The 50,841-nt window shown below is 62.4% G+C and carries 43 protein-coding genes and 1 tRNA gene; 22 read left to right on the top strand and 22 right to left on the bottom strand.

The genetic code is table 11. The features are described 5' to 3' along the window. The coding region (locus ACLKMW_RS21890) for a right-handed parallel beta-helix repeat-containing protein (RefSeq protein WP_415726653.1) at nt 1-651 on the bottom strand (651 nt) is incomplete at its 3' end. Between the two features lie 504 nt (nt 652-1,155). Then, complete coding sequence (locus ACLKMW_RS21885) at nt 1,156-2,058, bottom strand: glycosyltransferase (RefSeq protein WP_415726651.1); 903 nt, start codon at nt 2,056-2,058, stop codon at nt 1,156-1,158. Between the two features lie 847 nt (nt 2,059-2,905). Here ACLKMW_RS21885 and ACLKMW_RS21880 point away from each other — a divergent pair. Continuing rightward, nucleotides 2,906-4,150: an O-antigen ligase family protein gene (locus ACLKMW_RS21880; RefSeq protein ID WP_415726650.1), complete on the top strand. Its 1,245-nt coding sequence runs from the start codon at nt 2,906-2,908 to the stop codon at nt 4,148-4,150. A 17-nt stretch (nt 4,151-4,167) separates the two neighbouring features. On the opposite strand, the gene ACLKMW_RS21875 is transcribed toward ACLKMW_RS21880, so the two are convergent. From ACLKMW_RS21875 to ACLKMW_RS21860, 4 genes are all read right to left on the bottom strand, one after another. Further along, nucleotides 4,168-5,148, bottom strand: coding sequence for a glycosyltransferase family 2 protein (locus tag ACLKMW_RS21875; RefSeq protein WP_415726649.1), 981 nt, complete (start codon nt 5,146-5,148; stop codon nt 4,168-4,170). A gap of 35 nt (nt 5,149-5,183) precedes the next feature. Next, the gene (locus tag ACLKMW_RS21870) at nt 5,184-6,116 is read right to left on the bottom strand and encodes a glycosyltransferase family 2 protein (RefSeq protein ID WP_415726648.1); all 933 of its coding nucleotides are present in this window, start codon (nt 6,114-6,116) and stop codon (nt 5,184-5,186) included. A gap of 14 nt (nt 6,117-6,130) precedes the next feature. Next, nucleotides 6,131-7,999, bottom strand: a complete 1,869-nt coding sequence (asnB, locus tag ACLKMW_RS21865) for an asparagine synthase (glutamine-hydrolyzing) (RefSeq protein ID WP_415726647.1) — start codon at nt 7,997-7,999, stop codon at nt 6,131-6,133. Nucleotides 8,000-8,460: 461 nt separating this feature from the next. After that, a complete protein-coding gene (locus ACLKMW_RS21860; protein ID WP_415726646.1) occupies nt 8,461-9,477 on the bottom strand; it encodes a nodulation protein NodZ in 1,017 nt (338 codons plus the stop codon). Nucleotides 9,478-10,030: 553 nt separating this feature from the next. Here ACLKMW_RS21860 and ACLKMW_RS21855 point away from each other — a divergent pair. The 8 genes from ACLKMW_RS21855 to ACLKMW_RS21820 all read left to right on the top strand — a co-directional run bounded on the left by ACLKMW_RS21855 (nt 10,031) and on the right by ACLKMW_RS21820 (nt 18,080). Then, nucleotides 10,031-10,939 carry a GDP-L-fucose synthase family protein gene (locus ACLKMW_RS21855; protein ID WP_415726657.1) on the top strand — a complete coding sequence of 303 codons (909 nt, stop codon included), beginning with the start codon at nt 10,031-10,033 and terminating at the stop codon, nt 10,937-10,939. Between the two features lie 18 nt (nt 10,940-10,957). Continuing rightward, complete coding sequence (gmd, locus tag ACLKMW_RS21850; protein ID WP_415726645.1) at nt 10,958-12,052, top strand: GDP-mannose 4,6-dehydratase; 1,095 nt, start codon at nt 10,958-10,960, stop codon at nt 12,050-12,052. Between the two features lie 514 nt (nt 12,053-12,566). Continuing rightward, a complete protein-coding gene (locus ACLKMW_RS21845; RefSeq protein WP_415726644.1) occupies nt 12,567-13,073 on the top strand; it encodes an acyltransferase in 507 nt (168 codons plus the stop codon). Continuing rightward, a complete protein-coding gene (locus ACLKMW_RS21840) occupies nt 13,070-14,107 on the top strand; it encodes a Gfo/Idh/MocA family protein (RefSeq protein ID WP_415726643.1) in 1,038 nt (345 codons plus the stop codon). Before ACLKMW_RS21845 ends, ACLKMW_RS21840 begins: the two co-directional genes overlap by 4 nt. Continuing rightward, a complete protein-coding gene (locus ACLKMW_RS21835; RefSeq protein ID WP_415726642.1) occupies nt 14,104-15,210 on the top strand; it encodes a DegT/DnrJ/EryC1/StrS family aminotransferase in 1,107 nt (368 codons plus the stop codon). The genes ACLKMW_RS21840 and ACLKMW_RS21835 overlap by 4 nt, the downstream gene beginning before the upstream one ends. Further along, the gene (locus tag ACLKMW_RS21830; protein ID WP_415726641.1) at nt 15,200-15,925 is read left to right on the top strand and encodes an acyltransferase; all 726 of its coding nucleotides are present in this window, start codon (nt 15,200-15,202) and stop codon (nt 15,923-15,925) included. Before ACLKMW_RS21835 ends, ACLKMW_RS21830 begins: the two co-directional genes overlap by 11 nt. Next, nucleotides 15,922-16,896 carry an NAD-dependent epimerase/dehydratase family protein gene (locus tag ACLKMW_RS21825; protein ID WP_415726640.1) on the top strand — a complete coding sequence of 325 codons (975 nt, stop codon included), beginning with the start codon at nt 15,922-15,924 and terminating at the stop codon, nt 16,894-16,896. The genes ACLKMW_RS21830 and ACLKMW_RS21825 overlap by 4 nt, the downstream gene beginning before the upstream one ends. Continuing rightward, on the top strand, nt 16,893-18,080 hold the full coding sequence (locus ACLKMW_RS21820) for a DegT/DnrJ/EryC1/StrS family aminotransferase (protein WP_415726639.1): 1,188 nt from the start codon (nt 16,893-16,895) through the stop codon (nt 18,078-18,080). Before ACLKMW_RS21825 ends, ACLKMW_RS21820 begins: the two co-directional genes overlap by 4 nt. 13 nt (nt 18,081-18,093) lie before the next feature. Here the strand turns inward: ACLKMW_RS21820 and ACLKMW_RS21815 are convergent, their stop codons facing one another. From ACLKMW_RS21815 to ACLKMW_RS21790, 6 genes are all read right to left on the bottom strand, one after another. Continuing rightward, nucleotides 18,094-19,617, bottom strand: a complete 1,524-nt coding sequence (locus ACLKMW_RS21815; RefSeq protein ID WP_415726638.1) for an O-antigen translocase — start codon at nt 19,615-19,617, stop codon at nt 18,094-18,096. Nucleotide 19,618: 1 nt separating this feature from the next. Beyond that, nucleotides 19,619-20,512, bottom strand: coding sequence for a dTDP-4-dehydrorhamnose reductase (rfbD, locus tag ACLKMW_RS21810; RefSeq protein WP_415726637.1), 894 nt, complete (start codon nt 20,510-20,512; stop codon nt 19,619-19,621). After that, nucleotides 20,509-21,576 (bottom strand): dTDP-glucose 4,6-dehydratase, encoded by a 1,068-nt coding sequence (gene rfbB / locus ACLKMW_RS21805; protein ID WP_415726656.1) that lies wholly within the window; start codon nt 21,574-21,576, stop codon nt 20,509-20,511. The genes rfbD and rfbB overlap by 4 nt, the downstream gene beginning before the upstream one ends. Beyond that, on the bottom strand, nt 21,573-22,148 hold the full coding sequence (gene rfbC, locus ACLKMW_RS21800; RefSeq protein ID WP_415726635.1) for a dTDP-4-dehydrorhamnose 3,5-epimerase: 576 nt from the start codon (nt 22,146-22,148) through the stop codon (nt 21,573-21,575). The genes rfbB and rfbC overlap by 4 nt, the downstream gene beginning before the upstream one ends. Next, a complete protein-coding gene (rfbA, locus tag ACLKMW_RS21795) occupies nt 22,145-23,023 on the bottom strand; it encodes a glucose-1-phosphate thymidylyltransferase RfbA (protein WP_415726634.1) in 879 nt (292 codons plus the stop codon). The genes rfbC and rfbA overlap by 4 nt, the downstream gene beginning before the upstream one ends. A 76-nt stretch (nt 23,024-23,099) precedes the next feature. Continuing rightward, the gene (locus tag ACLKMW_RS21790; protein ID WP_415726632.1) at nt 23,100-24,344 is read right to left on the bottom strand and encodes a polysaccharide biosynthesis/export family protein; all 1,245 of its coding nucleotides are present in this window, start codon (nt 24,342-24,344) and stop codon (nt 23,100-23,102) included. 659 nt (nt 24,345-25,003) lie between these two features. On the opposite strand from ACLKMW_RS21790, the gene ACLKMW_RS21785 reads away from it, so the two are divergent. Next, nucleotides 25,004-25,768 carry a helix-turn-helix transcriptional regulator gene (locus ACLKMW_RS21785; protein WP_415726630.1) on the top strand — a complete coding sequence of 255 codons (765 nt, stop codon included), beginning with the start codon at nt 25,004-25,006 and terminating at the stop codon, nt 25,766-25,768. A 200-nt stretch (nt 25,769-25,968) separates the two neighbouring features. On the opposite strand, the gene ACLKMW_RS21780 is transcribed toward ACLKMW_RS21785, so the two are convergent. Then, a tRNA-Ala gene (locus ACLKMW_RS21780) sits at nt 25,969-26,044 on the bottom strand. 139 nt (nt 26,045-26,183) lie between these two features. Here ACLKMW_RS21780 and ACLKMW_RS21775 point away from each other — a divergent pair. Further along, nucleotides 26,184-26,474: a YggT family protein gene (locus tag ACLKMW_RS21775; protein ID WP_415726629.1), complete on the top strand. Its 291-nt coding sequence runs from the start codon at nt 26,184-26,186 to the stop codon at nt 26,472-26,474. Further along, nucleotides 26,471-26,815 carry a DUF167 family protein gene (locus ACLKMW_RS21770; protein WP_415726628.1) on the top strand — a complete coding sequence of 115 codons (345 nt, stop codon included), beginning with the start codon at nt 26,471-26,473 and terminating at the stop codon, nt 26,813-26,815. Before ACLKMW_RS21775 ends, ACLKMW_RS21770 begins: the two co-directional genes overlap by 4 nt. A 66-nt stretch (nt 26,816-26,881) precedes the next feature. Here the strand turns inward: ACLKMW_RS21770 and ppa are convergent, their stop codons facing one another. From ppa to ACLKMW_RS21745, 5 genes are all read right to left on the bottom strand, one after another. After that, a complete protein-coding gene (ppa, locus tag ACLKMW_RS21765) occupies nt 26,882-27,418 on the bottom strand; it encodes an inorganic diphosphatase (RefSeq protein ID WP_415726627.1) in 537 nt (178 codons plus the stop codon). 102 nt (nt 27,419-27,520) lie between these two features. Next, nucleotides 27,521-28,027, bottom strand: a complete 507-nt coding sequence (locus ACLKMW_RS21760) for a GNAT family N-acetyltransferase (protein ID WP_415726626.1) — start codon at nt 28,025-28,027, stop codon at nt 27,521-27,523. 75 nt (nt 28,028-28,102) lie between these two features. After that, nucleotides 28,103-28,747 carry a TPM domain-containing protein gene (locus tag ACLKMW_RS21755; protein ID WP_415726625.1) on the bottom strand — a complete coding sequence of 215 codons (645 nt, stop codon included), beginning with the start codon at nt 28,745-28,747 and terminating at the stop codon, nt 28,103-28,105. Continuing rightward, nucleotides 28,748-29,557, bottom strand: coding sequence for a TPM domain-containing protein (locus ACLKMW_RS21750; RefSeq protein WP_415726624.1), 810 nt, complete (start codon nt 29,555-29,557; stop codon nt 28,748-28,750). Nucleotides 29,558-29,651: 94 nt separating this feature from the next. Beyond that, the gene (locus tag ACLKMW_RS21745; RefSeq protein WP_415726623.1) at nt 29,652-30,284 is read right to left on the bottom strand and encodes a LemA family protein; all 633 of its coding nucleotides are present in this window, start codon (nt 30,282-30,284) and stop codon (nt 29,652-29,654) included. A gap of 156 nt (nt 30,285-30,440) precedes the next feature. Here ACLKMW_RS21745 and ACLKMW_RS21740 point away from each other — a divergent pair, with 156 nt between their 5' ends. The 8 genes from ACLKMW_RS21740 (at nt 30,441) to ACLKMW_RS21705 (ending at nt 43,417) form a co-directional block, all read left to right on the top strand. Then, nucleotides 30,441-30,695 carry a hypothetical protein gene (locus ACLKMW_RS21740; RefSeq protein ID WP_415726622.1) on the top strand — a complete coding sequence of 85 codons (255 nt, stop codon included), beginning with the start codon at nt 30,441-30,443 and terminating at the stop codon, nt 30,693-30,695. 4 nt (nt 30,696-30,699) lie between these two features. After that, a complete protein-coding gene (pdxY, locus tag ACLKMW_RS21735) occupies nt 30,700-31,584 on the top strand; it encodes a pyridoxal kinase PdxY (protein ID WP_415726621.1) in 885 nt (294 codons plus the stop codon). Between the two features lie 93 nt (nt 31,585-31,677). After that, nucleotides 31,678-32,316 (top strand): carbonic anhydrase, encoded by a 639-nt coding sequence (locus tag ACLKMW_RS21730; protein WP_415726620.1) that lies wholly within the window; start codon nt 31,678-31,680, stop codon nt 32,314-32,316. Nucleotides 32,317-32,335: 19 nt separating this feature from the next. Next, the gene (locus ACLKMW_RS21725) at nt 32,336-32,749 is read left to right on the top strand and encodes a DUF4440 domain-containing protein (protein ID WP_415726619.1); all 414 of its coding nucleotides are present in this window, start codon (nt 32,336-32,338) and stop codon (nt 32,747-32,749) included. Nucleotides 32,750-32,912: 163 nt separating this feature from the next. Beyond that, nucleotides 32,913-34,967 carry a M3 family metallopeptidase gene (locus ACLKMW_RS21720; RefSeq protein ID WP_415726617.1) on the top strand — a complete coding sequence of 685 codons (2,055 nt, stop codon included), beginning with the start codon at nt 32,913-32,915 and terminating at the stop codon, nt 34,965-34,967. Nucleotides 34,968-35,188: 221 nt separating this feature from the next. Continuing rightward, on the top strand, nt 35,189-37,015 hold the full coding sequence (typA, locus tag ACLKMW_RS21715; protein WP_415726616.1) for a translational GTPase TypA: 1,827 nt from the start codon (nt 35,189-35,191) through the stop codon (nt 37,013-37,015). Nucleotides 37,016-37,235: 220 nt separating this feature from the next. Continuing rightward, nucleotides 37,236-42,017, top strand: a complete 4,782-nt coding sequence (locus ACLKMW_RS21710) for an NAD-glutamate dehydrogenase (RefSeq protein ID WP_415726615.1) — start codon at nt 37,236-37,238, stop codon at nt 42,015-42,017. Continuing rightward, a complete protein-coding gene (locus ACLKMW_RS21705; protein ID WP_415726614.1) occupies nt 42,014-43,417 on the top strand; it encodes an MFS transporter in 1,404 nt (467 codons plus the stop codon). Before ACLKMW_RS21710 ends, ACLKMW_RS21705 begins: the two co-directional genes overlap by 4 nt. Before the next feature lie 19 nt (nt 43,418-43,436). Here the strand turns inward: ACLKMW_RS21705 and purH are convergent, their stop codons facing one another. The 4 genes from purH to htpX form a co-directional block, all read right to left on the bottom strand. Beyond that, on the bottom strand, nt 43,437-45,053 hold the full coding sequence (gene purH / locus ACLKMW_RS21700) for a bifunctional phosphoribosylaminoimidazolecarboxamide formyltransferase/IMP cyclohydrolase (RefSeq protein WP_415726613.1): 1,617 nt from the start codon (nt 45,051-45,053) through the stop codon (nt 43,437-43,439). Between the two features lie 86 nt (nt 45,054-45,139). Further along, nucleotides 45,140-46,855 carry a heparinase II/III family protein gene (locus ACLKMW_RS21695; RefSeq protein WP_415726655.1) on the bottom strand — a complete coding sequence of 572 codons (1,716 nt, stop codon included), beginning with the start codon at nt 46,853-46,855 and terminating at the stop codon, nt 45,140-45,142. Nucleotides 46,856-46,969: 114 nt separating this feature from the next. Then, nucleotides 46,970-48,367, bottom strand: coding sequence for an RsmB/NOP family class I SAM-dependent RNA methyltransferase (locus ACLKMW_RS21690; RefSeq protein WP_415726654.1), 1,398 nt, complete (start codon nt 48,365-48,367; stop codon nt 46,970-46,972). Further along, nucleotides 48,358-49,353 (bottom strand): zinc metalloprotease HtpX, encoded by a 996-nt coding sequence (gene htpX / locus ACLKMW_RS21685; protein WP_415726612.1) that lies wholly within the window; start codon nt 49,351-49,353, stop codon nt 48,358-48,360. Before htpX ends, ACLKMW_RS21690 begins: the two co-directional genes overlap by 10 nt. A gap of 110 nt (nt 49,354-49,463) precedes the next feature. On the opposite strand from htpX, the gene ACLKMW_RS21680 reads away from it, so the two are divergent. Both ACLKMW_RS21680 and ACLKMW_RS21675 read left to right on the top strand, forming a co-directional pair. Continuing rightward, entirely contained in the window at nt 49,464-49,682 is a 219-nt protein-coding gene (locus tag ACLKMW_RS21680) for a DUF1674 domain-containing protein (protein WP_415726611.1), read from the top strand. A gap of 192 nt (nt 49,683-49,874) precedes the next feature. Continuing rightward, nucleotides 49,875-50,342, top strand: coding sequence for a thermonuclease family protein (locus ACLKMW_RS21675; RefSeq protein WP_415726610.1), 468 nt, complete (start codon nt 49,875-49,877; stop codon nt 50,340-50,342). Nucleotides 50,343-50,841: the final 499 nt, after the last annotated feature.

Below are 50,841 nucleotides of genomic sequence, written 5' to 3'. Positions count from 1 at the left end.
GACAGCGGCTGTGCCACCATCCTTGGGCGGCAAGAGGATCGTATTGTGTTCGATCAGGTTGCCTCCGCCACCGAAGAGGGTGATTCCGTCAAAGTGGCGATCATCCGGGTTGGAAGATGTGTCGGCAAGATCGTGGATATAGTTATCCTTGATGACACCGTCGCCTGCCAACTGGATACCAATGACCATGCCGCGAATGTCGTTGCCAATCGCCGCGGCTCCATTGCCTCCAATAAGCATTCCCGATGTGCGCGTTGAGCCGGTGCCGTCGATATCACAGTATTCGACACGCAGCCCGGGGGCCTTGTCGCCTTGAATCCCCCAAGTTGAGAAATTCCGAACGACACAGTTTCTGATCGTGACGTTCTCCGCCTCGACCGTCAGCATTCCGTCGATGATGACGTTCTCGATGACGGCACCGTCCGTCGTGACGTGCATCGGCCCATCATACGGCTTGAGCGACGTGCCGGGCTGAACGCCGGTTGTGGTTGCATCGGGCATGCCGAAGCGGGCAGGTTCAATTGCCATTACTAACCTTTCACTTAACCTGTCATGTCTTAAGCCCCCGGCCCCGCTTTGCCAGTCGACTCCAAGAACCAGCAGAGCAATGAGCAAGCCGGTCTTGGCGAGGCCTGCACCTACCGGGAGCATGCTACCTCCCGCAAGTCACAAAGGTTAACGGTATGTTACCTTGACCTTTAGGGAAGATGGAAAACACATCCGACGAATCTGCGAATAATCGTAAAAAGATAGCGTGTGTTTCGGCGTGCAGTTTTTGCCCTGTTTTTGCGGTAACCGGCATCCGATTTTGACCCTCAATTTTAATTCTGGTGTGTCCATTCGTTCTTCTTTTGAATGGTTGGCCTGGGGATAAAGTCGGTGGATGCCGCAAGGTAAGCCGCCTTTCATGTTCAGGGATAGTCGGTCAAGCGGATCAGCCGCGAGCTGCATGTTGCGCGCAACCAGGCGCGGAGCGCGACCTGCTCACGCTGATCCGCATACTTCAAGAACCGCGTGGCCGGGCTATCGGCTGGCGAGCCGGCGCCGTGTACCTCAAGAATATATAAGCGGGAGAGAGACCGGAGAACTTCAACGAACTTTGGATATACGCTGTTCTCCTGTCGCCTCGCCCGCAATATTCCTGTTAAAGCGGGTTCATATTCTGCACGTCGCGACCTCTCGAAGGCCCACCAGGTCGGCGAACGCCTGGGTCCGCAGGGCCCAGCTGTGTTGGCGAGCGAAGGCCTGACATGCATGGACCAAGTCGGGCGTGCGGGGCCGCCGCATGAAGCGATCGACTGCGTCGGCGAAGTCGGCAGGCTCCCGAGCTACGCCAATAAGCCTGGTGTCGAGCCATCTCACCGACGGCAGGTCCGTCGATACGGCAAGCCGCCCGGCCGCTAGATACTCAAGCGTTTTGATCGGGAAACTCGCCCGATTGAATTCGTTATCGGCATAGGGAGTAAGGCCGACATCAATCGCACGAAGGTAGCTCGGCATCGCCTCGAACGACTTCTGTCCTACATAGCGAACATTGGGCCGGGCGAGCAAGCTGCCGAGCGGAAAGGAAGGATCAGCGCTGCCGACAAGCAGGACCGAGTGACCGCGCGCAATCACGGCTTCAAGCAGTCTCTGGTCGATACGATCGGACAGGTGCCCGAACACTCCCGCAATGGGCCGCGGCAGGTCGACGTCGTCAGGCCATGGCGCTTTGTCCGTTGCAGCAAACCGCTCCGTGTCGCAGCCGTTCGGGATGAATATGGGCTCGTGCCCCAGCAGCCGCCAACGCTGAGCGAGATGTTGGCTTACAACGACGACGCATTCGGCACTGTCGGCCTGCCGTCGTTCCTCCCGAGCAAGGTAATCGCGCGACATACACATCAGTTCCGCGCCGGCCACGAAGTCGTCCGTCGCGTACATAATGCGTTGATTGGCGTCGACCGCAGTAAAAAGGTCCGTGTGGGTCGCGACGATGATGGCCCGCGCCCGCTTCACCCCAAGCGAGGCCATTGCGCGCGCGATCGAACGACACGTAAGCATTGAGGTGATCTTGCGCATGACGGGCCAGGTCTTTGCCGGCAACACGCTCGGTGACAGGACTGCTAGTCCGGGCTGAACAATGCGTAGACCACGGCACCTGGCGGTGCCGTCACGGTAGGCCCCTAGCGCGGAGGCAGGCGGATCCACGTAGAGCACCGGCGTTCGCTCCGAGAGGTGCGTCGCTATATGCTTCTCGGTGGGATACCCGCTACGTTCCCAAGCCGCCCCGGCACAAATGATGACCAAGCCTTGCCAGTCTTGGTAGCTGTGCTCGTTGCCATGGATCATCGCGGGGACACTCCTCCTCCGGTCATCATTGCACACACGCCCCCGGAACTCAGTAGATCATGACTTCATGACCGGCTGCGGCGCCCCCGGCGAGGTCGATCGCGTTGATCCGGCTGCCCCCCGGGTTCAATTGCCGTTCCTCTTTTAACCGTCTGCATCCCAACTGCCGAATAGCGTAATCGGCTTGGGCGGCGAAGTAAGGCGTGAGGGCTCCTCAGTTCGGATGAGGCGCGCTGCACAAGATGGACTAATCGCACCTTCAACTTCCATGTGTATGATTTGCTTGGTCCATACCAGGGCCATTGCGGTCGAAGGACTATGTCCGAACGACCACCAATCGCCGGGAGACCCGGAGGGTTACGATGCCCAACAGCGCCAGGGGCCTTGACGGGTGAGGGCCACCGCGTCAGCAGCCTTACGACGAGCCCACTCCGCCCGCCCACCCTTTGCAGGGGGCGGACGGCGAAGAGTCGATAGTCGCCATTTGGGGGTAGGCTCACAAAGCCGAAGGCTGCACTGGCCGGTCGCGATTTTCCTCGTCAGTCTCATCATCCCGTGGATAGTCCCCGTCGGGCCTTTGAGCCTGTCAGTTTACCGGATCGTTCTGATTGCCGCGATGGTGCCGTGCCTGGTGATGTGGATGGGGGGCAAGGCGGGGCCCATCCGAGCCGCGGACATCAGTGTTTTGTTATTTTGTCTTTGGGCCGCGATTAGCCTCATCGCGGCACATGGCATCGCTTCTGCCGTAGAGCCAAGCGCAATACTTCTTATCGAAACCATGGGCCCTTATCTTTTGGCGCGTTGCTACATCCGCAATGCCGACGATTTTGAGAACGCGATAATCTTCACCGCAAAGCTTATCGCCCTTCTGTTTCCGTTTGCGGTCTACGAATGGTTTACTGGCAACAAGCCATTGCTGTCGACCTTCAGCATGATTTTCCCTACTGTCGAACCTACCGGGCCGCAGCGCTCTGGCTTCTGGAGGGTACAGGGGCCTTTCGAGCATTCCATCCTGTTCGGCCTGTTCTGTGGCAGTGTCTTTGCATTGACTCTTATGGTTTCGACCAAGGGCCGAAATCGAGTCTTGCGCGGACTGGTACCCGTCGCCACCCTTTTGTCCATGTCGTCGGCGCCCATCGCGGGACTGTTGATGCAAGGCGCATTGATGTCCTGGAACCGGCTCCTGAAGAATTACCGCGGCCGATGGAAGCTTCTATGGGCGATGGCGTTTGTAGCATATCTGATCGTCGAGTTCGGGTCCAATCAGACCCCGGTGCAATTCTACATCTCCCGTTTTACCTTCGACCAGCAGACGGGTTGGATCCGACTCTTGATTTGGGAATTCGGATCCGCCTCGGTACTCAACCATCCGATCTTCGGCATCGGATTCGCGGACTGGGCACGGCCGGTCTGGCTGCCCGACAGCATCGACAACTTCTGGCTAGTGATTGCTATCAGACACGGCATTCCAGGTTTTGTGCTGCTTTTTGGGTGCTGCCTGTTGATAATGTTTGCGGTCAGCGTCAAGAAAGGTCTGGACGAGAGACTGGACAACTACCGTGTGGCCTATCTCATTTGCATGGTGAATTGCTTGCTCGTCGGTGCCACTGTCCATTTCTGGGCGGCTCCGTATTCATGGTTCCTGTTCCTGTTGGGCTCCGGAGTGTGGCTATTGGAAGCCGACGACGGTTTGGCCACGGCGCACCGGAGGCGGCCGCAAGGTGACCCGCCTCCTTCTCGCCTGGAGCAGGCCGGAACGAGGCTCAGTCGGAATTCCCAGGGCGTAGGAAAATCATCGCGCCGAGAAGGAAATGGTCCTTGAGAAAGGCTCGGTGAATGTCAATGCCGACCTGAAGTCCCGTCGTTGCCGATATCCGGCCAGCCGTGCCACCATTCGGACCGGCGCCTCCACACATGGCCCCAGATCTCGGCAGCCTCGCGTCGACCCAGCAAGCGTGTTCCCCAGAACCGGCTAAGCGGCCAAAAGCGGAACAGCAACAATCCGATCGGTCGTTGCCACGTTGGGAAATGCCGACGGATCAGCAATAGCTTGGCGCGCAACAACCGCACCATCTTGTCGGTCTGCACCGACTCGGAAGCGCCGGCATAGTGTATGATCTGGGCTTCCGGCGTGATCCTCGGCATTGCGCCACTCGACCGGGCGCGCATGCAAAGATCGGCCTCCTCCCCGTACATGACGAAACTCAGATCGAAACCTCCGAGCTCTTCCCAGAACTCCCGGCGGATAAGCAGGAAGCACCCGGTTACGATATCGACCCCGCGTTCGCTGTCGCGCAGCCAGCTCCCATATCCTTCGGGATTGAAGATCGTGCTGCGGCGAAACAGGCTCGATAGTCCCAGCGCCTGGCTCGTCACGCTCCAGAGCGTCATACGTCCCCAGCAATTGCTCGGGTTGAGGCTGCGGTCGCCGAAGATGGTGCGTCCGCCCCAGATTTTTGCCTGGGGCACGCGATGCGCAAAATCCAGAAGTCGGTCGATTGCACCTTCGAGCACCACGGTATCGGGGTTGAGCAGCAGGATATATTCGCCTCGTGCATGGCGCGCCGCGATGTTGTTGGCCTTTGCAAAGCCATGGTTCTGGCTTTCCGCGATCAGCTGGATGCAAGGAAACTCCGCCGCAATGGCAGCTGCTGATCCGTCCGACGAGGCATTGTCGACGACTATCAGTTCGAACCGCCTGCTGGTTTGACCAAAGACCGAACGCAAGCACTCGAGCGTCATCTCGCGCGTATTGTAGCTGACGACGATAATCGACACGAGAGGATCGCATTGCTCGGCCAAGCCGGCGGTTTTCGTCACGTGCGATCCGGTTGCGGGATATGGCGTTAGCGCATTCATCTCGCACGAGAGTCCTGTTTGACCGTCCCTGTTTCCCGGTTCCACGCATTTGAGACCGCGAGCTCGTCGCCCCGGAGCAGAACTCCGATCATGCGACCGCCGCGATAAAGTCTGATGCGGGTGAGACAAAGGAATGCGAGGATCCGCTCATACGGCCCGCAGACACGAGGTGAGGAGAGCAGCGTCCGGAACTCGAAGACCGGGGATCCAGCGACCGCGATCGCACGGCCAAGCCAACGCAGACCCGCAAGGGGCCGGGATCGAACGCGCTCGTAGTCGTGCGCGATATGCCTGTCCCATTTCCGCGTCAGTTCGGCGAAAGTCTTCCGGGCGGGATGAAACACGATCATCTCAGGCACGTATTGTATCGCGTAGCCTGTCGCACGCGCGCGTAACCCCCAGTCCCTGTCCTCGGCAACTTCTATCCCGGCAAACGGCCCGACCTTTGCAGCAACCGAGGGCAGCGTCGCGAGATTTCCTGTGCCTGAGAAACCCTCGGCGATGTGTTCGTTGTTACGATAGGAATAGATGCTTTCATATGGCTCAAGAAATGTAGGGTGCGCGGCATTTTCATAGCCCACCCGCACGTCGCCCCCTATGATCCGCGTTCGGGGGTTCGCAAAGGCTGCTTCGATCGCGGCGATCCATCCGGGATCGGCCCTGCAGTCGGCGTCGATAAATGCCAGTATGTCCCCCCGCGCTTCAACGATCCCCCGGTTCCTTGCCGGTCCTGGACCGGGAATGCGCTCCGAGACGAGCCGGACATCGGGCCAGGCCGAACAGACCAGTTCGGGCAGCCGCGTCGATCCGTTGTCCACGACGATGATCTCGACTCCGGCGGTGACGTTCGTTTGGGCGTGCAGGGCTTCCAGGCCGGTCCTGAGATGATCCTCCTGGTTGAGGTGAGGGATAATGACTGAAATCAACATTGCCGGATTCCCCATCAGAAGAATTCGCGAAGGAACGTCTCCAGTGCGAAAAGAGCCCAGAGCGTCTTGTCATGGTTCCGCCGCCTGTTTGCGTGCTCGTCCAGAAGATGTCCGATCGTCGCCCGATCGAGATAGTTGCCGCTGATGCTGTCAGACCCTAGCAGGAGCTCCCGCGCCGGTTCGCGAAGTGGCCCGCAGAACCATTCCGTGACCGGCATCCGGAAACCATTCTTTGGTCGAGTGAGGACGGCCTTCGGCAGGCGCGGCCCCAGGGCTTCGCGTACGATCCGTTTGGTGACGCGACCATTGATCCGCCAGCGGTCGGGCAATGTGCTCGCAAATTCGGCGAGCTTTACATCCATGAACGGAGTGCGTGCCTCGATGGAGGCGGCCATCGTCATCATGTCCATGCGCTCGAGCAGGTTGTCGGGCAGCCATGACGTCTGGTCGAAATGCAGTATCCGGCGGAGAGGACTGCTTCCGGGGGCAGGACGGAACGGGCGAGCATCGAGTTCTCGGAAAACGTCGGGCCCATTCCAGAGCTGTTCGCGCTCCGCCGGGGTGGCTGCCCCGAACCACAAGACCATACGGTCTTCGAAGCGCCCCTCGCTCATGGCCCGGGCAGCGATCCTTAGCCGTCGGTTGGGAAATGGTGGGAGGGAAGTCGCGGCCAACAGGGCGTGACCGGCGACCGACAGCAGCCCCGGCCCGGCAAGTCCGCCGAGATACCTCTCGACGAGGTGCTTTGGATAGCCGGCGAACATCTCGTCCGAGCCCTCGCCCGACAAGATCACCTTGACGTGTTTCGCCGCCTCCATCGACATCATGTAGATCGGCAGATCGGCGGTCTCTGCAACCGGCGCGGCCCGATGTCGGCTGAGCTTCGGCAGCAAGGCCGTCAAATCGTCCGGCTCCAGTTCCAAGGGGGTGTGGATCGTTCCGATCTGGCGAGCAGTTTCGGCTGCGGCGGTCAATTCGGACGCCGGATCATCCCGAAAACCGATCGAGAATGTTCGTATCTCTGGCGCGCCCAGATGGGCCAGCGTAGCGACGATGGCCGAAGAATCGAGCCCGCCCGAGAGAAAGGCTCCAAGCGGTACGTCGGCCCTCAGGCGCAACTTGACCGCTTCGTCGAAAACATCGAGGAATGCCGCTACTGGATCCGGGCATGATACTGGCTCCCTCGCCGTCTCTTCCGGGGCGGTCCAGTAGTGCCTCGCTGTAATTTCTCCGGCCTTCCACGTCATGTAGCTTGCCGGCGGCAGCTTGCGGATATCGCGGAAGAAAGTGAAGGGACCGGGCGCGTACCGCCAGCAAAGATATTGGTGCAGCGAGTCGAGATCGAGTTCCGCGTGCACTTCCGGATGCGCAAGCAACGCATGGATTTCGGAAGCGAACACCAGCATCGTGCCCGAGGCCGTCTCCCGCTTCGCGAAGAAGAGCGGCTTCTTGCCGAATTGATCACGAGCAAGAACGACGGTTCTGTCTATGTTGTCGTGAAGGGCAAAGGCGAACATGCCCCTGAATCGGTGCAGACAATCCGCTTCCCAGACGCGCCAGGCCTCGAGAATTACTTCGGTGTCGGAGCGGGTCGTGAATTTGGCGCCTCGCCCCAGCAGCTCGTTTCGCAGTTCGGTGTAGTTGTATATTTCGCCGTTGAATACGACCGTGTATCGTCCGTCATGGCTGGTCATCGGCTGAGCGCCGCCAGACAGGTCGATGATGGACAGTCGCCGATGCCCGAGCGCGGCCAATGTCCCGCCGGAAAGTGGCAGAACGGTCAGCCCTTCGCCGTCAGGGCCCCGATGCTGGAGAGCGCCCGTCATGTTCTGCAGGTGACTAATGTCTGCCGGCGGCCCTATCCATCCTGCGATGCCACACATCTGCTATTGGCTCGCAGCGGTTGTGGGCGGCGTGAGTATTCGAACCGTCGTCATTGCCCTGTCTCTCTTGCGCAGAAGTCGGCTTGGCAATCGCAGCGCGCGTTCAGACGCATGACGTCGCCGCTCAGGGCCGACGCGCAAAGGAGCCACATCTCGACTGCTCGATTGACCGTCTTTGAATCAAAAAGTGACACGTCTACCTGTCCCCCGGCTCTGCGCTGTGAGACGCGACTTCGGCAAGAAGTGACGTCAGACGGCACCGCAGTCCACTTCGGTTTAACGCTGTTTGGTGCTTAGCGGCACCTCAACAAAAGAGGCACTGACCCTACGCCGTTTGCTAATATTCCGTTGAGCGAGTTGGCCGCCGCTTATGGAGTGGTTGAATCGGGGCAGCGTCAGGACGTCGCCGCGCGCAGTTTCCGCATGTCAAAGACCCCGCCGCATGTTCAGCCTGTCGAGCTTCACGCCCACTCCTGGATCCATCGTTTCACGACGGTGGAAGCATTCCAGCGATCGATGTCGCGCTGGCGATCGCGGGGGATCCCGCCGATGAGCGCGGCGGCTACGGAGAATGTGGACCGTCGGGAGTGCACGAGCCAGTCGCACCGCGACAGGGCCCACATGTCGATGAGCGCGTCTTCCGCCTCACGCTGATGGTCCACCCTGCCCTCCCGCTCGTGCAGGGTAGTCTGATCGTCCCCGAGGTTCTTCTCGATCACGAAGACATCGTTGAAACGGGCGCGGAAACGTTCCTGAACCCCGGCGTTGTCTGTCGCCAGGAATATCTGCGCCGCTGGCACGATTCGACGCACGCGCTCGGTGTCGCGGAATATCCGCTCCAGGGAGACCTTGCGGTCCGTGTAGCGGACGTGCACGCCAATCACCGGCCGCCGCCGGCCTGCGAAGAGGCGCTCCACCTCATTGCGCACCCTGGCATTCGGTACGAAGTAGCGGTTCAGCGCCCAGCGCGCGAGCGCGTCGCTGCTCATGCCGCGGAATTGGGCGCTCGCAGCAAGCTGTCGACGAACGCGAGCGAGCTTGGGAAGGTACGACCAGAAGACAGCGATCGTTTCAGGTGAATCCGGATGGGCCAAGTCGATCGAAAGTCTGCGGTAGATGAAAGGGTTGCTGTGGTGATTGGGAAAGTCCTTGGAGATCACGTGCACCGGATGCTGTCCCAGGCGGCCGCTCCACACTGCGGGCGTCACATCGGTGCGGTCATCGAATTTTGCGGGCCTCACACCGCCGGGCCGTTCAAAGAGCAATGGATAGGCATCCACTCCCTCCGGCATGTAGCCCCCGTCGCGCCAGTCGATCACGACAGTCCGTCCCGTCACCTCGGCGAGCACTGCGCCTGTCGCCGCGGACAGGATCCGGTTTCCGAAGCCTCCCTTGGCCTTGATGATGAGATATCGCTCGGTGTCGCCACTCATAGGACGATATCCTGTGAGCACGGTCTTCATCTCGGTCAATGCCATCACCATTCCAGCGTGTGTCGTCTCGGGCGATGTAAACGCCAGGCTCTGAGTGATCTCCGGTCGGCACTCCAGGATCGTTGTGACGATTTAACTATCCGAGCCGGATTGCAATAGCGGCGACTTTGACCGCGCCCATGCAATCGGCGAGCGGCTGCGGGGCCGTTTAAAGAGGTCAAGCTATCCATCAGCAGTATCCCGACCATCCTTAATGGGTCGCGATGATCCGGAAGTGGGCTCGGCGGCTGCGCGGGGTCACTACCGGTCTCACTTGGACAAGCCCGATACTCGAACCAATGGATGGTAAGGCTCAACTTCTCAAAGCCACGCAAATCGACAGAATGCCGACAGCAGGCGGGCATGTGATTGCCCGGCGGGGAACGGTAGCGCTGGCGACTGTAACATGGCGGAGATCGCCACCCTATAGGCGCTGACAGTGGGATGGGATTGTTTCAAGCACCTCACAGTTGCGAGTTTGATATGAGGAAAGCCACCCGTGGATAAGCTTCCGTTCGATCTTTCGGGCAAGCGTGTTTGGGTCGCTGGCCATCGCGGAATGGTAGGCCAGGCCATCGTCCGGCGGTTGCAATCGGAGCATTGCACGCTGGTCACCGCCTCGCGCGATGAGGTTGATCTGCGCGATCAGGCTGCGGTTAGCCGCTGGATGGAGCGGGCCAGGCCCGACGTGGTCTTCCACGCAGCCGCCACCGTCGGAGGCATCCTTGCCAACAGCATGCGGCCCGCCGAGTTTCTTTATGACAATTTGATGATCGGAGCCAATGTGATCGAAGCGGCCCGCCGGATTGGCGTCGCCAAACTCGTCTATCTGGGCTCCTCCTGCATCTACCCGAAACACGCGCCTCAACCCATCCCGGAGACTGCCTTACTGACAGGGCCCCTGGAGCCCACCAACGAGTGGTATGCAGTTTCCAAGATCGCCTGCATCAAGCTTTGCAAAGCCTATCGCGCCCAGTATGGCTGCGATTTCATCTCGGCGCAGCCTACAAACCTCTACGGACCGGGCGACAATTTCGATCTGGAAGGCAGCCATGTCCTTCCTGCCCTTTTGCGCAAGGCACAGGAAGCTGCCCGGACCAAGCGCCCCTTGACCGTGTGGGGCACCGGGTCCGCCCTTCGCGAGTTCATGCATGTCGATGATCTCGCCGACGCCCTCGTCTTCCTGTGCCGGCAGTATTCCGATGCTGAGATCGTCAATGTCGGCACCGGCGAGGAAATCTCGATCGCGAACCTCGCGAGGCTCATCGCCGACGTCGTCGACTTCACGGGTGAACTCGAGTTTGACCACTCGAAGCCTGACGGGACCCCACGCAAGCTGGTCGACGTGACAAGGCTGAACGATCTCGGATGGCGTCACAGCATAGGTCTGCGCGCCGGCGTCGAGCAGACCTATCGTTGGTATCTGGAGCAGAAGAGTGTCCGCGGCGGCGATCAGGCGACCCGCTGAAACCCGGAGGTTGGGACCTTGACCAATAAGACAGCATTGATCACCGGCATCACCGGCCAGGACGGCGCCTATCTTGCCGAACTTCTTCTTTCCAAGGGTTATGACGTCCACGGCGTCAAGCGGCGCTCCTCATCCTTCAACACCGGCAGGATCGATCATCTGTACCAGGATCCGCATGAGAAGGACGTGCGCCTGACGCTCCACTATGGCGACATGACCGATGCGACGAACCTCATACGCATCGTCCAGGAAGTGCAGCCCGACGAGATTTACAATCTCGCTGCACAGTCCCATGTCCAGGTAAGCTTCGAGACCGCCGAATACACGGCAAACTCTGATGCCGTCGGTGCGTTGCGGGTGCTGGAGGCGATCAGGATCCTGGGGCTGAGCAAGAAAACAAGGTTCTACCAAGCCTCCACTTCGGAGCTGTACGGAAAGGTGCAGGAAGTTCCGCAGTCGGAGACTACCCCCTTTTATCCCAGATCTCCCTACGCGGCAGCAAAACTCTATGCCTACTGGATCGTCGTGAATTATCGGGAGGCATACGGCATTCATGCTTCGAACGGCATTCTGTTCAACCATGAGAGCCCGATCCGTGGCGAAACCTTCGTGACCCGCAAGGTCACCAGAGCCGTGGCGGCGATCAGCCTCGGCCTTCAGGACAAGCTCTATCTCGGCAATCTCTCGGCAGAACGGGACTGGGGCCACGCGCGGGACTATGTCGAAGGTATGTGGCGCATGCTGCAGCAGCCGACTCCGGACGACTACGTGCTCGCCACAGGCCGGAAGAACTCCGTCCGACAGTTCGTCGAACTCGCGTTTGGGGAGGTGGGCATCGAGATTGGCTGGATGGGCGAAGGGATGGGCGAGAAGGGCGTGGACGCCAGGTCCGGGCGGGTACTGGTCGAAGTCGATCCGCGCTATTTCCGGCCGACAGAGGTCGAGCTCCTGATCGGCAATCCCGCCAAGGCCGAGCGCGTGCTTGGCTGGAAGGCGTCCACCCCCTTCAAGGACATGGTGGGCGACATGGTCCGGTCCGACATTGAAGCCGTGAAGCAGGAGGCGCAGCACCGGCGGCTCGACGAGGAGTACAACAGAATCGCCGCGCAGTGACGCCACAGCCGCTGCCGCGAGATGTCCGAAGCCGTCGATGCGCTGCTCAGGCGCCATCCCGAGGTCGGCGCCTACAACGAGACATCCGACAAGGTCGGAGCGGACGGGACATGACTCCGGCAAGGGTGTCTGCCTTGTATGGTCGATCTGAACAACCTCTAAAGGGTGCGATGCGCTGAACGTTTTAGCGTCGGCGTGGTCGCCTTCACGACTTTTCTTCGCCGCCTTGCGCGTTTCTCAAGGTCGATGTCCCCAAGGCGAGCCATGATCGTGCGGCGATGTGGCGGCTCAAACGTGAGCGACTTGTGCCACTCCTGGCGCCCGCTGCGCATTTGGCGATCGTGAAGGCGCAGGCGCATGGGGCACTATCCAATTTGGTTATGCGATACCGCGTTTTCGCTGGTTTACTCGAACCGCGAATAGCCGTCTCGTGAGAGCGCACGACGTTCACGAGCCATCCACTCGGGAATGCCGGCACCCTTCAGAGTTGGACCGGGCTGCGGGCGGAAATTGCATGATCGCATCGGATGTTGTTCTGGACGACGGCGTGGTGATCCATCACCCGGATCTGGTTAACCTCTATGGTTGCCGCATCGGAGCCGGTTCCCGTATCGGCACCTTCGTCGAAGTTCAGAAAAACGCCGTGATCGGCCGAAACTGCAAGATCTCCAGTCACAGTTTCATCTGTGAGGGCGTCACCCTCGAGGATGGGGTCTTTATCGGTCACGGCGTGATGTTCACGAACGACCCCTATCCGCGCGCCCTCGGCCCTGATGGTAGCCTCCAGACCGGCAGCGACTGGACGGTCGTTCCCATCACCGTCAGACGCAATGCCTCGATCGGCAGCAACGCCACCATCCTTCCCGGAGTCACCATCGGCAAGGGCGCGCTGGTGGGAGCGGGTGCCGTCGTCACCCGCGACGTTCCCGACAATGCGGTGGTCGCCGGGGTGCCCGCAAGAATTGTCAGCATGGCGAAGGACGCGCCGGCCGGGCGCGCTATCTATGGGGAAGCGAAATGATCGGCGTTGCCGTAGTCGGTTACGGATATTGGGGCCCCAACCTGGTGCGGAATTTTTGCGAGACGCCGGGAGCGCGCCTGATCTCGGTGTGCGATCTCAGGCTGGACCGATTGGCCGCCGTGCAGGCTCGTTATCCGAGCGTCGAGATCACCGACGATTTCGAGCAGGTTCTACGCGATCCGCGGGTCGACGCGATCGCGATCGCCACCCCGGTTTTCGCGCATTTCCGGCTCGCCATGAGCGCGCTGATGGCGGGAAAGCACGTCTTTGTCGAAAAGCCGATGGCTGCCACCGCCGACGAGGCGCGGCGGATGGTCGACGAAGCAGCCCGCAGGGGCCTGGTGCTCGCCGTTGATCACACATTCGTGCACACCGGGGCCGTCCGCAAGATGCGCGAGCTCGTCGAGAGCGGGCTCGGCGACATCTACTACTACGATTCCGTGCGCGTGAATCTCGGCCTGTTCCAGCACGATGTCAGCGTCATCTGGGACCTCGCCGTCCACGATCTTTCGATCATGGACCACGTGCTGCGGGACAAGCCTGTCGCCGTTTCGGCGACGGGGATGAGCCATGTCGCCGGCGAACCGGAAAACATCGCCTATCTAAACCTGTTCTTCGACAACAAGATGATCGCCCACATCCATGTGAACTGGCTGGCGCCGGTGAAGGTTCGCCGCACGCTGGTTGGCGGCAGTTCCAAGATGATCGTCTATGACGATCTGGAGCCCAGCGAGAAAATCAAGGTCTACGACAAGGGCATCACGCTCAACGGCAATCCGCAGAAGAACGGAGAGAAGGTCTACCAGATGCTCGTCGGCTACCGCACCGGCGACATGTGGGCGCCGCAGCTCGACATGACCGAGGCGCTCGGCCGCGAATTGCGGCAGTTCGTCGACTGCATTGAAAACAGCGAGACGCCGACGGCCGATGGCCATGCGGGATTGCGGGTCGTGCGCATCCTCGAAGCCGCGAGCCAATCGCTGGCGCAGCGTGGCCGCGTCATCGAACTCGAGCAGGCAAGGCGCATCGCATGATCCCCTTCCTCGATCTGAAAGCGCAATATGCAAGCATTAAAGGCGAGGTCGACGCCGCGGTTTTGAGCGTGCTGGGATCTGCGCAATTCGTGCTTGGAGATGAGGTCGCGGCATTCGAGCGCGAGTTCGCCGCCTATTGCGGAACAAGGCACGCAATCGCCGTCAACACCGGAACCAGCGCGCTGCATCTGGCGCTTCTCGCCGCAGGCGTAGGCCCCGGCGATGAGGTCGTCACCGTGCCGTTCACCTTCGTGGCGAGCGCGGCGGCCATCTGCTACATTGGCGCGCGGCCGGTATTCGTCGATATCGATCCGGTCACCTTCACCATGGATCCCGCACGGCTGGAAAGCGCGATCACCCCGCGCACGAAGGCGATCCTTCCGGTTCATCTCTACGGGCAGATGGCCGAGATGGATGCCATTGCCGAAATCGCCGAACGCCACGGCATCCCCGTCGTCGAGGATGCCTGCCAGGCTCACGGCGCGGAATATCTGGGGCAACGCGCCGGTGGCATCGGCGTCTCGGGCTGCTTCAGCTTCTATCCCGGCAAGAACCTGGGCGCCTGCGGCGAAGGCGGCATCGTCGTCACCAATGACGACGCCCAAATGGAAACGATCCGCATGCTGCGCGACTGGGGCCAGGAGCGCCGCTATCACCATGTGCTCAAGGGCTATAATTACCGGATGGATGGCATCCAGGGGGCGATCCTGCGCGTGAAGCTCCGCCACCTTGAAGACTGGACGGAAGCACGGCGCAAACATGCGCGCCACTATTCCAGCCTGCTCGCCGGTTCGCGCCGCGTTCAACCTCCGGTCGATGCCGCCGGACGGCGCCACGTCTACCACATCTACGCCGTGCGCTCGCCCGACCGGGATGGCCTCCAGCGCAGCCTCCAAGCGGAGGGCGTGCAATCCGGTCTGCACTATCCGATCCCTGTTCACCTCCAGAAAGCCTATGCCGATCTTGGCTATCGCGCCGGCGATTTTCCCGTTTCCGAGGCTGCGGCCCGTGAGATCCTGTCGCTGCCGATCTACCCGGAAATGACATCGCGGCAGGTCGAATGCGTGGTCGCGGCAGTGGAGCAGGAAGCCTATGTCGGTTGATTTCAAACGGCCTGCCCGCATTGTCGAGGCGGTGCATGGTCGCCGGCGGAATACACCCGATCCCGAATTCGAGGGCGGGCTGATGGAAGCCCTCAAAACGTCTTACAGCGCAGCGGGGCTTATCGAACTCTACGGCCGCTTCTCGACCGGCGGCGGCCCGCTCGACGCACTGATGCGCAAGATGATCTGGCGAGGCTTGGCGCGCCGTTGCGGATCAGGTCTCCACGTTGAACCGGGTGCTGCCTTCAAACATCCCGAAACCTTCGAGATCGGCGATGGCGTGTTCATCGGCGCGCAAGCTTATATCCAGGGCCGCTACGACGGCACATGCAGCATCGGCGACAATGTCTGGATCGGCCCGCAAGCCTATTTCGATGCGCGCGACCTCATCCTGGAAGAATTTGTCGGCTGGGGACCGGGGGCCAAGGTGCTGGGATCGACCCATAGCGGCCTGCCGGTCGACGTGCCGATCGTGCGCACCGATCTGGAAATCCGGCCGGTGCGGGTCGAAGCCTGGGCCGATATCGGCACCAACGCCACCCTGCTTCCCGGCGTCACCATCGGCAAGGGCGCGATTGTCGGCGCCGGCGCTGTGGTGACCGCCGACGTGCCACCATTCGCGGTCGTTGCCGGGGTGCCGGCGAAGTTCCTGTACTGGCGCATCGACAAGGACACGATCCGTAACGGATCAGCAGTCGGAGACCCTGGGCGATGAAAGATAAGCGCATCCTGATCACCGGAGGTGCGGGGCTGATCGGCTCCCACATCGCCGACCTCGCCGCGCTCGAACAGCCGCGCGAGATCGTGATCCTCGACAATTTCGTGCGCGGGAGGCGCGAGAACCTGCGCCAGGCGGCACACCGCCTGCCGCTCACCATCGTCGAAGGCGATATTCGCGACCGAGCATTGCTGGCGAAGCTGTTCGACGGCGTGGACATCGTTTTCCACCAGGCCGCGATCCGCATCACGCAATGCGCCGAGGAGCCGCGCCTTGCCTTCGACGTGCTGGCCGCCGGCACATTCGACGTGCTGGAGGCGGCGGTCGAGGCGGGTGTTGCCAAGGTCGTGGCAGCCTCCTCGGCCTCGGTGCTCGGGCTTGCCGAAAGCTTCCCGACGACCGAGGCGCACCACCCCTACAACAACCGCACCATCTACGGTGCCGCGAAAACCTTCAATGAAGGCCTGCTGCGCTCTTTCGCCGAAATGTACGGTCTACGCTATGTCGCGCTGCGCTATTTCAACGTCTACGGGCCGCGCATGGACGTTTACGGCGCCTACACGGAAGTGCTGATCCGCTGGATGGAACGCCTCGCCGCCGGACAGGCACCCCTGATCCATGGAGACGGCACGCAGACAATGGACTTCGTGCATGTTCACGACATCGCGCGCGCCAACATCCTGGCGGCGAAATCCAGCGTCACCGACGAGGTGTTCAATGTCGCCAGCGGCACCGAAACCAGCCTGCTGGCACTGGCTCGGACTCTGTCGCGCATCATGGGCTCGTCGCTCGAGCCCGAGCACGCGCCGGCACGCAAGGTGAATGCCGTGAGCCGTCGCCTGGCCGACACGCGCAAGGCGCGCGACCTCCTCGGCTTCGAAGCCCGGATTTCCCTGGAAGAGGGGCTTCGTGGACTGGTCGAGTGGTGGCGTGAGGAACGGGCGCAGTCACCGGTGGCCGCCGAATGACACAGGCAAATCATCAGATCCCCGTCGCCAAACCCATTCTCGACGAGCGCGAGGTCGAAGCGGTACGCCGCGTCGTGCATTCTGGCTGGGTCACGCAAGGGCCGGAAGTGGCGGCCTTCGAGCGCGAATTCGCCGAACTGGTCGAAGCGCCCCACGCCTGCGCCGTTTCCAATTGCACGACGGCACTTCATCTCGCTCTCAAGGTCGCTGGTGTCGGGCCCGGCGACGAGGTGGTCACCGTCAGCCATTCCTTCATCGCCACAGCCAATGCCATACGCTATTGCGGCGCGCTGCCGGTCTTCGTCGATATCGAGCCGGACGGCTACAACATCGATCCCGACCTGATCGAGACGGCGCTCACGGCGCGCACGAAGGCCATCCTCTGCGTTCACCAGCTTGGCATGCCCTGCGACCTGAAGCGGATCGTCGAGATCGGCAAGCGTTACGCGATTCCCGTCATCGAGGATGCCGCCTGCGCCACCGGCAGCGAAATCCTGTGGAACGGGCGCTGGGAAAAGATCGGCAGGCCGCATGGCGACATCGCCTGCTTCTCCTTCCATCCACGCAAGGTCGTCACCACGGGTGACGGCGGGATGCTGACCACCGCCAATCCGGAATATGACCGCAAGTTCAGGCTCTGGCGGCAGCACGGCATGGATGTGACCGACACGGTGCGGCATGGCTCGAAGCAGGTCATGTTCGAAACCTACCCGGAGCTCGGCTACAATTACCGCATGACCGACATGCAGGCGGCTGTCGGGCGCGAGCAGTTGAAACGGCTGCCGGAGATAATCGCGCGGCGCAGGCAGCTCGCCGGCATGTATACGAGGCATCTGCAAGGCTTTATGGACATGCCGGCGGAGCCGGATTGGGCGCGCAGCAATTGGCAAAGCTATTGCGTGCGCCTGCCCGATGGGCTCGACCAGCGCGCGGCCATGCAGGCGCTGCTCGACCGGGGAATTTCGACTCGGCGCGGTGTCATGAACATTCATCTCGAAAGCGCCTATGCGTCGCCGGATTGCTGTCGCGCCGCCTCGACGCTCGAACGGAGTTGCGCGGCACAAAACCAGGCAATCATCCTGCCGCTTTTCGCCCAGATGACGGATGCCGAACTAATGACCGTGGTCGAAGCGCTGCGGGACGTTGCCGGGCTCGCCGAAGTCCGCCACGCGCGAGCCGGTTGAAAACTCATCCAGTTTACGCAAACCGCCGCAGCCACGGACGAATTGCCGAGGGAAACGCATCGGCCGGCAGCAGTTTCAGCAGCATGTGCAGCGAATAGAGCCCGCTGAGCAGAACAATCAATGTTCCCACCGCTGTCGCCGGCCAGAACGGCAGCACCGCGAACAGGGAAAACACCAGCCCCGAGGCTGGCAGGAAGATCAGCCCGAGCTTCAAATTGGCGGCCGACCAGCGAAACCCGCTCAGCCGGCGCACGATGATGTAGATCAGCACGGCATGCCAGACATAGAGGCCGAAGAATGCCGCGCCTGAGCCACCCAGCCCGAACCGCCTCACCAGCAGCCAGGCGAGCCCGACATGCACCAGCGTCGCGGCGACCTCCGTCCAGAAGAAAATCTGCTGCGCACCCTTGGCAAGGACAATGAATCCCATCGGCCAGGCGATGATCCGCAGCATCATGCCGAGGCAGATCCAGCGCAGCAGATCCGCCGCCGCATGGAACTCGGCGGAGTAGAACAGCGAGAGGACCAGCGGCGCCACCGTCAGCGTGGCGAGCAACCCCGGACCGGCCAGCAGGATGCTGATCTGGGCCTGTTCGTTGACCAGGCGATTGCATTCTTCGTGGTCCTGGCAGACCGCCGTCAGCCGCGGATAGAAGTCGGTGCCCATCGCTTGCAGGATGAAGCCGGCGTAAAGTCCGCCAAGCGCCCACGCCGCCTGATAGAGGCCGGCCGCCACCACGCCTTCATGCTGGAGCACGACGAGGCGCACGGCATAGGCGGCGCCAAAGGTCAGGAACCCGCTCGCCATGAAGGCAAAGCCAAGCTTGAGGAGTCCAGAGAGCTCCTGGCTTACATCTCGCGCCGACATGACCGGCGGATTTACATGTATCTTTCGACTGTACCACCAGGAGGTCAGCGCGGTGGCGGCAGCCATCGCCACCAGTGAGGGCACTATCCCTTGCTGCCCGAACAGGAACACCATCGGGATGCTGATGACGGTGCTGAAAAATGCTCCGAGCATGCTGATGCGCGCGAGGTCGGAAATGCGTCTCATGCCTTGGACCAGCGCGATCTGTCCGGCCGAAACGAGGCGAAAGAAGACGGCGGCCGAGAGCAGCGCGACACCCGCCGCATATTCGGCACCGCCGAAGGTGAAGCGGGCTATGGGGAGGGAGAAAGCGGCGAGTAGAAGCGCTCCGGCAAGCCCCAGCACCAGCGATATCCGCCTCACCACGATTGTCGTGCGGGCAATGCGCTCGGCATCATGCGTGCCGACGGATTCAGCGATCTGGCGCACGCCGCTTGCCTGCACGCCCAGCCCTCCCAGCGTTTGTGCCAGGTCGCAGATGGACGTGTAGAGGCCGATCAGCCCGACGCCCTCGGGCCCGAGCAATACCGCCATCGCCTTGTTGCGGATTATAGAGAAACCGACATTGACGACGGAGGAGCCGCCGATCACCGCCGTGGATTTGAGAATTTGCGTGTAGGACTGCCGGCCGGCAGCACCTGCTTCGATGGTTGTGGATTTCGCGTCCATGTCAGGCGACGCGACTGGTCCGGTCGGCAACAAGCAGTCGCTGGACGACAGTCTGCGTACTGGCACGCCAGTCGCGCGCCCGCACGCCGAACGCGCGCTCGATCTTCCCGCATTCCAGGCGCGAATTCAAAGGCCGCCGCGCCTTGGCGGGATAATCGGCGCTTGAAGTATCCGTCACTTCGGCGAATGGGCCGCCATGCTCGCGGCTAACGCTGAAAATATGCCTCGCGAAGCCTGACCAATTGATCTCGCCGGCTCCGGCCAGATGATAGACGCCCGCCAGATCGCCTCGTATTTGCGAGGCGATCTGCAGGATGCCATCGGCGATATCCAGCGCCGAGGTCGGGTTGCCCCATTGATCCGAGACGACGGAGATCGTACGGCGCTCGGCGGCCAACCGCAGCATCGTCTTGACGAAATTCCGGCCGAACGGGCTGTAGACCCAACTTGTGCGCAGGATGATGTGAGACGGATTGGCGTTCGCCGTCGCCCGCTCGCCTTCGAGTTTCGTCAAGCCGTAGAGCGTCAGCGGACGAGTATCGCTCTCCTCCTTGTAAGGGCCGGAATGATCGCCTGAAAAGACGTAATCGCTGGAAAGATAGATCACCGACGCGCCGACTTTGGCAGCGGCCTCGGCGACATGGCCGGCGCCGGTGACATTGATGCGATAGGCCTCTTCCGGTTCGTCCTCGGCGCGGTCGACTTCCGTGTAGGCCGCCGCCGAAACGACGACGTCCGGCCTTGCGGCAGCGATGCGGCGGATGACCGACGCCCGATCGCGGAGGTCGAGCTCCGGCCGGCCGGCGGCGGTCACCTCGATGCCCGGCAGGCCGGCCGCCCTTTCGAGAAGGCTTGAGACGACCTGGCCTTGCGTGCCGGTGACGAGAATCCTCATTGCGCCGCCACCAATCTGCCGAGACGCTCGCCGGCATAGGCGCCATCGCGTATCGGCCTCCACCACCAGCCATTGTCGAGATACCAGTCGATGGTGCGCGTCAGTCCGGTTTCGAAGCTTTCACGCGCGCGCCAGCCGAGATCGTGCTCCACCTTGGCCGGTTCCATCGCGTAGCGTCGGTCGTGCCCCGGCCGGTCGGCGACGAAGGTGATGAGATCGCGGTAGGACCTGCCGCCGCGACGCGGTTTCCGACCGTCCAACAGGTCGCAGATCGTCTCGACCACACCAAGATTGGTGCGCTCGGCCCGCCCGCCGATGTTGTAGCTTTCGCCCACCGCGCCTTTCTGCGCGATCAGTTCCAGGGCACGGACATGATCCTCGACATAGAGCCAGTCGCGGACATTGGCGCCATTGCCGTAGACCGGCAGCGGCTTTTCATCGAGCGCGTTCAGTATCGTCAGCGGGATCAGTTTCTCGGGAAAGTGGAACGGGCCGTAATTGTTCGAGCAATTGGAGAGCATCACCGGCAGCCCGAAGGTGTGATGCCAGGCAAGGACCAGGTGATCGGAAGCGGCCTTGGATGCCGAATAGGGCGAGGACGGCGCGTAGGGCGTCTCTTCGGTAAACAGGCTGCCATCGAAGGGAAGATCGCCGAACACCTCGTCGGTCGAGACATGCTGAAACCGGAAGTCGCGCGCCGCCGCGCCCGACAATCCGCGCCAATAGGCGAGTGCCGCGCCTAGCAGCCTGAAGGTGCCGACGATGTTCGTTTCGATGAACGCCGCCGGCCCGTCAATCGACCGATCGACATGCGTTTCCGCCGCGAGATGAATGATGTGGTCGATCTTTTCACCGCGCAGGATTTCGGTCAGCAGCGTCTCGTCGCAGATGTCGCCGTGGACAAAGCGGTAGTTCGGATAGTTCTCGATCTGATGTAGTGACGCGAGATTGCCCGCATAGGTGAGCTTGTCGAGATTGATCACTCGATTTCGCGGATCGGCGACAAGATGACGGCAAAGCGCCGATCCGATGAAGCCGGCGCCGCCGGTCACAAGGATGTTCATCGCCATTCACTTTCTCGGTAGGTGAAAACCTCCGCATCCCTGAGGAGGGGCGCATTGCGGTCCTTGTCGGATAGTTGCAGCTCGCCGACGGTTGGCCAGGAAATGCCGATTTCGGGATCGTCGAAGCGTATCGAGCGGTCGTGCTCGGGCGAGTAATGGTCCGTCACCTTGTAGATGACCTCGGTGTCCGGCTCGAGCGTCAGGAAGCCGTGCGCGAAACCTGCGGGCACCAGAATCTGGTTCCAGGCCCGGTCGGAAATTTCGAGCGCCATCCATTTGGCGAAACTCGGCGATCCCCGTCGAATATCGACGGCGACGTCGAGGATGGCGCCCTTCACCACCCTGACCAGCTTTGCCTGCGCGCGCGGTGGCAACTGGTAGTGCAACCCGCGCAGCACGCCTCTTGCCGCCGAATAGGAATGATTGTCCTGGACGAACTCCAGCGCCAAGCCGCTCTCGGCAAAGCGGTGCGCGTTCCACGTCTCCGAGAAGAAGCCGCGATCGTCGCCGATCCGTTTCGGACGGATTTCCAGCACGCCGTCGAGCCCGAGCGGTCGGATTTCGAGGCTCACGGCGCGGCCTCTTCGACAAGCCGGCTGAGATAGGCGGCATAGGAGGTGTTTCCAAGCAGTCGGGCGCGCTTCAACACCTGTTCGGGGCCGAGCCAGCCCATGTTCAGGGCGATCTCCTCCGGACATGCGATCTGCACGCCTTGCCGACGCTCTACGGTCCGCACGAAGGAAGCGGCATCGTAAAGACTGTCATAAGTGCCGGTATCGAGCCAGGCATAGCCGCGCCCGAGCTGGACGACATTCAGCTCGTTGCGGGCGAGATAGACATTGTTGACTGTGGTGATTTCAAGTTCGCCGCGGGCGGATGGTTCAATCGACGCTGCGATGTCCACCACATCATTGTCGTAGAAATAGAGACCGGTCACCGCCCAGTTCGAGTTCGGCCGGACAGGCTTTTCCTCTATGTCGATGGCCTTGCCGGTTCTTTTATCGAAACTGACGACCCCGTAGCGTTCCGGATCGTCGACCCGATAGGCGAAAACCGAGGCGCCTTTCGTCCTGGCCGCCGCCTCCTGGCAGATGCGCCCCAATCCGTCGCCGAAGAAGATATTGTCTCCGAGCACCATGGCCACGCTGCCATCGCCGATGAAGCGGCGGCCGATGATGAAGGCCTCTGCCAGTCCGTTGGCTTGGGGTTGCTCGGCGTAGGACAGCCGCAAGCCGAGCTCGGAACCGTTGCCGAACAGCGCCTTGAAGCATGGCAAGTCGCGCGGCGTCGAGATGATGAGGATTTCCCTGATGCCGGCCAGCATCAGCACGCTCAAGGGATAGTACACCATCGGCTTGTCGTAGATCGGCAATATCTGCTTCGAGACCGCGATGGTGAGGGGGTATAGGCGCGTGCCGTTGCCGCCTGCCAGAATGATGCCCTTCATGCCGCCCTGCCCCGCTTCTTCGCCGCCGTGCCGCTCGCCCTACCCGCGAGGGCCGCAAGGCTCTTGCTGACTGAGATCACTGGCTGGCCTCGTCCGAGGCGGTTTTGGCGACCGCGCCCGATATGGATCCGGTCTTGTCCCGCGCCTGCACTGGTGCGAATGACGCCTTCACCACGTCACCCGGCAACAGAACCGTCGCTTCGCGCGCCGCGATCTCCTTGACCTGGCCCCCCTCGTTTCTGGTGATTGTGTAGACGAGCGGCTTTGCCGCGTCGGCGCCACTGCCCGGTGAGGAGGCGATAATCTCAAGCAGCACCTTCTGCGCGGTTTCGCGCTTCAGCCTGAGCTGCTCCAGATTTGCCCGTTCCTGCTGCAGTTCGGTGGCGATCTCGGTCCGCTGCTTGTCGCGAAGCCCGTCCAGATTGCGCGTGGCCTCCGTAATGGCCTGGCGGGCCCGCATCACCGCGGTGACCTGATCGAGACGATCCGTTCGGAATCCGGCAAGCGTGCGCTCCAGATCCGACTGGCGCGAGGCGACGGCAATGCCCTTGTCGACCAGCACCTTCACCCCGCTAAGTTCGTTCTGCGCAGAGGTGATGCTGTCGTCTGCCGTCTTGATCTTTTCCTCCAGCACGCCGATTTCGGCTGTCAGCAGGTCCCGCAATTCGGCAAGCGACTTCGCCTGCCGCTCGAGCTCATTGGCGCGGGTGGCGAAAATGATGCGTTCCTGAGCGAAGATCTCGCGCACGACCTCGCTATCCGCGCCAGTCTGCGTGACCGGCGGAAAGGCGATTTCCTTGGCCTGGGATGTTTCGGCCTCAAGCCGCGCGATCCGCGCCATGCTGCGCACGATATTGGTCTCGATGCCGCGCAGTTCGCCGACAAGTTTGATCTGATCCTGCGAACTCTTCTCGGCCTCGGTCCGGAACGCACCGCCGCTCAGCGCCAGAGCCTGCAGGACCGTCAGCCCATCGTGAAACCGGTATTCGCCGGGCTTGGTGACATCCCCGACCACATAGATTGGCGGGTACTGGAGAATCTCGACCGTCGTATCCGGTTTGCTGACCAGACCGATCTTGGCCTGGAGCCGCTTGGCGACTTCGGCCGCAAGGCCCGCGCCATCGAGATTTGCGACGGACACGGCACCAATCACCGGCAGCACCACCGTTCCGGCCTGCGTGACCACGAATTCGCCGCCGAGCGCGCCCCATTGCTCATACTGTCCCTTGGCGGGCATCCACTGCACCACCGTCAGGCGGATTTTGGTTTGCGGCGCAAGCCCCGCCGACCAGGCCGAACCCGGCCAGCCGACAGTGGCCATGGCAATCGCTCCGGCGCCGAGAACTGCGCACCTGAAGGATTTCGAGATTACGCGTGACCCACCCATGGCTGCTCCAGACCGTCACCGGCATCGAGGCGTCAGGATCGAAGGGCTGGAAGCAAGCCCAATCCTGTCGAACCGCGCCCTCAACCCGCCCGACGCCCATGAAGTGTGCGCATTTCTGCAATCCTTGAGAAGGGGAAGCCGGCGCCTCAAGCCTCATTCAAACGGGTGAGGAGACAAGCAGAACCTCATCCGAAAACGACCGGCACCCCCTCCCTTGGCCGGGCTTGAAACAGCGATGGGCCGATGTCTTGCCGCTGTCTGCGGCGATTGGATGAAGGCATGCATCCCCTTGCAGACCGGCTCTCGTGGGCGCGCGGTTTCGCTGTTGCTGCCGCGCCAACCCCGCCGCGGAAGCATCTGCTAGTCCGGTCGAACTGCGGGCGGGCATATCAAGCTCATACATTAGGATGATTGCAGACACCCGAGCCGACCGCGCCGCCCGCCAAGGGAGGGGCCGCGTCTCAACCCTATTGAGCCGTCGTGGCTCTCCATCGTTCGAGCTATGGTTAATGTCACGGCGTGGACGTGTGTTCTCCGGCAACGGGGAAGCGCGGTTGGGGTCAAGCGAAACTAAACGAAAAAAGGGGATCGAATTGGCTCAATTGGCAAATGGCAACGCGGGAAACGGCGCGACGATCAACGGAGCGGCAAAGGCGGACAGACAGTCCGAGCCGCGCCGCACCATTCTTTTCATAGCGAACGCAGGAATGATCTCGGATTCGTTGATCTCCGCCATCGAACGGGAATTCCCGTGGGCGGTGGTCGAGCAGGTAGAACGCATCGACCAGGCTTGCGTCGCCTTTGTGCATCCTGTGTCGCTGATCCTTGTCGATTCCAGGCTGCTGGGTGCCGCCGAGGCGGCATCGCGCGACCTTTCACGCCTGCATCCGCTGGCATTCGCGGCCGTGCTCGAACTCGACGGCAGCCGCCCTGTTTGCTCGTTCGCCGAAGTCTTCGGATCGCGACTGGTTCGCGGCGTCCTGCCGATGGACCTGAAGCTCGACGTGTGGCTTTCAGTGATCCGGCTGATGCTGCGTGGCGGCGACTATTTTCCGCCGGGAATGTTCCAAAGCTATGCCTCTGAGGCTCGCTTGGCCCCGCCCGGGCTCGGCCGGGTGTCGACTGCGACGAAGACCAATGAGGACCTGGCGGATCTGACCGACCGCGAAAACCAGATTCTTGCGATGGTGTCGCGAGGACTGCAGAACAAGGCCATTGCCGCCGAACTTCGCCTGTCCGAGCACACGGTCAAGATTCATCTCCACAACATCATCAGCAAGCTGGGCGCCCACAACCGAACGGAGGCGGCGGCACGCTTCCGCGACCATCAAAACGGCAGACCGCTCGACCTTTCCTGACGGATCAGCGAGACAAGCGACAATCGAAGTCTGCCGGCGACTTTGTCGCGCGCGAGCAGAGCCGCTGGCTCGGCGAATTGCGGGTGAACAACATTCCCGCACGACAGCAGGCAAAAATCTTCACGCGCGCCAGCATCTTGTTGGCGGCTGCGCAGTCCAAGCCTGTTCAAAAGGGAATAGAACGGCCATTGGCCAACCACTGGTGGAGCTGAGGAGGATCGAACTCCTGACCTCGTCATTGCGAACGACGCGCTCTCCCAGCTGAGCTACAGCCCCGTCCAGCGGATGGGCGTATTTATGGTCGCCACCCCTGCGCTGTCAAGCGATCCGACGTTCAAATGACGGCACGTCAGGGGCCAAGACTTGCCGCATTGCCGTCCAGTCGCTACATGTCGCCAATTCAACGGAGAACGGCATGCTCGCCCTCATTCAGACCCTGGTTCTGGCGCTGGACCTCTACTGGTGGATCATCATCGCCTCGGCCATCTTCTCCTGGCTTTATGCCTTCAACGTGGTGAACTCGCGCAATGCCGTCGTCGGCACGATCGGCAACTTCCTGTTTCGCGCCACCGAACCGGCGCTGGCGCCGATAAGGCGCATCATGCCCGATCTCGGCGGCATCGACATCTCGCCGATCATCGTCCTCCTGGTCATCTTCTTCATCCGTCAATTCCTGCTGACGACGGTTGCGCCGCTCGTGCTTTGAGCGGTCGCGGCGTCAACCCGTTCTTCCGGGCGCATGAAAATGGCGTGGACCTGTTCGTCCGGCTGACGCCGCGCGCTGCCAAGGACGCGATCGGCGCGGTATCGGCCGGCGCCGATGGCCGCAACCATCTTGGCGCCCATGTCCGTGCGGTTCCGGAAAAAGGCGCCGCCAACGCAGCGCTGGAAAGGCTGGTCGCAGCCTGTCTGGACGTGCCGCGCAGCATGGTTGCCGTCGTCGCCGGCGGCACCGCGCGGCTGAAAACGGTCCGCGTGACGGGCGACCCGAAGTCTCTTGCCAAACGGCTCGAAAAATTGACCGCGCCGGACTCGGACACAGCCTGACAAAGGCGGGCGGCCACCGCCGCCCCTCCTGCAAGTCGCACGAGATTTTTCAGATGCGCGGAGCGCTTACGCCTTCTGGGTCTTGGCGCGCTCGATCGCCTCGACAATCATCTTCTTCGCGTAGGCGGCATCGTGCCAGCCGCCTATCTTCACCCATTTGCCGGCTTCGAGGTCCTTGTAGTGCTCGAAGAAGTGCTGGACCTGCTGACGGGTGATCTCCGGCAAATCGGTATATTCGAAAACATTCTCGTAGCGCCGGGTGAGCTTCGGCGAGGGCACGGCGATGATCTTCTCGTCGGCGCCGGCATTGTCTTCCATGATCAGCACGCCGATGGGCCTAACATTGATGACGCAGCCGGGAACCAATGCGCGCGTGTTGCAGACCAGCACGTCGACCGGATCGCCGTCGCCCGACAGCGTGTGCGGCACGAAGCCGTAATTGCCCGGGTAACGCATTGGCGTGTGCAGGAAGCGGTCGACGAACAGCGTGCCGGCTTCCTTGTCCAGCTCATACTTGATCGGCTCACCACCGACCGGAACCTCGATGATGACGTTGACGTCCTCGGGGGGATTTTTTCCTATGGAAATAGCTTCGATGCGCATTACGGCATGGTCTCCTTACTCGGCGCACGCAATAGCGGGCTCGCGCGACAGGCGCAACAGAGCGCGTGGCGTTCCGTTGCGTCAGCAAATGGATTTTATCGGTTAGTCCCAGACAAAGGCGATCTTGCGCAACGCCTTCTGATCGAAGACCTCGACGCCTTCGGCGATGTCGCGTCCGCCTGCCCCTTCGTAGAAGGCAAGCGCATTGACGTTGTCTTCGAGAGCCCAGACGACCATGCCGCGCAGGCCATGGGCGGCAAGTTTTTCGCGGGCGGCGGCGAGCAGCCGGCTGCCAAGGCCGATGCCCTGATATTCCGGACGCAGGTAAAGCTCGTAGATTTCGCCCTGCTGCGGCAATTCGCGCGCGCGGTTGCGCCCGACAGTGGCATAGCCAGCGATCGTCCCGCCGATCTCGACCACCAGAACCGTCGCTGCCCGACGGATGGCATTGGACCACCATGCGCTGCCGCGACGGCTGATCATGGCGTTCAACGCCCGGTGCGGAATGATGCCGGCATAGGCGCCTTGCCACGCGCAATGATGCACGTCGGCAATCTGTGCGGCATCCCGCGGTTCGGCTCGGCGTATGTCGATCGTCAACGTATTCATGGTTCGTTAACCATAGACGCGAGACGCCGGTCATGGCAAGCAACTGCTGGATGCGAAGGCGTGGCGAGCGGCCGGTCAGATTTCGACGAGATGATCGTCGAGTTCGTTGATATCTTCGGTGCCAACCGGAAAATGCAGCGCCAGATGCTGGCCGACTGTGGCGACCGCCGAAACAAAACCGTCCGCCAGCCGATCCCGGCGCGCATGGGCGATCAGGTCGCCGACAATGTCATCCCAGCCATCCTGCGGCACGTGCTGGTTGATACCGCTGTCGGCGACGATTTCGGCGTAGCGCTCGGCCAGCGACACGAAAATCAGCACGCCGGTCCGCGCCGAGGTGATATGGACATTGCGGGCCAGGAACTGCTTCACCGCATTGTCATGCGCACGGCGATATTGCAGGCCCCGCGGCACCAGCAGAATGCGCAGCGCCGGGATGGCCTTGAGCAGGAGGAGCGCGCAAGCGACAGCCAGAAGCTGAGCGGCCACGAACCACTGCGTGCCAATATCGAGCCACCAGAAGTCGAGCGCCAGAGAGGCGCAGAGACTGACGAGCAAAATGGCGATTGTGACGAAGAAGGCAGCCGGCAGGAAATAGCTGTCGCTGGAGCGCGCGACCACGCAGTAGATTTCGCCGGCTGTCTGCCGCTCGGCGGCGCGGATCGCCTCGACCACGCGCGCATGTTCTTCTGTGCTCATCGATCTTGGCGTTTCGGCCATCTACCAACTCCCCGACGATCCGCCGCCGCCTGAAGAACCGCCGCCGCCCGAGAAGGCCCCTCCCCCGGACGACCATCCTCCGCCGCCCGATGACCAGCCACCGCCACCTGAAGAACCGCCGGACCAGACTCGCCCCGAGGAGCCCTTGTTGCGAAGATCGAAATCCATGCCGAGCCAGCGATAGCGGCCCGGCCCGATCTTGCGACCGAAAATGCGGGGCAGGACGGCCATTGCCAGGCCGCCGAAAAACAGCGTCGCCCAGAGTATCAGGAACAGCGTCACGGCAAGCTCCTCGGAAGAAAAGCCGCTGTCCTGCTGGTTGCGCCGGGCACGCGCCTCCAACTCGGCGGCGTTTCCTTCCAGAACCATGATGATGTCGTCGACCGCCCCTGAAATGCCGGCCGCGAAGTCACCGGCGCGAAAGGCCGGTACCATGGTGTTTTCGATGATCAGCCGCGAATGCAGGTCGGTCAGCGTGCCCTCGAGGCCATAGCCCACCTCGATGCGCATTTTGCGGTCCGATTTGGCGACCAGAAGCAGGATGCCGTTGTTTTCGCCGGCCTGGCCGAGACCCCAGGCGCGAAACAGGCGGTTGGCATAGGGCTCGATCGCCTCGCCGCCGAGACCGTCGATCGTAGCGACCACGATCTGGTCGGTGGATTTCTGTTCGAACTCTTCAAGCTTGCGCTCGAGCGCCGACCGTTCGGCATTGTCCATCAGGCCGGCATTATCGACAACCCGGCCAGTCAGCGCCGGAAGTTCGGCAGCCAGCACCGGCGCCAGGAGCAACGCCGGCAGCAACGCGAGCATGGCCACGAGTGCCCGCGACCAATTGCGGCCCGACATCCGATTACGGCAGTGCCGCATGGGCCTGAACAAAGCCGCAAGCCTCATGCCGAACCGTTCATCCACCCTGGTTGAAATCGACTTTCGGCGTCTCGATCTTGTCTTCGGCCACGGTGAAGTTCTGGAACGGCTGATTGTCGGTGAACCAGAGCTTCGCCCAGATCAGCGAGGGGAAGGTGCGCAGCGTGGTGTTATAGACGCGCACCGTCTCGATATAATCGCGCCGCGCAACGGCGATGCGGTTTTCGGTGCCTTCGAGCTGTGCCTGCAACGCCAGGAAATTCTGGTTGGCTTTGAGGTCGGGATAATTCTCCACGACGGCGAGCAGCCGCGACAGTGCGCTGGTCAGCCCCGATTGACTGTCCTGGAATGCTTTGAACTTTTGTGGATCCTCGAGCGCATCGGGTGGCAGCGTCACCTGGGTGGCCTTGGCGCGCGCTTCGACCACTGATTCCAGCACGTCCTTCTCATGCGCGGCATAACCTTTCACCGTCTCGACCAGATTGGGGATCAGGTCGGCGCGACGCTGATATTGGTTGAGCACCTCGCTCCATGCCGCCTTGGCTCTCTCCTCGGCCGTCGGAATGGTGTTGAACCCGCAACCGGCAAGCAGCGGCAGCAGCGCCGTGAAAACCAGAAAAGCCGCGGGAAGACGAATGGTGGGAAAGCGGTAAAGTCGCTGGGCGAACATGGAATATTTCCTGGAACATGACCGAGTCGGCAACAGGTAGCACAATGGCGAGGGAAGGAAACGGCTGCAAGCTCGCCTGTTCGTGCGTGTAGGAGGATTTGCACACTGTGCCGAAGGCTGCAAAAGCAGTAGGGTTCGACCAAGGGGGTCTTGAGCATGGCAGACCGTGACAAGGACAGGAGCGCCGAATCGCGGCGCATTCTGGAGCGCGTAAGGCTGGAGGCCGACAGCGGCGGAGGCTCCCTGATTTCGCGCGGGATGCGGCGCGCGCGCAACCACATGACGGCAAGCGACGCTGATCCTGAAGACCGGATCGAATATTGGGGCACGAGGATCGGGCGCATCCTCGGGCTGATTATTTGCATCGGCTTGTTGGCGTGGCTGCTGATGTTCGTATTGCGGGGCGCCTGACTTCATGAACGCTGAGCCAGGCGGCACGCCGCGCGCCGTGATCGTCATTTCCAGTCACGTGGCCCGCGGTTCGGTGGGCAACCGCGCCGCGGTCTTTGCCCTGGAAACACTTGGATATCCTGTCTGGGCGGTGCCGACCGTCATTCTGCCGTGGCATCCGGGGCATGGCCGAGCGACGCGGATCGTGCCGGGGGCGGAACAATTCTCCGCTTTGATGAAGGATCTGGAAACCGCCCCATGGCTTGGCGAAGTGGCAGGCGTGCTTTCCGGCTACCTCGGTGACGCCGCGCAGGCCGAGGCAGTCGCATCTCTGGTCGCCGCCGTTCGGGCGCGCAACCCGCGTGCCCTCTATGTGTGCGACCCGGTGATGGGCGATCTCGGCGGGCTCTATGTGCCCGAAGCACTGGCGGCCATGCTGCGCGACGCACTCATTCCCATCGCCGATATCGTGACGCCCAACCGCTACGAACTCGAATGGATCGTCGGCCGCAAGCTGGACGATCTTGAATCCACTGTCAGCGCCGCAAGGGCGCTTGGCCGACCGAGGATGCTCATCACCTCCGCCCCATCGCTCGTGGCGGGCGGCACCGGCAACCTGCTCGTGACTCGTTCGACGACCCTGCTTGCCGAGCACGGCATCGTCGAGCGGCCGCCGAACGGCCTCGGCGACCTGACCGCCGCTGTCTTTCTCGCCAGGCTGCTAGATGGGCAGGCCGACGAGAGGGCCTTGCAGTCGACGACCGCGGCGGTGTTCGAAATCCTGGCACGGACGACAAAACGCGGCGGCGACGAACTGCAGCTCGAGACCGACGCGCAGAGCCTTTCGCATCCGCTCGCCATGGTGCGGCTACGCCATTTCACCCTTCCGGGCGGGAGCATGCCTGCCTGATATTGTGGCGACGCGGAAATCTGCACCATTATCTGCGTCCGGCACAACGATTCACGTTGATCGCGCCTACACTTGCCGATATTCCGAATTGCCATGACCCACCTGCCAGAAAAACTCCTCGCCGGCTATCGCCACTTCATGAGTGGACGCTTCCATTCCGAAACCGCGCGGGAGCTTGCGCAGAAAGGCCAGACGCCCGAGACGCTGGTCATCGCCTGTTGCGACTCGCGATCGGCACCGGAAATCATCTTCGACGCCAGTCCGGGCGAACTGTTCGTGTTGCGCAACGTCGCCAATCTGGTGCCGCCCTATACTCCGGACGGAGAGTTCCACTCGACCTCGGCGGCGCTCGAATTCGCGGTTCAAGCCCTCAAGGTCAAGAATATCGTCGTCATGGGCCACGGGCGCTGCGGCGGTATCAAGGCAGCACTGGACACCAACGCCCAGCCGCTTTCGCCTGGCGACTTCATCGGCAAATGGGTGAGCCTGCTCGCGCCCGCGGCCGAGACCGTCGGCGGCAACGCGATGATGACCGCAGCCGAGCGGCAGACATCGCTCGAACGGATCTCGATCCGTTACTCGATTGCCAATCTGCGGACCTTTCCTTGCGTCAAGATACTCGAGGGAAAAGGCAGCCTGACGCTCTACGGCGCATGGTTCGATATTTCGACCGGAGAATTGTGGGTCATGAACAACGAAACCGGCGATTTCCATCGGCCGGACGTGGATTGAAGTCACGCAGGAGGCGTCGATGACCGGAAAACGGATTGCCGCCTCCCTTTTCTTGCTGGCCTTGCTGACAGCGCTTCCCTCGCGGGCGTCGGACAGCGATCTGATCGAACAATGGTACGCGGCCGTTCTCGCGGTCGATCTAGACGAACTGGCAAACCTGCTCGCCGACGATGCGTCGATAACGCTCGACGATCTCGGCGTCACCCAGTCGAAGAGCGAGTTCATCGCCTCCATGGACGAGTGGGAGACGGCGAGCGAAGGCGCAACCATTCGTCACCGGATCGAGGCCGATCAGGGTGACACGACCACCGTCCTCGCCTGCTATGATTTTCCGGCCAACGATATTCTGATGCGTGAGACATTCGTGATCTCGGATGGCCGCATTGCCGGCAATCGCCAGGCCACGGTCGCCGAAACCTGCGATTCCTACTGATTGCTTCCGCGGCGGCTGGCCGTTGCCTTGTTGCACCCTGCGCCCCTAGACAGTTTCGGGGCTGTATTGAAACGGTCTAGAGTTGCGCGAAGGACCGTGCGAACCTACATCGACCGTGCCCGCCGCACCGCGCATTCATTCAATTCGAAAGACCCCATCCTTGATGCCCGCCAAAGACAAGATCGATCTCGCCACTCATCCTTTGACACAATGGGACGGCCCGCTCGGCCTGCCGGATTTCGCGCGCATCCATGACAGTGATTTCGGCCCGGTTTTCGATGCCGCGTTGAAGGCGCATGAGACGGAGATTGCCGCCATCGCCGACAGTCCGGACCCGGCGACGATCGACAACACATTGAAGGCACTGGAGCTCGGCGGTGAGGCGCTGGACCGGGTCTCCTCCATCTTCTGGTGTCGCGCCGGTGCGCACACCAATGAAAATATCCAGACGCTCGAGCGTGAAATCTCGCCGAAAATGGCGCGGCATTTCTCTGCCATCTCGATGAACGAGAAGCTTTTCGCCCGCATCGACGATCTCTATGCCCGCCGCGAAACGCTCGGTCTCGATGCCGAGACGCTGCGCGTGCTGGAGCGAAGCTGGAAGGGTTTCGTCAGAGCCGGCGCGAAGCTTGCTGCCGACGGCAAGGCAAGGCTTGCCGCGATCAACGAGGAACTGGCCTCGCTCGGCGCCAATTTCGGTCAGAACGTGCTTGCCGACGAGCGCGACTGGGCGCTGTTCCTCGACGAGGGCGACCTCGCCGGCCTGCCGGATTTCCTGAAAAGCGCCATGGCGCAGGCCGCCGAAATGCGCGGGCAGAAAGGCCGCTACGCCGTCACCCTCTCGCGCTCGATCTACGAGCCGTTCACGACATTCTCGCAGCGCCGCGATCTTCGGGAGAAGGCTTTCCGCGCCTTTGCCGGCCGGGGCGAAACGGGTGGAGCGACCGACAATGGCGACGTCGTCCGGCGCACACTCGAACTGCGCGCCGAAAAGGCCAGACTTCTCGGCTATGAAAGCTACGCGGCGCTGAAACTGGACGATACGATGGCCAAGACGCCGGCGGCGGTCTTGGGCCTCCTTGAGCCGGTCTGGGACAAGGCGCGCGAAAAAGCCGCCGCCGATCAGATCGAGTTACAGCGCCTGGCGGCAGCCGAAGGCAGCAACGAGCCGCTCGCCGCCTGGGACTGGCGTTACTACCAGGAAAAATTGCGGGCCGAAAAATACGCCTTCGACGAAGCCGAACTGAAGCCCTATCTGCAGCTCGAACGCATTATCGACGCCTGTTTCGATGTGGCGACGCGGCTGTTCGGCATCAGCTTCGTCGAAAAGTCCGGTATTGCCGCCTGGCATCCCGATGTGCGCGTTTTCGAGGTTTTCAATGCCGATGGCAGCCGGCGCGGGCTGTTTCTCGCCGATTACTTCGCCAGGCCCTCCAAGCGTTCGGGCGCGTGGATGAGCGCGCTGCAGTCCGGTTACAAGCTAGGCCACGGTTCGAAACCGATCATCTACAATATCATGAATTTCGCCAAGCCAGGCGCGGGCGAGGCAGCGCTGCTGTCGCTCGACGAGGCCAAGACGCTGTTTCATGAATTCGGCCACGCCCTGCATGGAATGCTCTCCAATGTGACCTGGCCCTCGGTCGCCGGCACATCGGTGTCGCGCGACTTCGTCGAACTGCCCTCGCAGCTTTACGAGCATTGGCTGACCGTTCCGCAAGTGCTGGAAAAGCACGCGCTTCACTACAGGACCGGCGAGCCGATGCCGAAGGCCCTGCTCGACAAGATGCTGGAGGCAAGAACCTTCGGCGCCGGCTTCAACACGGTGGAGTTCACCGCTTCGGCGCTGGTCGACATGGCCTATCATGCCCGCGCCGATGCACCGGCAGACCCGCTCGCCTTCGAGGCCGAGACGCTCGCAGGGCTGAATATGCCGGATGCCATCGTCATGCGTCACCGCACGCCACACTTCCAGCATGTGTTTTCCGGCGAAGGCTACTCGGCCGGATACTATTCCTACATGTGGTCGGAGGTGCTCGACGCCGACGCATTCCAGGCCTTCGAGGAAACCGGCAACGTCTTCGATCAGGCCATGGCCGAGCGGTTGCACAAATACATCTACGCCGCCGGCGGCTCGGCCGATCCCGAGGAACTCTACACGGCTTTTCGCGGCAAGATGCCATCGCCCGACGCCATGATGGAAAAGCGCGGCTTGGTATGAGCATCGGACCGAAAAGTGGAAGCCGGTTTTCGGTTTGATCCGATGCTCCATCAAGGTTTTTAGAGCGTCCTTTGTGCGTCTAGTTGGACGCACGGCGCTCTGAGCGGCGGACGGATTTTCGTCCGCCTCTTTCGCAATTGCGAAAAACCATGTATGAGCGCGCCCACAAACGAAACGCGGCGCGGCGCATCGGCGTGCCTGCAACCTTCCCGGATCCAACAATGAAACTCCGCAATATTGCGATCATCGCACACGTTGACCATGGCAAGACGACGCTGGTCGACGCGCTCCTGAAACAGTCCGGCTCCGTGCGCGACAACCAGCGCGTGGCCGAGCGCGTGATGGACTCGGGCGACATCGAAAAAGAGCGCGGCATCACCATTCTCGCCAAGGCCACTTCGGTGGAGTGGAAGGATACCCGCATCAACATCGTTGATACGCCCGGCCACGCCGATTTCGGCGGCGAGGTCGAACGCATCCTCAACATGGTCGATGGCGCCATCGTGCTGGTCGACGCGGCCGAAGGTCCGATGCCGCAGACCAAGTTCGTCGTCGGCAAGGCGCTCAAGGTCGGTCTCAAGCCGATCGTGGCAATTAACAAGATCGATCGCCCGGACGCCCGCCACACCGAGGTCATCAACGAGGTGTTCGACCTGTTCGCAGCTCTCGACGCCACTGACGAGCAGCTCGATTTTCCCATTCTCTACGGCTCGGGCCGCGACGGCTGGATGGCCGCAAGCCCCGAAGGTCCGAAGGATCAGGGCCTGGCGCCGATGTTCGACCTGGTGCTCGACCACGTGCCGGCGCCCAAAGTCGGCGGCGGCCCGTTCCGCATGATCGGCACCATCCTGGAAGCCAACCCTTTCCTTGGCCGCATCATCACCGGCCGTATCGAATCCGGCACGCTGAAGCCCAACCAGGCCGTCAAGGTGCTGCACCATGACGGCACGCTGCTGGAGAACGGCCGTATCTCCAAGATCCTGGCTTTTCGCGGCATCGAGCGTCAGCCGATCGAGGAAGCGCAGGCGGGCGACATCGTGGCCATTGCCGGCCTTTCCAAGGGCACCGTCGCCGACACCTTCTGCGATCCCGCGGTGAACGAACCGATGAAGGCCCAGCCGATCGACCCGCCGACCGTCACCATGTCGTTCCTTGTCAACGACAGCCCGCTTGCCGGCACCGAAGGCGACAAGGTCACCAGCCGCGTCATCCGTGATCGCCTGCTGCGCGAGGCGGAAGGCAATGTCGCGCTCAAGATCGAGGAATCGGCGGACAAGGATTCGTTCTACGTGTCCGGGCGCGGCGAGCTTCAGCTTGCCGTGCTGATCGAGACGATGCGCCGCGAGGGGTTCGAGCTTGCCGTGTCGCGCCCGCGCGTCGTCATGCAGAAGGACGACAACGGCCAGTTGATGGAGCCGGTCGAGGAAGTCGTCATCGACGTCGACGAGGAACATGCCGGCGTGGTGGTGCAAAAGATGTCGGAGCGCAAGGCCGACATGGTCGAACTGAAGCCTTCCGGCGGAAACCGCCAGCGCCTGGTCTTCCATGCGCCGACACGCGGCCTCATCGGCTACCAGTCCGAACTGCTGACCGACACGCGCGGCACGGCGGTGATGAACCGGCTGTTCCATTCATACCAGCCCTACAAGGGGGAACTGCCCGGACGCACCAATGGCGTGCTGATCTCCAACGAGCAGGGCGAGGCCGTCGCCTATGCGCTGTGGAACCTCGAAGATCGCGGGCCGATGGTCATCGACGCCGGCGTAAAGGTCTATCAGGGCATGATCATCGGTATTCACTCCCGGGACAACGACCTCGAAGTGAACGTGCTGAAGGGCAAGAAGCTGACCAATATCCGCGCCGCCGGCAAGGATGAAGCGGTCAAGCTGACGCCACCGGTGCGCATGACGCTGGAGCGGGCGCTGGCCTGGATCCAGGACGACGAACTGGTCGAGGTGACGCCGAAGACCATTCGTCTGCGCAAGCTCTATCTTGATCCCAACGAGCGCAAGCGCTTTGAAAAGTCGAAGACGGCCGGCGCCGCGTAAGCCGGTCATCTTTCCCGCGGCGCCGGATCTGAATGCCGGCGCCCACGCATCGCGTTCGGGGGCTTCCGCCTGAACCAAAACTTCCTGGCCGCAATTTCGTCGCTCAGCGACGCAATTTCCTTTCGTGCGACATTTGTATTTCGCATCAATGCGATGTCGCCAAGCACGTTTCATCTGCTACGATGGCAGCGAAGCTCGTGACGAGGGGGGTGTCGGCATCATGGCAAGCAGCGTCAGATCGGGGTCCACGGCAAAGAAGGCCGTGACGTCGAGAGCGGGTGAAAAGCCGGCGCATCTTGCAGACTATTTGCTCGCCCGAGCTTCGGAAGAAGACGTCTCCGCCTATGATCCGGCCATGCTCGGCAAGGCTGCGGAACTTGCCGAGCATGCAGTCTTCCGGCATCGCAAGGGCGCAAGCGTCGTTGCCATCGATCTTGACACCGGCATCCGGCTCGGCGAGCGGCCGCTGACGATCATCACCATCGTCAACGACAATATGCCGTTCCTGTTCGATTCCATCCTTGGCGAGATAACCGAAAGCGCCGGCGAACCGACATTCGTCACCCATCCGGTCCTTCTGGTCACACATGGCAAGAACGGCGTCGAGCGCATCCTTGGTGAGGGCGGACCGGCAAAAAGCGATCATGGCGCCGACCGGGTCAGCGTCGTCCATGTCCATATCAGGGCGCTTACGGCCAAACAGGCCAGCAATTTGGAAGAGCGCCTGAAGAACGTACTGCTGCAGGTGCGGGCCGCCGTCGCCGATTGGAAGCCGATGCTGGCGCGGCTCGACCAGGCGGTAAGCGAGTTCCGCTATTCGCCGATCCGGCTCGACCAGGGCGCAATGGCGGAGGCCGTCGCTTTCCTGGAGTGGCTGCGCGAGGATAATTTCGTCTTCCTCGGCATGCGCGAGTTTCGCTACACCGGCGACCTGAAGAGCGGCACGCTGGACCGTATCGGCAAGCCCGGTCTCGGCATATTGGGCGATCCGGGCGTTCTGGTGCTGCGCCGCGAGGCCGACGTCCACACGACGACGCCCGAAATCCGCGCCTTCCTGCATGGCCCCGATCCGCTGATCGTCACCAAGGCCAACGCCAAGTCGATGGTGCACCGGCGCGTCTATCTCGACTATATCGGCGTGAAGACCTACGACGCCAAAGGCGCGCTGCTCGGCGAGTTGCGCATCGTCGGCCTGTTCACGTCTTCGGCCTACACCCGCTCGGTGATGAAAATCCCCTACCTGCGTTCAAAGGTGCAGGCGGTCATCGCCAAATCCGGCTTCGATCCGGCCGATCATTCCGGCAAGGCCCTGATCACCGTGCTGGAAGGCTATCCGCGCGATGAACTGTTTCAGATTAACGTGCCGACGCTGCGCAAGCATGCGCAGGCCATACTCGGTCTGATCGAACGGCCACGCGTGCGTGCGCTGGTACGCGTCGACCAGTTCGATCGCTTCGTCTCGGTCATCATCTTCGCGCCGCGCGACCGGTATGACAGCGTCGCTCGCGAAAAAATGGGCACTTATCTGAAGACCGTGTTCGAGGGCCGGCTGTCGGCCTATTATCCGGCCTTCCCGGAAGGCGGCCTGGCGCGCGTCCATTTCATCATCGGCCGTTCCGGCGGCAGAACGCCGAAGGTCGAGGAGCATGTGATCGAGGCTGCGGTCCGCGATATCGTGCGCACCTGGGAGGACGCGCTGGTCGAGGCGGCGGCCAGCTCCGGCGCGGATGCGGGTCTCGCCGCCATCGCGGCACGTTTTCCCGAAAGCTACCGCGGCAGCTTTTCCCCCGAAGTCGCCCTGGTCGATGCCGGCCGGATCGCCGAGATCGACGAAGGCCATCCGATTGCCGTCGACTATTACCGCGACACCGGCCAGCAGCCGGAGCAGGCGTCCCTGAAAATCTATCATCATGGTGCGCCGGTATCGCTTTCGCGGCGCGTGCCCATTCTGGAGAATATGGGCTTTCGGGTGATCAGCGAACGCACCTTCGAGATCGGCGACGAAGCTTCCGAGCCCGTCTTCATCCACGACATGGAACTCGAAAGCGCCTATGGCAAGACGATCGACCTGACCGACGAGGGCGGGCTGTTCAAGGAAGTCTTCCTGTCGGTGTGGCGCGGCGACGCCGACAATGACGGCTATAACGCGTTGGCGCAGACCGCCGCACTGGGCGCTCCCGCCATTGGTATCTTGCGTGCCTATGGCCGCTATCTGCAGCAGGCCGGCATTCCGCAGAGTCAGGACTTCATTGCCGCCTCCCTCAACCGTTATCCGCAGATCGCGGGCGCGCTGTTCAGCCTTTTCATCGCGCATTTCGATCCGGCCGCAAAGGACGGCGAGGTCACGGCAAAGCACTTGAAGGCGGCGATCAAGGACGCGCTCGAACAGGTGCCCAATATCGACGACGATACGATTATCCGGCGCTATCTGAACCTGATCGAAGCCTCGCTGCGCACCAATTATTTCGTTGCCGGAACCAAAGAGAGAGGCGAATCACTGGCGATCAAGCTGGATTCCCGTGCCATAGAGGGCCTGCCCGAACCGCGTCCCTGGCGCGAGATCTTCGTGTATGGATCGGAGGTCGAAGGTGTGCATCTTCGCTTCGGACCGGTGGCGCGCGGCGGCCTGCGCTGGTCCGACCGGGCCCAGGATTACCGCACCGAAGTGCTCGGGCTGGTCAAGGCGCAGCAGGTCAAGAACGCAGTCATCGTGCCGGTTGGCGCCAAAGGCGGCTTCTACCCGAAGCGCCCGCCCTCAAGCGGTGGCCGCGAAGCCGTGTTCGAGGCCGGCAAGAAAGCCTATGTCAATTTCGTCTCAAGCCTGCTTTCGGTCACCGACAACCTCGAGGGCGACAAAGTGGTCACCCCGAAGGATGTGCTGCGGCGCGACGGCGACGACCCCTATTTCGTCGTCGCCGCCGATAAGGGCACCGCGACATTCTCCGACACCGCCAATGCCATCAGCGCCGCGCATGATTTCTGGCTGGACGACGCCTTCGCCTCCGGCGGGTCGGCCGGCTACGATCACAAGAAGATGGGCATTACCGCGCGTGGCGCCTGGGAGGCGGTGAAGCGGCATTTCCGCGAGATGAACCGCGACATCCAGACTTCGCCGTTCACCGTGGTGGGCGTCGGCGACATGTCGGGCGACGTGTTCGGCAACGGCATGTTGCTGTCCGAACAGACGCGGCTGATTGCGGCTTTCGACCACCGCGACATCTTCATCGATCCGGACCCGGATCCCGCAGCTTCTTTTGCTGAGCGACAGCGCCTGTTCAACCTGCAGCGTTCGAGCTGGCAGGACTACGACCGTTCGAAACTGTCGGCGGGCGGCATTGTCGTCTCGCGCGGCCAGAAATCGGTGACGCTGTCCACGGAGGCGGCCAAGGCCATCGGATTGGAAGGGACCGTCGCCTCGCCAAGCGAGATCATACGGGCAATCCTTCGCGCGCCGGTCGACCTGCTCTGGTTCGGCGGCATCGGCACCTATATCAAGGCGACGAACGAGACCAATCAGGAGGTCGGCGACCGCGCCAACGATGCGATCCGCGTCAACGCCGCCGACCTGCGCGTCAAGGTCATCGGCGAAGGCGCCAATCTCGGCGTCACCCAGCGCGCCCGGATCGAATTCGGACTGCTCGGCGGCCGATGCAATTCGGACGCGATCGACAATTCCGGCGGCGTCAACTCGTCGGACGTCGAGGTCAACATCAAGATCGCGCTCGCTTCGGCGATGCGCAAGGGAACGCTGACGCGGCCAGCCCGCAACAAGCTTCTGGCCGACATGACCGATGAGGTCGCTTCCCTGGTGCTGGCCAACAATTACCAGCAGACACTGGCGCTTTCGCTGCAAAGCAAACGCGGCGTCGCCGACCTGCCGCATCAGGCGCGTTTCATCAGCGCGCTGGAGCGGCGCGGGCTGCTCGACCGCGGGGTCGAGACGCTGCCCTCGCCCGCGGCACTTGCGGCGCGCGAGGCACGCGGCGAGCAACTGACCCGGGCTGAACTCGGCGTGCTGCTGGCCTATGCCAAAATCGTGCTCTTTTCCGACATCGTCGGCAGCGATCTGCTCGACGATCCGCATTTCGAGCGCGATCTGATGGAGTACTTCCCTCGGAAAATGCAGAAAAAATATGCCGCCGAGATCGCAGGCCATCGGCTGCGGCGCGAGATCATCGCGCGTGTGCTGGCCAACGACCTGGTCAATCGCGGAGGGCCATCCTTCGTCAACCGATTGCAGGAGGCAACCGGACGCACGGCAGCCGACGTCGTGCGGGCCTTCGTGGTTGTTCGCGCCGGTTTCGACCTGCCGGCGCTCTACCGCGAAATCGATGCGCTCGACAACCGCATCGACGGACAGGTGCAGCTGGACCTTTACCAATCGCTCGGCCGGCTCATCTTCGTGACCAGCGGCTGGTATTTGCGCAACGACGACGGCGAAGGCACGGTTGACGCCCAGATCGCCGCCCTCCACAAGGCGCGGCTGGCGCTGGAGCCGAAATTGCCCTCGCTGCTGCCATCCTTCGACAAGGCGCGCCTGGAGGGGCGCCGGCAAGGCTTGGCGGCGCTCGGCGCCCCGGAGCTTCTTACGGAACGCCTGGCGATCGGCGATGTCGCCGAGTTCATTCCGGACATTTCGCTGGTCGCCAAGGCAGCGGATACCGAAATCGTCGCGGCCGCCAGGGCATTCTTTTCAGTCAGCGACGCGTTCCGCATCGCTCGGATCGAGAGCGCGGCACAAGCGATCACGCCTTCGGACTATTATGACGGCTTGGCGCTGTCGCGCGCGGGCGACACGATCGATACGGCGCGACGCGGCATCGCAGTCGCCGCCCTCACGGCTTTCGGCGCCTCCGACGATCCGGTCGGAGCCTGGCTTGCCGCCGGGGGCGAGCGCATCTCGCGCACGCGCGAACGCCTGCAGGGCCTGACCGAAGGCGGCGACCTCACTGTCTCGCGGCTCTCCGTCGCTTCCGGCCTCATGAGCGATCTTACCAGTTGACCCGGCGCGCAATCGACATCGAACCGGCGCATGAACGGACGAAGACCGCCTCGCGCGCGGGCATCTGGGGCTGGATGTTCTTCGATTGGGCGGCACAGCCGTTCTTCACGGTGGTCACGACCTTCATCTTCGGTCCCTATGTGGTCTCCCGCATGGCCAGCGACCCGGCAATGGGACAGGCGGCCTGGGCCTACGGCATCGCCATTGGCGGCTTCGTCATCGCTATATTGTCGCCGATACTGGGCTCGATTGCCGACCAGACCGGCCCGCGCAAGCCGTGGATCGCCTTCTTCGCCGCCATCAAGATCGCCAGCCTGTGCGCGCTGTGGTTTGCCGCTCCCGGCTCACCGCTCGTGCCGGTTATCCTGCTGTTTTCGCTTGCCGCGGTTGCCGCCGAGTTCTCGGTTGTATTCAACGATTCCATGATGCCGAGACTGGTCTCGAAATCCGAGATCGGCAGGATTTCCAATATCGCGTGGGGGCTGGGCTATCTAGGCGGCATGATCGTGCTGATCTTCGTCGTCGCGCTGATGGCCGGCTCGCCCGAAACCGGCCGTACGCTGATCGGCGCCGAGCCATTGTTCGGCCTCGACCCCAAGCTCGGCGAGGACGCACGGGCGACGGGGCCGCTGTCGGCGCTCTGGTATTTCATTTTCATCCTGCCGATGTTCTTTTTCACGCCCGACGGCGCCCGAGGCATGCCGCTTCGTCCTGCGGTGCGGCAGGGCCTGACGGAATTGAAGGCCACGCTCGGCGAGGTGAGAAGGCGCAGCGGCATCCTGCGTTTCCTCCTCGCCCGCATGGTTTATCAAGACGGCGTGAATGCGCTGCTCGGCCTCGGAGGCGTGTTCGCCGCAGCGATGTTCGGCTGGTCCGTCACCGAAATCGGCCTGTTCGGCATTATCCTCAATGTCGTTGCGATCTTCGGCTGCCTTGTCGCCAGCCGGCTCGACAGCGCATTGGGCTCCAAGGCGGTGGTGATGATTGCGCTGGCGGCGTTGATTGTCGCCACCTCCGGCATTATCTCCACAGGGCCCGGCTTCACCCTGTTCGGCGTCTTGATGCTTCCGGGCACCGATACGGGCGGAATGTTCGGGACGCCAGCCGAAAAGGCCTATATCGTTTTCGGCCTGCTGGTCGGCCTTGCCTTCGGCCCGGTGCAAGCTTCGTCGCGCTCTTATCTGGCGCGCAGCGTCACCGCCGACGAAGCGGGCCGCTATTTCGGCATCTACGCGCTTGCCGGGCGCGCGACCAGCTTCGTGGCACCTTTTCTTGTCGCAACCGTCACCGCCGCCAGTGGCTCGCCGCGGCTCGGCATGGCGGTGATCCTGCTGTTCCTTGTCGGCGGCATGGCGCTCCTGTGGCCGACGCCCTATCCCGCCGACAATCCGGAAACGTAATCCACGTTTCGTTGCGGGATCAGTGCCTGAAGTGTCGAGTACCGGTGAACACCATGGCGATGCCATGCTCGTCGGCTGCGGCGATCACCTCGTCGTCACGCATCGAGCCGCCCGGCTGGATAACGGCGGTGGCGCCGGCCTCGATCGCTGACATCAAGCCGTCGGCGAACGGGAAAAAGGCATCCGAGGCCACCACCGAGCCCCTGGTCAGCGGCTCGGCCAGCCCCGCTGCCTCAGCCGCATCGAGCGCTTTGCGCGCGGCGATGCGCGAGGAATCCACACGGCTCATCTGGCCGGCGCCGATGCCGACCGTGGCAAGGTCCTTGGCGTAGACGATGGCGTTCGATTTGACATGCTTGGCGACCCGAAAGGCGAATTTCAGATCGGCCATTTCCTGGGCGCTCGGCGCCCGTTTCGTCACCACCTTGAGGTCGAGCCCGTCAACCACGGCATTATCACGGCCTTGCACCAGAAGGCCGCCGGCAACCGACTTGACGGCGAGCCCCGGCGCGCGTGAATCAGGCAGGCCGCCGGTGACCAGCAGGCGCAAATTCTTCTTGGCCGCAATGATCGCCTGAGCCTCCTCGCTCGCCTCCGGCGCGATGATGACCTCGGTGAAGATCTTGACGATCTCCTCCGCCGCCTCCGCATCGAGCAGGCGGTTCACGGCGACGATGCCGCCGAAGGCCGAAACCGGGTCGCAGGCAAGCGCCTTTTCATAGGCTGCCTTCAGCGTGTCGCCTTCCGCCACGCCGCAAGGATTGGCGTGCTTGATGATGGCAACGGCCGCGGCCCGTGCCGGATCGAATTCGCCCACCAGTTCGAACGCCGCATCGGTGTCGTTGATGTTGTTGTAGGAAAGTTGCTTGCCTTGAAGCTGCGTGGCGGTGGCGACGCCGGGCCGCTGGTCGCTGGTGACGTAGAAGCCGGCGGTTTGATGAGGGTTTTCGCCGTAGCGCATGACGCTTTCGAGCTTGCCGCCGAAAGCCCGCCACGTCGGCGCTTCGATTTCGAGCGCTTCGGCGAACCAGCCGGAGATCGCCGCATCATAGGCTGCGGTGCGCGAAAACGCCTTCGCCGCGAGCTTCTTGCGCAATTCGAGCGATAGCGATCCGCTGTTCATCTCCAGCGCATTGAGCACGGCCGCGTAGTCCGCAGGATCGACGATCGTCGCGACATAGGCATGGTTCTTGGCCGAGGCGCGTACCATCGCCGGTCCGCCGATGTCGATATTCTCGACAATCGAAGAATAATCCGCGCCGGACTGCCGGACCTCCTCGAACGGATAGAGATTGACGACGAGAAGATCGATTGGTTCGATGCCATGCGCGTGCATCGCTTCGGCATGTTCGGCATCGTCGCGAATGCCAAGCAGCGCGCCATGCACCGAAGGATGCAGCGTCTTTACGCGACCGTCCATGATCTCGGGAAAGCCTGTCAGTTCCGAGACGTCGCGCACGGCGATGCCCGCCTCGGCGATGGCGCGCGCGGTGCCCCCGGTAGAAACGAGTTCCACGCCGACCCCGCTGAGTGCCCGGGCGAACTCCAAGAGCCCGGTCTTGTCGGAAACGGAGATCAGCGCGCGACGGATCGCGACCAGATCCGGTGCGGGAATGTTCTTGGAGGCGACGGCCATTGCGTTAACGCCCTTCTGTTTTGAGAGGATGCGCAGGGCCTACCATACTGCGCCGGGAAATCAAATGTCCGAGGGCACCAAGCCACTCAATCCTGCGGCCGCGCTTGCGCGGAGAGCCGCTTGAACCGCCAGCGGACTTCGGGCTTCTGGGAAGCCTTGAAGGCCAGCACGATCTGACGGCTGTGGCGCGGCCCGCCAAGGCCGGCAAAGAAGATGGATTCCTCCACCGCGGGCTCCACGTCCTTAGAGGTCAACACCCAACTGTCGGAATGGGGAGTAGCCAACACCAACCGGCCATGCTCATCCTGATAAAGCAGGACATCAGGGTGGATGTGGAAGCGAATGGTGACGAGGTCTTGGCCATTGTCACGAGGCGTAGCGCCGCCGGCAAGCAGGAAGCGATCGATGCCGCTCAGCACGTCGCCGCCTTCCGACAGCGTCATTTCCCGTTCGTGATAAATGCCGAAACGGGAGACATATCCGTCATGGCTGGCGACGAAGCCCTGCATTTCCTTGGTATCGAGGCGCTCGGAGCGCACATGCCGGGGACCGCCGATCAGCAGCGAGCCGAGCAGGCCGTTGACGCGCGGTGAATGATTGAAACGAGCCGAGGAGGTGTCGTTCAGGGAGGCCGTCGAATGCGCGGCGGTGGCACGGGAAAGCGGCCGGAACTCGTCGGCGCCGAAGGCGTCGACGCCTGCATTGACGATATAGTGCTGGCGCCCGGATGACATTTCGAACGAAAGACAGCCGGCATGAGCCGTTTCCGATACTTCGCTGGGCGGCGGTACGCCGGTATCGGCGATAACCGTTGTCGTGCCTAGCGAAAGGCGCTCATAGCCTGAATGCGGTGCATGCAGCAGCGGCGCGCCGGCCGTATCGTCATGGCGCATGATGGCGACGATGCGGTCGTGGATGGTCACGCCCATGCCGTTGAAGCGGGCGAGGCTGCCATCCTGGTGGCGGAAGAAACGCAAAGCCGGCAGCATCCGCTCGATTGCGCCGATCAGCGCATCCGGCGGCGCTTCGGCCTGGTTGGCATAGGTCTGGCGCAGCGGCAGCAGGTCGGCGAGCAATTCCAGCACGGCCAAGGGATTGCGCGAGATGTGCCCGCCATCGGGCAGGATTTGCCGGTCGAGTTCCTCGGCCAGGTTGCGAGTGGCGCCTCGCAGCGCCGAGATCGGCGCCGGCAGCGATAGCGCGGCAAACGCAAGCGCAATGCGGGCGCGCAGGCGCTCTTCGCCGTCGGGCATTTCGCGGGCGATCGAGCGCAGATAGCGGATCTGAAGTGCCAGCGATTTCAGATAGCTGCGGTAGAAGCGGAATTCCGCGCCCTGCAGCACCACCGACGAATGCTGCAGCCAGGCGATGATGCGCCTGGCCGTCGTCGCCGGCTCCCAGGCCACGCCGGAAATCCGGTTGCCATGGCTGGCGATCCAGTCAGACACCAAAGCGCGAGCATTGGCAGCGGCCAGTTCGGTGCCGGCGGCGCGCATGTGGCGCAACCAGCGGAAGCTGTGCAGCGATTTCTGCCAGTTGCGATCCGGCACTTCGATGCGGAAGGGCGATTCACCGCCGGTTTCGACGAAGTGGCCGGCGAGCGGGTAGCGTCCATAATAGATTTCGAGTGCAATCTGCTGGTCGGCGAGCCTCAGATCAGGCGGTGCGATCAGAACGCGCTCGGGCGTGCGTCCGGTGTAGCGCCAGCGATAGACCGGGCCGGCGCGCAAACGGCCGCGAGCCTTGCGCCAGATCTCCTTGGCGACGAGCGCCCAAAGGCCAGCCGTGTTGCCCGCCGCCATAGACAAGAAATCACTCCAGACATGCACCCCCCGGCCGTAAGATTTATATGATTCAAGGCATTGTGCGAAGGCGTATTTGTCCGCCATCCGCAACTGGGGATAAGTGCCTGCTTTTCAGTCGGTGCGGCGCAACCTCGCGGCGAAGAAGCCATCAAGTCCGGAAATCTCCGGACGGCCCAAATCCATATCCGCCGGCGTGGTGCGCAACGTGCCTTGCGGCGTCAGGAAATCATCCGTGCCGGCGATTTCGCCAGGTCGGAGAGGATCATTTTCCACAGCCGGTTCATCCGTCAGGAATCGCTCATAGAGCATCTCGCCTTCGAGCGGATCGAGCGAGCAATTGGAGAAGACCACGCGTCCGCCCGGCTTCACCATCGACACGGCACGGCCCAGCATGCGGCGCTGCAGGTCAGCGAGCTTTTCAATGTCGGCTGGCGATTTCGTCCACGGCACGTCCGGATGACGGCGAACGGTTCCGGTGGAGGAACATGGTGCATCGAGCAGCACCGCATCGAACAGCGCCGGCGGCTCGAACTGGAAAATATCTGCATGGACGGTCTCGGCGGAAAGGCCGAGCCGCCGCAGGTTCTTCTCCAGCCGGGCAAGCCGGTTCTTGGAACTGTCCAGCGCGGTAACATTTGCGCCGGCCAGCGCCAGCTGCGCCGTCTTGCCGCCGGGTGCCGCACACAGATCGGCAACATGCAGCCCTGACAGATCGCCAAGCAGCCGTGCCGGCAGGCTTGCGGCGGCATCCTGCACCCACCATGCACCTTCCTCGAAACCCGCCAAATCCGGCACATTGGCCGCTAGCCGCTCGACCCGCACCGAACCGGTCGGCAGCACGATGCCGCCCAGCCTTTCAGCCCAGGCTTGCGGATCGGATTTCACGGAAAAATCGACCGGCGTCTCCAGCCGATGCGCGGCAAGAATTCGGCCGGCGGTCCGATCGCTATAGGCGGAAACCAGCCGGCTGCGGAACCACTCGGGTGCATCCTGCGTGTCGGCGAGCATCGCCGGCAGTTCCTCGGCCTTGCCGCGCGCCAGCGACCGCAACACGCCGTTGACCAGGCCGGAAAAACGCGCGGTGCGCGAGTCCGTCTTGGCGTGGGTAACCGCCAGATCGACCGCGGCGCTGTCGGGAATATCGAGAAACAGGATCTGGGCGGCGGCGACATGGAGGATATGTGCAAGCGCGGTGGCATTTGCCGGAAGCGCCCGCTCCAGCCGCGCCGAGATCAGATTATCGATCGTGCGCCGATAGCGCAGCGCGGTTACCAGTATCGCGCGAACGAGCGCGCGGTCGCGCATGTCGAGCGCCCGGAACTGCGGGTGGCCGTGCTCGTGATCCGTCAATCCGTCGAGCGAGGTCCGCGCGTCGATGACAGCCGCAAGAAGTTTTGCGGCGGCCTTGCGCGCGCCAAGGCCGGCAATGCTGTCGTCACCGGTTCGATGAGCGTCCTGTTTCGATGATTGAGACGAGCGGCGGGCGGGCCTTCCCACGCTCACGACCAGGGGCCTTTCGGCCCTGTCGGATTGCGGCCCCATGGACCGGACGGCGCGGCCGGCTTGGACTGGCGAGCCGGCGCGGAGGGAGCGTTCCACGGTCCGGTCTCCGGACGAGCTTCTTGCTCTCGCCGCATGCCGCCGCCCATGCCGTCCTCACGCGCCATCTGCTCAAGTGCGGCGATGCGGTTTTCGGTGTTGGGATGGGTCGAGAATAGATTGTCCATGCGCTCGCCGGAAAGCGGATTGATGATGAAAAGATGCGCGGTGGCGGGATTGCGCTCGGCATCGGGATTGTGGATGCGTTGAGCGCTGCGCGCGATCTTGTCAAGGGCGGAAGCGAGCCACAGCGGATTGCCGCAGATTTCCGCACCGCGCCGATCGGCCGAATATTCGCGCGTGCGGCTGATCGCCATCTGCACCAGCATGGCGGCGAAGGGCGCGACGATCATGGCGACCAGCACACCGACAATGCCGAGCGAATTGTTGTTGTCGCGGTTTCCGCCGAAGAAGAAGGCGAAATTGCCGAGCATGGAGATGGCGCCCGCAAGGGTTGCGGTGATCGTCATTGTCAGGGTGTCGCGGTTTTGCACATGCGCCAACTCATGCGCCATCACGGCGGCGACTTCCTCATAGGACAACCGCTCAAGCAGCCCGGTGGTCGCCGCAACCGCGGCATTTTGCGGGTTTCGTCCGGTAGCAAAGGCGTTCGGCTGCGGATTGTCGATAAGATAGACCTTGGGCATCGGCAGGCCGGCGCGCTGGGCAAGGTCGCGCACGATCGAGAAGTATTCCGGCGCATTGCGCTCGTCGACCTCGACGGCGTGGTGCATGCGAAGCACCATCTTGTCGGCGTTCCAGTAGCTGAACAGATTCATGCCGGCCGCGATCAGGAAAGCGATCGTCATGCCGCCCGAGCCGCCGATCAGATAGCCCACGCCCATGAACAAAGCCGTCATGAAAGCAAGCAGCATCGCCGTGCGAATGGTGTTCATCGTCCACTCCATCTTCGCCTGCAAACGAAAGGGTCGATCCGCGCCGCAGGTTCCGATATATGATGGGTAGAAAATCGTCCGGTTTCAATTGCCGGGACGGGAGATTGCGAATGTCCGAAACCATCGTCAAGGACCAGGGGAACAGCGCGTCGCTCGATCGCAAAGCCCTGACACCTGCCGCGGAGCGTGCCTTACGCGAGGCCGAGGAACGCCGGAAAGCCTATCTGGCCAAGGAAGCCGAACTGCCACGCGAGATCGGCGGACGCGGCGGCAACGAGCCGGTGCGTTACGGCGACTGGGAGATCAAGGGCCTCGCCGCCGATTTCTGACCGTCACTGCGACGCAGCCGACATGCCGCTGCTAGGAATCGCCGACTAACCACCGTCAAGATGTGGACCGCGAACAGTGCGCGGTGCCCCGGCGAAGCTGCCTTTCAAGGTATCTGACCGCCTACCGCACGCGCGGAATGCTGCCGTATCGAGGCATTGCGCTCTCCACAGATTAGGAATAAATCCCTTGAAATGGTTTCGCAACGATTCTTCTGGGCAATGGGGCTGGCGCCGATCGGCCTGCTAGCCTGTGCGCTGGCGATCGCGACACCGGCAATCGCAAAATCGCTCAAGCTCTTTAAGGGGCCGGTCGCTGCAAGCGTTATCCAGGTTCTTGATGGCGACACCTTCCTGGCCGAAGCTCATCTGTGGCCCGGCCAGTCGCTGCGGGTGAATATCCGCATCCGCGGCATTGACGCGCCGGAAATGAAGGGCCGCTGCAGTGCCGAGCGAGAGGCGGCACTGCGCGCACGCGACGAGCTTTCGCGGCTCCTCAAACACGGTACGGTTTCGATTTCCAACATTGGCGGGGCCAAATATTACGGCCGGGTGCTGGCGGATGTGGGCACCGAAGAAGGCGACGCCATCGGCGCGATCCTTCTCGAGCGGCGTCTCGTGCGGCCCTATTCGGGCGGCAGGCGGCGGGGTTGGTGCGGCTAGGACCGAAAAGTGGAATCCGGTTTCGGAAAGTCCGATGCTCCAACAAGGAGATATGCGTCGTCACGGACGCACGCCGATCTGAGTTGCGCGACCCATCGACAAACGAAAAGGCCGCCGCTTCAGGTGAAGCAGGCGGCCTTCCGTGGCTTTCGTCCAGTGCGCGGCCGTCAGCCGTGAGCCTCTCGGCTCACGTGCCGCGCGTCATGCGCTTTAACGGGAAGGCTGCTTCCCGAAAAGGCAATCCGCTGAGGCCACGCTCTGGAAAACGAAATCACTCGACATCGGATCACCTCCTTTCAATTCGTTGAACACGCGCCCCAATGTGGGGCCTCGGGTCCGCCGGCGCAAGGGCCCGTCAGCTTAAGTCTTTTACGCCGGCGCTCTCCTGTTCTGGCGGTTCTGGATGAGGTCGTCGACGACGGAGGGGTCGGCGAGGGTTGAGGTGTCGCCGAGCGCGCCGAAATCGTCCTCGGCGATCTTCCTGAGGATGCGGCGCATG

The sequence above is a fragment of the Borborobacter xinjiangensis genome (assembly GCF_047739745.1).
Lineage (GTDB): Bacteria > Pseudomonadota > Alphaproteobacteria > Rhizobiales > Rhizobiaceae > Pseudaminobacter.
Note: the sequence above shows the minus strand (reverse complement) of the source record. Positions and strands in the feature narration are given on the sequence as shown.

What these genes read in the sequence shown, in the direction of transcription:
- htpX (WP_415726612.1), bottom strand. Translation starts at nt 49,353, where the DNA reads ATGAACACCATTCGCACGGCGATGCTGCTTGCTTTCATGACGGCTTTG.
- ACLKMW_RS21730 (WP_415726620.1), top strand. Translation starts at nt 31,678, where the DNA reads ATGACCCACCTGCCAGAAAAACTCCTCGCCGGCTATCGCCACTTCATG.
- ACLKMW_RS21885 (WP_415726651.1), bottom strand. Translation starts at nt 2,058, where the DNA reads ATGCGCAAGATCACCTCAATGCTTACGTGTCGTTCGATCGCGCGCGCA.
- pdxY (WP_415726621.1), top strand. Translation starts at nt 30,700, where the DNA reads ATGAACGCTGAGCCAGGCGGCACGCCGCGCGCCGTGATCGTCATTTCC.
- ppa (WP_415726627.1), bottom strand. Translation starts at nt 27,418, where the DNA reads ATGCGCATCGAAGCTATTTCCATAGGAAAAAATCCCCCCGAGGACGTC.
- ACLKMW_RS21760 (WP_415726626.1), bottom strand. Translation starts at nt 28,027, where the DNA reads ATGAATACGTTGACGATCGACATACGCCGAGCCGAACCGCGGGATGCC.
- ACLKMW_RS21750 (WP_415726624.1), bottom strand. Translation starts at nt 29,557, where the DNA reads ATGCTCGCGTTGCTGCCGGCGTTGCTCCTGGCGCCGGTGCTGGCTGCC.
- rfbB (WP_415726656.1), bottom strand. Translation starts at nt 21,576, where the DNA reads ATGAACATCCTTGTGACCGGCGGCGCCGGCTTCATCGGATCGGCGCTT.
- ACLKMW_RS21825 (WP_415726640.1), top strand. Translation starts at nt 15,922, where the DNA reads ATGAAAGATAAGCGCATCCTGATCACCGGAGGTGCGGGGCTGATCGGC.
- ACLKMW_RS21815 (WP_415726638.1), bottom strand. Translation starts at nt 19,617, where the DNA reads ATGGACGCGAAATCCACAACCATCGAAGCAGGTGCTGCCGGCCGGCAG.
- ACLKMW_RS21745 (WP_415726623.1), bottom strand. Translation starts at nt 30,284, where the DNA reads ATGTTCGCCCAGCGACTTTACCGCTTTCCCACCATTCGTCTTCCCGCG.
- purH (WP_415726613.1), bottom strand. Translation starts at nt 45,053, where the DNA reads ATGGCCGTCGCCTCCAAGAACATTCCCGCACCGGATCTGGTCGCGATC.
- ACLKMW_RS21755 (WP_415726625.1), bottom strand. Translation starts at nt 28,747, where the DNA reads ATGGCCGAAACGCCAAGATCGATGAGCACAGAAGAACATGCGCGCGTG.
- ACLKMW_RS21740 (WP_415726622.1), top strand. Translation starts at nt 30,441, where the DNA reads ATGGCAGACCGTGACAAGGACAGGAGCGCCGAATCGCGGCGCATTCTG.
- ACLKMW_RS21675 (WP_415726610.1), top strand. Translation starts at nt 49,875, where the DNA reads ATGGTTTCGCAACGATTCTTCTGGGCAATGGGGCTGGCGCCGATCGGC.
- ACLKMW_RS21830 (WP_415726641.1), top strand. Translation starts at nt 15,200, where the DNA reads ATGTCGGTTGATTTCAAACGGCCTGCCCGCATTGTCGAGGCGGTGCAT.
- ACLKMW_RS21695 (WP_415726655.1), bottom strand. Translation starts at nt 46,855, where the DNA reads ATGGCGGCGGGCAACACGGCTGGCCTTTGGGCGCTCGTCGCCAAGGAG.
- rfbD (WP_415726637.1), bottom strand. Translation starts at nt 20,512, where the DNA reads ATGAGGATTCTCGTCACCGGCACGCAAGGCCAGGTCGTCTCAAGCCTT.
- ACLKMW_RS21790 (WP_415726632.1), bottom strand. Translation starts at nt 24,344, where the DNA reads ATGGCCACTGTCGGCTGGCCGGGTTCGGCCTGGTCGGCGGGGCTTGCG.
- ACLKMW_RS21710 (WP_415726615.1), top strand. Translation starts at nt 37,236, where the DNA reads ATGGCAAGCAGCGTCAGATCGGGGTCCACGGCAAAGAAGGCCGTGACG.
- ACLKMW_RS21820 (WP_415726639.1), top strand. Translation starts at nt 16,893, where the DNA reads ATGACACAGGCAAATCATCAGATCCCCGTCGCCAAACCCATTCTCGAC.
- ACLKMW_RS21720 (WP_415726617.1), top strand. Translation starts at nt 32,913, where the DNA reads ATGCCCGCCAAAGACAAGATCGATCTCGCCACTCATCCTTTGACACAA.
- ACLKMW_RS21775 (WP_415726629.1), top strand. Translation starts at nt 26,184, where the DNA reads ATGCTCGCCCTCATTCAGACCCTGGTTCTGGCGCTGGACCTCTACTGG.
- ACLKMW_RS21860 (WP_415726646.1), bottom strand. Translation starts at nt 9,477, where the DNA reads ATGGCATTGACCGAGATGAAGACCGTGCTCACAGGATATCGTCCTATG.
- rfbA (WP_415726634.1), bottom strand. Translation starts at nt 23,023, where the DNA reads ATGAAGGGCATCATTCTGGCAGGCGGCAACGGCACGCGCCTATACCCC.
- ACLKMW_RS21680 (WP_415726611.1), top strand. Translation starts at nt 49,464, where the DNA reads ATGTCCGAAACCATCGTCAAGGACCAGGGGAACAGCGCGTCGCTCGAT.
- ACLKMW_RS21845 (WP_415726644.1), top strand. Translation starts at nt 12,567, where the DNA reads ATGATCGCATCGGATGTTGTTCTGGACGACGGCGTGGTGATCCATCAC.
- asnB (WP_415726647.1), bottom strand. Translation starts at nt 7,999, where the DNA reads ATGTGTGGCATCGCAGGATGGATAGGGCCGCCGGCAGACATTAGTCAC.
- ACLKMW_RS21855 (WP_415726657.1), top strand. Translation starts at nt 10,031, where the DNA reads ATGGTAGGCCAGGCCATCGTCCGGCGGTTGCAATCGGAGCATTGCACG.
- typA (WP_415726616.1), top strand. Translation starts at nt 35,189, where the DNA reads ATGAAACTCCGCAATATTGCGATCATCGCACACGTTGACCATGGCAAG.
- ACLKMW_RS21840 (WP_415726643.1), top strand. Translation starts at nt 13,070, where the DNA reads ATGATCGGCGTTGCCGTAGTCGGTTACGGATATTGGGGCCCCAACCTG.
- ACLKMW_RS21725 (WP_415726619.1), top strand. Translation starts at nt 32,336, where the DNA reads ATGACCGGAAAACGGATTGCCGCCTCCCTTTTCTTGCTGGCCTTGCTG.
- ACLKMW_RS21835 (WP_415726642.1), top strand. Translation starts at nt 14,104, where the DNA reads ATGATCCCCTTCCTCGATCTGAAAGCGCAATATGCAAGCATTAAAGGC.
- ACLKMW_RS21870 (WP_415726648.1), bottom strand. Translation starts at nt 6,116, where the DNA reads ATGTTGATTTCAGTCATTATCCCTCACCTCAACCAGGAGGATCATCTC.